45 protein-coding genes and 4 pseudogenes (1 of these 49 running past the window's edge) are annotated in these 46,365 nt (G+C 39.2%); 8 read left to right on the top strand and 41 right to left on the bottom strand.

What is annotated here, in order from left to right; genetic code table 11:
- The 10 genes and pseudogenes from D5F11_RS02180 to D5F11_RS27890 form a co-directional block, all read right to left on the bottom strand.
- A protein-coding gene (locus tag D5F11_RS02180; RefSeq protein WP_120115701.1) for an alpha-D-ribose 1-methylphosphonate 5-phosphate C-P-lyase PhnJ crosses the window boundary here: on the bottom strand, window positions 1-474 show its 5' portion. The gene continues 399 nt to the left of window position 1, outside the view; 474 of the gene's 873 nt are visible here — the first part of the coding sequence; its start codon is at window positions 472-474; its stop codon lies beyond the left edge, outside the window.
- Window positions 464-1,579, bottom strand: a complete 1,116-nt coding sequence (locus tag D5F11_RS02185; RefSeq protein WP_120115700.1) for a carbon-phosphorus lyase complex subunit PhnI — start codon at window positions 1,577-1,579, stop codon at window positions 464-466. The genes D5F11_RS02180 and D5F11_RS02185 overlap by 11 nt, the downstream gene beginning before the upstream one ends.
- Before the next feature lie 3 nt (window positions 1,580-1,582).
- A complete protein-coding gene (gene phnH, locus D5F11_RS02190) occupies window positions 1,583-2,173 on the bottom strand; it encodes a phosphonate C-P lyase system protein PhnH (RefSeq protein WP_120115699.1) in 591 nt (196 codons plus the stop codon).
- Between the two features lie 18 nt (window positions 2,174-2,191).
- On the bottom strand, window positions 2,192-2,614 hold the full coding sequence (gene phnG, locus D5F11_RS02195; protein WP_120115698.1) for a phosphonate C-P lyase system protein PhnG: 423 nt from the start codon (window positions 2,612-2,614) through the stop codon (window positions 2,192-2,194).
- Window positions 2,615-2,801: 187 nt separating this feature from the next.
- Window positions 2,802-3,518 (bottom strand): GntR family transcriptional regulator, encoded by a 717-nt coding sequence (locus tag D5F11_RS02200; protein WP_120115697.1) that lies wholly within the window; start codon window positions 3,516-3,518, stop codon window positions 2,802-2,804.
- A 51-nt stretch (window positions 3,519-3,569) separates the two neighbouring features.
- Window positions 3,570-3,740 carry a hypothetical protein gene (locus tag D5F11_RS25820; protein WP_185830446.1) on the bottom strand — a complete coding sequence of 57 codons (171 nt, stop codon included), beginning with the start codon at window positions 3,738-3,740 and terminating at the stop codon, window positions 3,570-3,572.
- 328 nt (window positions 3,741-4,068) lie between these two features.
- Window positions 4,069-4,224: a hypothetical protein gene (locus tag D5F11_RS25825; protein WP_185830447.1), complete on the bottom strand. Its 156-nt coding sequence runs from the start codon at window positions 4,222-4,224 to the stop codon at window positions 4,069-4,071.
- 667 nt (window positions 4,225-4,891) lie between these two features.
- The gene (locus D5F11_RS02205; protein WP_120115696.1) at window positions 4,892-5,104 is read right to left on the bottom strand and encodes a hypothetical protein; all 213 of its coding nucleotides are present in this window, start codon (window positions 5,102-5,104) and stop codon (window positions 4,892-4,894) included.
- Between the two features lie 1,081 nt (window positions 5,105-6,185).
- Entirely contained in the window at window positions 6,186-7,607 is a 1,422-nt protein-coding gene (locus D5F11_RS25830; protein ID WP_185830448.1) for a hypothetical protein, read from the bottom strand.
- 85 nt (window positions 7,608-7,692) lie between these two features.
- A pseudogene (locus D5F11_RS27890) lies at window positions 7,693-8,532 on the bottom strand (adhesive domain-containing protein); the annotation flags it as partial.
- On the opposite strand from D5F11_RS27890, the gene D5F11_RS25835 reads away from it, so the two are divergent.
- Complete coding sequence (locus D5F11_RS25835) at window positions 8,456-8,659, top strand: hypothetical protein (protein ID WP_185830449.1); 204 nt, start codon at window positions 8,456-8,458, stop codon at window positions 8,657-8,659. The pseudogene D5F11_RS27890 and the gene D5F11_RS25835 sit on opposite strands and share 77 nt — an antisense overlap.
- A 680-nt stretch (window positions 8,660-9,339) precedes the next feature.
- On the top strand, window positions 9,340-9,552 hold the full coding sequence (locus tag D5F11_RS02215) for a hypothetical protein (RefSeq protein ID WP_120115693.1): 213 nt from the start codon (window positions 9,340-9,342) through the stop codon (window positions 9,550-9,552).
- Between the two features lie 248 nt (window positions 9,553-9,800).
- On the opposite strand, the gene D5F11_RS27675 is transcribed toward D5F11_RS02215, so the two are convergent.
- A complete protein-coding gene (locus D5F11_RS27675; RefSeq protein ID WP_280519790.1) occupies window positions 9,801-9,926 on the bottom strand; it encodes a hypothetical protein in 126 nt (41 codons plus the stop codon).
- Window positions 9,927-10,142: 216 nt separating this feature from the next.
- Between D5F11_RS27675 and D5F11_RS02220 the strand changes: the two genes are divergently transcribed.
- Entirely contained in the window at window positions 10,143-11,882 is a 1,740-nt protein-coding gene (locus D5F11_RS02220) for a hypothetical protein (RefSeq protein ID WP_120115692.1), read from the top strand.
- 389 nt (window positions 11,883-12,271) lie between these two features.
- On the opposite strand, the pseudogene D5F11_RS02225 reads toward D5F11_RS02220, so the two are convergent.
- The 10 genes and pseudogenes from D5F11_RS02225 to D5F11_RS02270 all read right to left on the bottom strand — a co-directional run bounded on the left by D5F11_RS02225 (window position 12,272) and on the right by D5F11_RS02270 (window position 19,361).
- Window positions 12,272-12,797 (bottom strand): annotated as a pseudogene (locus D5F11_RS02225) (DinB family protein).
- Window positions 12,798-12,891: 94 nt separating this feature from the next.
- Window positions 12,892-13,338 (bottom strand): DinB family protein, encoded by a 447-nt coding sequence (locus D5F11_RS02230; RefSeq protein ID WP_120115691.1) that lies wholly within the window; start codon window positions 13,336-13,338, stop codon window positions 12,892-12,894.
- 68 nt (window positions 13,339-13,406) lie between these two features.
- Window positions 13,407-13,700, bottom strand: coding sequence for a hypothetical protein (locus D5F11_RS02235; protein ID WP_126646482.1), 294 nt, complete (start codon window positions 13,698-13,700; stop codon window positions 13,407-13,409).
- 25 nt (window positions 13,701-13,725) lie between these two features.
- Entirely contained in the window at window positions 13,726-13,929 is a 204-nt protein-coding gene (locus D5F11_RS02240; RefSeq protein WP_120115690.1) for a DUF4083 domain-containing protein, read from the bottom strand.
- 601 nt (window positions 13,930-14,530) lie between these two features.
- Window positions 14,531-14,728 (bottom strand): type 2 periplasmic-binding domain-containing protein, encoded by a 198-nt coding sequence (locus D5F11_RS02245; protein ID WP_120115689.1) that lies wholly within the window; start codon window positions 14,726-14,728, stop codon window positions 14,531-14,533.
- Between the two features lie 39 nt (window positions 14,729-14,767).
- Window positions 14,768-15,472, bottom strand: coding sequence for an ABC transporter ATP-binding protein (locus tag D5F11_RS02250; RefSeq protein WP_120115807.1), 705 nt, complete (start codon window positions 15,470-15,472; stop codon window positions 14,768-14,770).
- 2 nt (window positions 15,473-15,474) lie between these two features.
- On the bottom strand, window positions 15,475-16,254 hold the full coding sequence (locus tag D5F11_RS02255) for an ABC transporter ATP-binding protein (protein WP_120115688.1): 780 nt from the start codon (window positions 16,252-16,254) through the stop codon (window positions 15,475-15,477).
- Window positions 16,247-17,194, bottom strand: coding sequence for a branched-chain amino acid ABC transporter permease (locus D5F11_RS02260; protein WP_120115687.1), 948 nt, complete (start codon window positions 17,192-17,194; stop codon window positions 16,247-16,249). The genes D5F11_RS02255 and D5F11_RS02260 overlap by 8 nt, the downstream gene beginning before the upstream one ends.
- Before the next feature lie 13 nt (window positions 17,195-17,207).
- A complete protein-coding gene (locus tag D5F11_RS02265) occupies window positions 17,208-18,083 on the bottom strand; it encodes a branched-chain amino acid ABC transporter permease (protein ID WP_120115686.1) in 876 nt (291 codons plus the stop codon).
- Between the two features lie 78 nt (window positions 18,084-18,161).
- The gene (locus D5F11_RS02270; RefSeq protein ID WP_120115685.1) at window positions 18,162-19,361 is read right to left on the bottom strand and encodes an ABC transporter substrate-binding protein; all 1,200 of its coding nucleotides are present in this window, start codon (window positions 19,359-19,361) and stop codon (window positions 18,162-18,164) included.
- A 557-nt stretch (window positions 19,362-19,918) separates the two neighbouring features.
- On the opposite strand from D5F11_RS02270, the gene D5F11_RS27970 reads away from it, so the two are divergent.
- From D5F11_RS27970 to D5F11_RS02280, 3 genes are all read left to right on the top strand, one after another.
- Window positions 19,919-20,068 carry an Arm DNA-binding domain-containing protein gene (locus tag D5F11_RS27970; protein WP_221768440.1) on the top strand — a complete coding sequence of 50 codons (150 nt, stop codon included), beginning with the start codon at window positions 19,919-19,921 and terminating at the stop codon, window positions 20,066-20,068.
- Complete coding sequence (locus tag D5F11_RS27975) at window positions 20,068-20,241, top strand: tyrosine-type recombinase/integrase (RefSeq protein WP_120115684.1); 174 nt, start codon at window positions 20,068-20,070, stop codon at window positions 20,239-20,241. The genes D5F11_RS27970 and D5F11_RS27975 overlap by 1 nt, the downstream gene beginning before the upstream one ends.
- Before the next feature lie 156 nt (window positions 20,242-20,397).
- Complete coding sequence (locus tag D5F11_RS02280) at window positions 20,398-20,925, top strand: tyrosine-type recombinase/integrase (RefSeq protein WP_245998036.1); 528 nt, start codon at window positions 20,398-20,400, stop codon at window positions 20,923-20,925.
- 129 nt (window positions 20,926-21,054) lie between these two features.
- Here D5F11_RS02280 and D5F11_RS02285 read toward each other — a convergent pair whose 3' ends face one another.
- The 20 genes and pseudogenes from D5F11_RS02285 to D5F11_RS02380 form a co-directional block, all read right to left on the bottom strand.
- Window positions 21,055-22,023: an NADP-dependent oxidoreductase gene (locus D5F11_RS02285; RefSeq protein WP_245998025.1), complete on the bottom strand. Its 969-nt coding sequence runs from the start codon at window positions 22,021-22,023 to the stop codon at window positions 21,055-21,057.
- A gap of 244 nt (window positions 22,024-22,267) precedes the next feature.
- Window positions 22,268-23,320, bottom strand: coding sequence for a zinc-dependent alcohol dehydrogenase family protein (locus D5F11_RS02290; protein WP_120115682.1), 1,053 nt, complete (start codon window positions 23,318-23,320; stop codon window positions 22,268-22,270).
- A 354-nt stretch (window positions 23,321-23,674) separates the two neighbouring features.
- Window positions 23,675-25,099 (bottom strand): NAD-dependent succinate-semialdehyde dehydrogenase, encoded by a 1,425-nt coding sequence (locus D5F11_RS02295; RefSeq protein WP_120115681.1) that lies wholly within the window; start codon window positions 25,097-25,099, stop codon window positions 23,675-23,677.
- 61 nt (window positions 25,100-25,160) lie between these two features.
- Window positions 25,161-26,198 carry an ABC transporter permease gene (locus tag D5F11_RS02300; RefSeq protein ID WP_245998027.1) on the bottom strand — a complete coding sequence of 346 codons (1,038 nt, stop codon included), beginning with the start codon at window positions 26,196-26,198 and terminating at the stop codon, window positions 25,161-25,163.
- Between the two features lies 1 nt (window position 26,199).
- On the bottom strand, window positions 26,200-27,702 hold the full coding sequence (locus D5F11_RS02305; protein ID WP_120115680.1) for a sugar ABC transporter ATP-binding protein: 1,503 nt from the start codon (window positions 27,700-27,702) through the stop codon (window positions 26,200-26,202).
- Between the two features lie 71 nt (window positions 27,703-27,773).
- Window positions 27,774-29,075, bottom strand: a complete 1,302-nt coding sequence (locus D5F11_RS02310) for a sugar ABC transporter substrate-binding protein (RefSeq protein WP_120115679.1) — start codon at window positions 29,073-29,075, stop codon at window positions 27,774-27,776.
- 491 nt (window positions 29,076-29,566) lie between these two features.
- The gene (locus D5F11_RS02315) at window positions 29,567-30,460 is read right to left on the bottom strand and encodes a class II fructose-bisphosphate aldolase (protein WP_120115678.1); all 894 of its coding nucleotides are present in this window, start codon (window positions 30,458-30,460) and stop codon (window positions 29,567-29,569) included.
- A gap of 114 nt (window positions 30,461-30,574) precedes the next feature.
- Window positions 30,575-30,739, bottom strand: a complete 165-nt coding sequence (locus tag D5F11_RS27250) for an aldehyde dehydrogenase family protein (RefSeq protein ID WP_281277042.1) — start codon at window positions 30,737-30,739, stop codon at window positions 30,575-30,577.
- A 64-nt stretch (window positions 30,740-30,803) separates the two neighbouring features.
- Window positions 30,804-31,757 carry a transketolase family protein gene (locus D5F11_RS02325; protein ID WP_120115676.1) on the bottom strand — a complete coding sequence of 318 codons (954 nt, stop codon included), beginning with the start codon at window positions 31,755-31,757 and terminating at the stop codon, window positions 30,804-30,806.
- Window positions 31,757-32,611, bottom strand: a complete 855-nt coding sequence (locus tag D5F11_RS02330; RefSeq protein ID WP_120115675.1) for a transketolase — start codon at window positions 32,609-32,611, stop codon at window positions 31,757-31,759. Before D5F11_RS02330 ends, D5F11_RS02325 begins: the two co-directional genes overlap by 1 nt.
- Before the next feature lie 151 nt (window positions 32,612-32,762).
- On the bottom strand, window positions 32,763-33,524 hold the full coding sequence (locus D5F11_RS02335; protein WP_120115674.1) for a glucose 1-dehydrogenase: 762 nt from the start codon (window positions 33,522-33,524) through the stop codon (window positions 32,763-32,765).
- Window positions 33,525-33,551: 27 nt separating this feature from the next.
- Window positions 33,552-34,544 (bottom strand): zinc-dependent alcohol dehydrogenase, encoded by a 993-nt coding sequence (locus D5F11_RS02340; protein WP_120115673.1) that lies wholly within the window; start codon window positions 34,542-34,544, stop codon window positions 33,552-33,554.
- Between the two features lie 201 nt (window positions 34,545-34,745).
- A complete protein-coding gene (locus D5F11_RS02345) occupies window positions 34,746-35,831 on the bottom strand; it encodes an NAD(P)-dependent alcohol dehydrogenase (protein WP_245998029.1) in 1,086 nt (361 codons plus the stop codon).
- Between the two features lie 26 nt (window positions 35,832-35,857).
- The gene (locus tag D5F11_RS02350; protein WP_120115672.1) at window positions 35,858-36,889 is read right to left on the bottom strand and encodes a zinc-dependent alcohol dehydrogenase; all 1,032 of its coding nucleotides are present in this window, start codon (window positions 36,887-36,889) and stop codon (window positions 35,858-35,860) included.
- 148 nt (window positions 36,890-37,037) lie between these two features.
- Window positions 37,038-38,285, bottom strand: a complete 1,248-nt coding sequence (locus tag D5F11_RS02355) for a 6-phosphofructokinase (RefSeq protein ID WP_245998031.1) — start codon at window positions 38,283-38,285, stop codon at window positions 37,038-37,040.
- A gap of 602 nt (window positions 38,286-38,887) precedes the next feature.
- A pseudogene (locus D5F11_RS27255) lies at window positions 38,888-39,011 on the bottom strand (transposase); the annotation flags it as partial.
- A gap of 247 nt (window positions 39,012-39,258) precedes the next feature.
- On the bottom strand, window positions 39,259-40,302 hold the full coding sequence (locus D5F11_RS02365) for a LacI family DNA-binding transcriptional regulator (RefSeq protein WP_120115670.1): 1,044 nt from the start codon (window positions 40,300-40,302) through the stop codon (window positions 39,259-39,261).
- Between the two features lie 383 nt (window positions 40,303-40,685).
- The gene (locus D5F11_RS27980) at window positions 40,686-40,862 is read right to left on the bottom strand and encodes a transposase (protein WP_120115669.1); all 177 of its coding nucleotides are present in this window, start codon (window positions 40,860-40,862) and stop codon (window positions 40,686-40,688) included.
- 1,638 nt (window positions 40,863-42,500) lie between these two features.
- On the bottom strand, window positions 42,501-43,508 hold the full coding sequence (gene gap / locus D5F11_RS02375) for a type I glyceraldehyde-3-phosphate dehydrogenase (RefSeq protein WP_120115668.1): 1,008 nt from the start codon (window positions 43,506-43,508) through the stop codon (window positions 42,501-42,503).
- 4 nt (window positions 43,509-43,512) lie between these two features.
- On the bottom strand, window positions 43,513-44,541 hold the full coding sequence (locus D5F11_RS02380; RefSeq protein ID WP_120115667.1) for a sugar-binding transcriptional regulator: 1,029 nt from the start codon (window positions 44,539-44,541) through the stop codon (window positions 43,513-43,515).
- A 474-nt stretch (window positions 44,542-45,015) separates the two neighbouring features.
- Here D5F11_RS02380 and D5F11_RS02385 point away from each other — a divergent pair.
- Together D5F11_RS02385 and D5F11_RS02390 are read left to right on the top strand one after the other, a co-directional pair.
- Window positions 45,016-45,228 (top strand): annotated as a pseudogene (locus D5F11_RS02385) (tyrosine-type recombinase/integrase); the annotation flags it as partial.
- A gap of 898 nt (window positions 45,229-46,126) precedes the next feature.
- On the top strand, window positions 46,127-46,365 hold a 239-nt coding region (locus tag D5F11_RS02390; RefSeq protein ID WP_185830451.1), incomplete at its 3' end, for a transposase.

Below are 46,365 nucleotides of genomic sequence, written 5' to 3' on the forward strand. Positions count from 1 at the left end.
CTGCTCAAACAGCATAAGCCAGGCACCGCTGTATTCATTCTCAGCATGTAATTGTTTCGTTTTCCATTCACTTGGCTCAACCCAACGCAGTGGTTCAGGTATAGGGACTTGTAGAACAAGCACCTGATTCTCTGTCAAAGGTACTTCAGGTATTCTGTGCCTCGATTGTATGATTGTCGCGTCTCCTGTTTCCGTCGTCGTTTCAACACCCGTTGTCCGATTGACAAGCTTTTTTATATTTACAGCATTGACTGATTCATCAGCCCCTTGGTCAATGACTTTTAATACATCTTCCTTTCCGATGATGGAGAGGGTGATTTGCAATCCGCCTGTTCCCCATCCGCGCGCAATCGGCATTTCCCTTGAGGCAAATGGAACCTGATAGCCTGGAATGGCGACTGCTTTCAAGATCGCCCTTCGAATCTCTTTTTTCGACCCTTCGTCCAGCAAGGCAAAGTGGGGTTTATTTTTCATGTTTTTCAGCCCCCTGTTTGATTTTCCTCACGCTGTCCAGTTTCGACTGGAACGTAACATAGTGAGGCAGCTTTAAATGCGAGATGAATCCACTTGATTCAACTGAATCAATATGCAGAAGGATGAATTCCTCATCATGCGTCGGGTAGTCTTTCTGCCCATGCTCCAACGCTTGATCCAGAATGCTCATCGCAATGGCCTTTGTTTCGTTTTGCCCATAGCAAATCCCATAGCCAATCTCAAATTCAATCTCTTCTTCATTTTTTTCGTTCTTGATGGTAATCGGAATAAATGATTCAACTTCCGTTACTTTTATTTCGCCTATATAATAATCATTTTCCTCATCATCTGTTTGGTCGGCTGGATCGCTGATGGTCAATGGAAGCATTCCAACGCGCAGTTCTCCGACTGTCGGATGCACTGCTCCATACCCTCTTATCGCCGCGTATCCAAGAGAAGTGACAGCCCCTGTCTGACCTCTGGTTAAAATTTGCAACCTCTCACTGCGCGTTGTCGGAAACTGGATGCTACGCTTCGTTACATCAAGCGGCTCTGTATCATCTTCTTCATAGATAGGGAACAAATTCTGTTTACGTAAATAATCTACAACCTTGGGCAAATCTGCTTGAACGGAAGGATCTGCTATCTGTTCATTTTCTTTCGCGTATTGGTCGAGCCATTCTAGTACCGTATCCTTCGTCTCCGAAAGCAGATCGTAGTCCATTAACCGATGTGTATAATCATATGTGGCTCCTAGAATCTGCCCACCCGGAATATCCTTGAAACTGGCGGAAATCCTTCTTTCAACAAACATTTTGTTAGTCTCAATCACCCGGGTATAATAATTTCTTGGCAAGGTGGAACGATGAGCACGCAACAGGAAGACAGCCTCTTCCATGTTTCCTTCAGACTGCTTGATTGCCAAAGCTGCCAACAGCTCTGAATACAGGCTGCTCTCGGACATGACCTGGTCAACCATTCCTCGCATGCCTGCTATGATTGCTTTGACCTCAAGTACTTCTTCTGATTGAATCCGTTCAAAGGTCAACCGTCTAATAGATTCTTCAATTGCTTCCGTCCCGCCTTTTACTGCTACATAAGCCATTCTTCACACCCCACACATCTTAATGACCGTTGTTCTAGGTATGCACACAACATTAGAGAGTTCATCTATGAGGATCATATCAACACCCAATGGATACTCTTTGTTCGCTTTCCGTCTTTCCTCGATCCAATCTTTGGAGTTGGCAATCGAAAGTTCCGCAGTTGTTTTAATCCCTGGTCCTTCCAGAGTCAATTCTTTTTCATTGCTGAACTCTGTCTCTAAAATAATCGTTGCGGATTGCTGTGGATTCACAAGAGTTCCAATTTTTATCTCTTGAAAAACATTTACAATTTGTTCCTTTGTTGCTTGTTTCGTGATGAATACATACTCTGCGGCAGATGGACTCTCTTGAACAGACATTGTATAAGCGGCTATCATATCTCCAAGTTCTTTTGTCTGTTCACCTACAAGGGCAAAGGAGACTTCCCTGTCAAGCAATGTCAAAGCAGTAATAAAAGTTGCGGGGAGTCCCTCCGGAAAAGAGGCAATCCCGTCATTAAACTCTTCCATGCTCTTAATCGTCCCAGGCCGTGACATACAATGGAGGATTGTCCGAAATCCCTTTTGAATATCGTGCACCAAATCTATCGACATCTTTTCACCCCTTTATGGTTAAACGTCCATCGTTTCAAAGTTCACCTTCGTCTTTTGAATAATGGCTGCGTCTAATCTCTTTGCAGCTATCATTTGCTTTTCTTCCTCTTCTAATAATGGAATCCATTCATTTATTTCGCTTAACTCAGCTTTAAATGCCGCATCGATTACAGCAAGCTGATAGGCAAGATCTTCCTCCATTCCAGTGACAATGCCAATGCCGACTTGATTGCTCACTTTCACTTTGCATTCAGTCACTAAAACTTCACCAAGATAGAACAGCGTTTTTTTCGCTGTCTCCCTCATTTTGATCATTGTCAATGCTCCCTGCGGCTTCATAATGATTTCAAGAGAATGGTTCTTTTCTATTTCATGTGCTAAGTTTTTCGGTATATCCCGAGATCCTTCTATTAAAATGCGCATTCGCCTATTTCTTTTCATGGATCTCACCTCCCTACAAACCGATCGTAACATGTTGCCAAGTTAGCCAGTGTAAAGGGTTTATAAAGATATTGTAAAGATGGATGGAAAGCATTAGGGATAGAAGATCAGATATTCAAAACCGGTGATTGGGGCGAAAATAAAAAAACTGCTCCGCAAAAAACATGCGGAACAGCAAAAATTAATTTTATTTTGAAGTGATGGCGTACTGGAAGGAGTCACTTCGATAGATGATTTTCGTATACTCTAAAACTTTATTTTGTGGCGAAGCGATACAGTTGCTTTCCACAATTAACAGCGGTACTAATGCGGTACATTCCAGCATTGAACGTTCTTCGCTCGTTGGAAAGGAAATACTCAAATGACTGTCGGTACTGGTAAACTCCGTATATCCCTTTTGCCGGTAATACGCGAACATTGAACGTAACTGCACCCCATCTTCCTCAATATTCGGAAAAGTCAACTTGGCTACATACGAACTATGCAACGCAACCGGCTTTCCCTCAATAAAACGCAATCGAGAGATTTTAAATACCTCTTCTCCCTCTGTTACTTGCAAAGCCGAATAAATACGCGGATGATAAGCAACCTTTTCACAACTTACATTTTTTGTTTCAAGTGGATAGCCGGCACTTAACATTTTTTCCGTAAAACTTTTACTCCCTGTTAAATGAAGCTCAATCTGCTGCTGGCTGCCCTTCAAAAAACGTCCTTTCCCCTGCTGTGAGTAAATATACCCCATCTCCTCCAGCTTCAAAAGAGCATTCCGGACCTTAATCCGCGGCACTTTATAATCATTTGCCAGCTCGTTTTCAGAAGGCAGCCGTTCGTTTGGCCTGAATTTGTCCTGCATGATCGATTCCAGCAAATCATCTACAATCATCTGCTCTACATCTTGATTCATCCGTGCCCACTCCTGTGAATGCAGTCCGATTTTATTTTATCTTCATAATCGTTAGCTGCAATTTTTCTCTTTATCAAATGCGCCTTGGCGTATTTGCGCCCAGATTTTATCGAGCTCCGCTCGATAAATTTCCTCTGAAAATCTGTGGCATCCGCCGGAGGCTTTAACTTTATTCAGCCAGGGTTTGAACCCCCACTGAATGGAATACCAATAGGCATTCATCTCACTATTTACAGAAGTGGGAGACTTCTGCTGAATGAAGTTAAACCCATTTTTCTGCTTCCCCCTTACTTCATAACATATTCTACAGGTAAACTTCTTCGTTTGCAGTATATCTTAGCTCTACAAATCCAAGTACGATATAGTTATCGCGCTAAAATCCACTCTTTAACGATCCTCTTATGGAACTCAGCAATTCAACAGATAAGCTACTCCTACCTTAAACCCATTAGCATTCTCAATCAAATTTTTAACAGCCAAATAAAGACTTGGTTTTTCCCTCTATAATCCTAATTGGATAAACAATCTAAATGCAGGTCTTTCCCTAATGTCATCCCGTTTTTCTTGTGATCAAATGCGCCTTGGCGTATTTGCGCACAGATTTTATCGAGCTCCGCTCGATAAAATCTGTGGCATCCGCGGAGGCTTTAACTTTATTCAGCCGGGGCTTGAACCCCCACTGAATGGAATACCAATAGGCATTCATCTCACCACTTACAGAAGTGGGGGATTTCTGCTGAATGAAGTTAAATTTTAAAGACGTTGCGAAAGCTGCAGGCAAACCATATGCGGACTAAGGGCACGCTTTTGTGATAAAAAGGTTACGCACAAGATGACTCTTTATGACAAGGTTTTATGTAAATACGCAATTTTAGAGGCACTAACGTAAGTCTAATATTCCGTTACTTCCTTGACTAATGAAACGTCCTGAAACTTTATCCAATAGATGCCTTTTCGATTACAGTCTTTGGGGCTTTTTAAAGAATAATCTTTAAAGGTTACCCAGATACAGCGCTTTTAGTAAGGGATTGACTGAATCAAAGTGGGGTGGAAAGAATTGGAATCAGTATCAAAGATTCCTGGAGGGAGATCTGGACCATTGAACATATTGTCCGATTTTCCGGCCCCTTTACAGGGATTCCATCCGCATCCGGCTGATTATAAGCCCTCCCAGATTTATATAAGATGAAAATGGTGATAAAAACTAATTTACTGAATCCACAATTGAAAAGGATGGTGTTGAAAAAGTTGTGTTCATTGCGGGAAAGCAAAATGAGGAATTGGACAGTAAAGCCAACATGCAGGATGTATCCCTAACTAAAAAATGGGAAATAGTGGGGCTTTATGCGTTCAATGGTCGAGGGTCACACCTTTTACTTTTTTCTACGATATTTGGCCAATTCGACTCTTGTACTATTTGAAAAGGTCTGAAATGTCACGGTTGTATCTCCACTTTCAACAAATTGTGCAATCCATTTTCGGATCAGTGCTGAAGGATTGATATGCCTACTTCTACATATATTGTAATAATGCGCTTTTAATTCGTAGGGGATTTTAATATTAATTTGATCCTCTTTCTCTTTCATGGCGAGAGCCTCCAATGCTTTATTTCTAATATTGCCTAATATGTGTTGTCATCCAGTCAGCGGCCATGATGGGACTGGCTCAACAATATGAGTAACGCTCAGTTTCGCAATGAAAAATTTGCGTAACGAATAAACTATTTCTCTGCTGCTTTAATGGATATAAAATTTATAATAATGCAAGCCTTACATCAAGAAAAGTGCTAAATTCCCAAATAATCAAGGCGGACACATAGGTAACCTATCCGTTCGTTCTATGCATTACAGTTGGATTTTTTATAGGAGAAACGTTTCTGACATACTGAAATGGGTAACATGTTTCATAACCAACCCTTCTTTTCCCATCTACTATATGAAAATTTCTGTTTCACGGATTTCATAAGTGTAGGAGTCGGAGGGTATCATCATGATAAAATGATCTCCAATCTCTGTATCTCCGAAGCTGCGAAAAACAGTATCGTGATGACCAGATAAGCCAAGTTACTCATTCCGACCTAGGTAAACAGATTCGGAAAAATCACTCACACCTTTTTCTACAGCGTCTTGATCCGTTCCTTCTATAACCGGCAGCGTTTTGCCAAGCTTAGGAATTTCTAAGGAGAACTTTCACCAAGCTTTACTATCAAATTCGCCTTGGCGTATTTGCGCCCAGATTTTATCGAGCACCGCTCGATAAATTTCCTCTGAAAATTTGTGGCATCCGCTGGAGGCATTGGCTTTATTCAGCCGAGGTTTGAACCCTCACTGAATGGAATACCAATAGGCATTCATCTCACCACTTACAGAAGTGGGAGATTTCTGCTGAATGAGCTCACTGGTAAGTAGATCACTATCATCTACTGATCCTTTGATCCGCTCCTAAGCTTCAATCAAAGACTGCTTTGATGCTTTCGTGCTGGAAAGCCGATTGCTATTTCAGCGATAAGTAAAGCACTCCTAAGTGCTTTCGAGATAGGCCTACTTCCTAATCCAATATTTCTTTGAACATTTACTTCCTCATCGTCTATTAGGATGAACAAGCTCACTATTATATATAGAAGAAACTCTTTATTTTTTAAAAATTGCATAGACTTACGATTAACCTTTACAGATGTAGAGAGGAAGCAAATGCTCCGAAACATTTGCTTCCTCTTTTGTTACAAATATTATCTTTTCCTGCGTCCGAAGAGTTTCGCTCCAATACCAGCAAGCATAGCCCCCAGACCGGTAAGTCCCATGGTCCAAATAGCTGTAGCCGTGTTTGGAAGTTTACTTCCACTGTTATAACCAGATCCAGCATTTGACGTACCGTCGCCATATCCAGATCCTCCGCTACTACCAGTTCCACCCGTTGTTGTGCCAGTTCCTGAGCCGTCTTTGTCTCCATCAGAATCAGCATCGGCGTCGGCATCAGCATCAGCGTCGGCATCAGCATCAGCGTCGGCATCAGCATCAGCGTCGGCATCAGCATCAGCATCAGCGTCGGCATCAGCGTCAGCATCAGCATCAGCGTCAGCGTCAGCGTCAGCATCAGCGTCGGCATCAGCGTCAGCATCAGCGTCGGCATCAGCGTCGGCATCAGCATCAGCGTCGGCATCAGCATCAGCGTCGGCATCAGCATCAGCGTCGGCATCAGCGTCAGCATCGGCGTCAGCGTCAGCATCAGCATCAGCGTCAGCGTCAGCGTCAGCATCGGCATCAGCATCAGCATCAGCGTCAGCATCGGCATCAGCATCAGCGTCAGCGTCAGCGTCAGCGTCGGCATCAGCGTCGGCATCAGCGTCGGCATCAGCATCAGCATCAGCGTCAGCATCAGCATCGGCATCAGCATCAGCATCAGCGTCAGCATCGGCATCAGCATCAGCGTCAGCGTCAGCGTCAGCATCAGCATCAGCGTCAGCGTCAGCATCAGCATCGGCATCAGCATCAGCGTCAGCATCAGCGTCAGCATCAGCATCAGCGTCGGCATCAGCATCGGCATCAGCGTCGGCATCAGCATCGGCATCAGCATCGGCGTCGGCGTCGGCATCAGCATCGGCGTCAGCATCAGCATCAGCGTCGGCATCAGCATCGGCATCGGCGTCAGCATCAGCGTCGGCATCAGCATCAGCGTCGGCATCAGCATCAGCATCAGCATCAGCATCGGCGTCAGCATCAGCATCAGCGTCGGCATCAGCGTCAGCATCGGCATCAGCATCAGCATCAGCATCAGCATCGGCGTCAGCATCAGCATCAGCGTCGGCATCAGCGTCAGCATCGGCATCGGCATCGGCATCGGCGTCGGCGTCGGCGTCAGCATCAGCATCAGCGTCAGCGTCGGCATCAGCGTCAGCATCGGCATCGGCATCGGCGTCAGCATCGGCATCAGCATCAGCGTCAGCATCGGCATCAGCGTCAGCATCGGCATCAGCGTCGGCATCAGCGTCAGCATCGGCATCGGCATCGGCGTCAGCATCGGCATCAGCATCAGCGTCAGCATCGGCATCAGCGTCAGCATCGGCATCAGCGTCGGCATCAGCGTCAGCATCTCCGTCACCATCATCTGGTTCGTTGAAAGCAACTGTTGTAGAGTCAGTCATGTCACTCAGTAATTCCGCATCAATAACCGAAGTGCTTACTCCAGCCCCGGAAATAGTCGTTTCACCTGGGATTCCAGCTGGCTTCTCAACAAGGACATTCAAGTCAACTGTTGTCTTTCCAATCACTTGTACACTAGCTAGATCATTTGATAAATCAATAGCGCCATTTGTTAGATCATCAATAACTCCAACAACTTGACCTGCAGTACTTGTAACAGTACCAAGTACCCCATTTACCAAGTTGTTTAAGCCTCCGATGATAAGACCTACCCCCGGTATCGCTTCTGCACCTGGTAAGATTTTTATTTCGACAGCATTTAGTGCATCTACTACATCTTGTAAGAGTTTGACAACAACATCATTCACTGCCGTTTCCAAATGGTTTCCGAGACCATCCGAGAAATTCACAACAATAGAACCATCATCATTAACGACAACATCCACTTGATCTTCATATTTAAGTAAATCAGCTAATGCTGTGTCAATATTATTTAGCGCTTCCACTGCATTTCCTAACTCAGTTATTCCGTTAATTGTCAGGAAACTATCAGGAATAATACTCTTTTGTAAGCTATCAACAACATTCAACACTTCATTAACAGTACCAGTTAATGTAGTTGTTACACCACTCAAAGTATTACCTAGTGCCGGCAAATCATCCATCGTAATCGGCAAAATTTCTACTGTCACATTAGCAGATCCATCAGCACTCATCTTTCCTGCCAACTCAGGTGCATAAAACACAACCACACGCTCTGGGCTTAACAATTCCACATCCGCAACACCAGTTCCTGTCATGCCAAGCCCGAGTTTATACGCATCCCCTTGGTCCGTTAAATTTGAGGAAATCGAAACATCTGATAGAAGCTTCACTTCCGCCAACGATGCAGCTTGTGCTGCATTGATTGTCATTCCTGGAATCTGGAAGTTATTCGGTAGAACAGCTGGAGCTGCTACCAACAAAGCCGTTGTAGCAATGGCTGCTGTTCTTTTTATGTAGGTATTGCGTTTTGCATTCATTCTTTTCTTATAATCAAATTTCTTCTTTCTCAATTTCTTCTTCTCCATTCCACTTTTGATTTCAACAATTTTCCGATAGTTTTAAAAATAAATAATGACTGAACATATCCTTTTTTCTGAATTCTGTTTCAGCAATGCTTATGAGAAGCATCCTTCCTAAAACCAAAAACTGGAATACTTGTCGACTACAATGGTTGAACTCACAAAAAGAAAAAAGCGAAACCTTTTCATTTTTCTTTTCTGCAAGCTCATTTTTAAAAATTTTTTTTGATGGCAACACCCCTTTTATTGCAGGAATATTTCAAGTGAAACATTTGCATAATACTTAACTATTTTTGTGAAACACTGTCAATAACTGTCAGGCAATATGATTATATCCACTTAGATTATTTACTATTTTTTGGTAAAAAATGTGAGCCTTTCGTCAAAAAATGTCTATACATTTTATTTTTGGGAAAATTTTGTCATTTTTACAGACTTCAGCAATAACAATGTCAAAAATTCACAGAATCCCTCGACCGCTTTTGACAACTTTCATCCTTGCCCTTTATAATTTTAAAAAATTAGTTTAAGATGATAGGCATACTTTTTAGAAGTAGCAAAGAAGACTCTAAAGTTACGAAACTATGTTAATACTAAAAATAAAAAGGAGGGGAATGAATGGGGTCAGGAGGTTTGGGAAGCATAATCACCGTAGTTTTCACCAATTTGAAACCTTTTCTGATTCTTGCATTACTCTTACTAACCATAAGACAGATCTTAAAGAACAGGAAAAAAAGGAAAGAGCAAGAGGAGGATAATGATGACGCACTGCTTGAGGAATATCAGGACATCGTTTTCGAGGAAGACAACAAAGAAGATGACAAACCGTGACAAAGATCGGTTTATTCAGAATAGATGATCCCCCTCAATTCAGGGCTAAAATTACGACTGTCACTCCAAAAGCCCAAGGCTATGAGGTCATTTTCTCCGTCCGAAAGATACCAATCATCAAATGCGCCTTGGCGTAATTGCGCCCAGATTTTATCGAGCTCCGCTCGATAAATTTCCTCTGAAAATCTGTGGCATCCGCCGGAGGCTTTGACTTTATTCAGCCGGGGTTTGAACCCCCACTGAATGGATTACCAATAGGCATTCATCTCACCACTTATAGAAGTGGGAGATTTCTGCTGAATGAAGTTAAACACCTGATTCTTTTTTGACCATGATGAGTGGGCGGCAAAGACAAACCCATTTTCCACAATCATCAGCAATTCTCACTGGAAATTACTGAAAAAATGTACAACCATGCAATCCGGTTCTAACAGACTGCGAAGAGCTTTCATAAGAGAAAAAATAAACATTTTACCCGGATTCACACAGGCACTTCAAAAAATGTAAGAAAAAGAAATGATTCATAGACAAAACCCTTCTACATAAAAAAAGACTTTTATAAAAAGTTAAGATAAGGAGCAGCTAAGCTAATGGAAAAATTGACAGCTTACAGTTATGTTAATCAAACACTAGACGAGTTTGAAATTCATTTTAATAAAATGTTTGGTCATGACGGCATTCCGGCAGCCTCAGTTGCAGGTGAGCAGCGTTATATTATTTTTCTTTCAATTGGAAACCCACAGTTCCGCGCACGTGTTTTCAAAGAAGGAGCTTCAGATATCACAAAGGCATTCCAGGGTATACGAAAAAAAGTCACCACGTTTATCCAAAAAAGCAATTTTGACCCGCAATGGCTAAAATTAGATATTGTTAAAGATATAACCGAATTGCCATTTAAGCAGTTGGAAGACAAAATCGCCAAGACAAGGATCAATTATTTCCGTAACGGTATCTCGTTTGATCCTGAATTTCGTTTGGCCTTTTTGGAACAAGAGATTAACGGAAACGCCATGATTAAGAGTACAAAAAACGGGCCTATTGCTTTAGATGAAAAAAATATAAATAATTATATGAAATATAACCTTCATGTCCGCTTTCCGTTTGTAAAAACGAAATACGGTGAAAAAAATGTATTTCTGTTTAAAACTGTGGGTGCCTTTAAGGACAGAGATTCTGATGTGATTCATAACTTATATGACGGGCCGTTGACAAACGGAGTCCGGAAAACGAAAAATATTCGTGATGAAGCAACAGCTCTTATTCATAAAGCAACTTATTTTCTAACCAATCAGATCCAACCGGATGGCAAATTTGAATATGGGTATTTCTCTGCCTTTGCCAGGCGTATCAACACTTATAATATACTTCGCCACTCCAGTTCATTGTATTCCATGGCCGAGGGGTATGAGATCATTCAAGACCCTGCCATCATCAAAGCAGTAGAAAAAGGTCTGGATTATTTGATGAAGGAAGCTGTTATCTACAAAAAAGACCTGCCTGAAGAGACAGCTTTTGTTGTCGATCAGGCAAATAACAATGAAATCAAGCTCGGTTCAAATGCAACTGCTATTTTAGCAATGACCAAGTATATGGAAGTCACCGGCAGCACAAAATACATTGAAGCCGCACGGGCTTTGGCACGAGGCATCATCCACATGAAATTGCCTGATGGGGGATTCATCCATGTTTTAAGTTATCCGACCTTTGCTGTCAAAGAACTGCACAGAATCATTTATTATGAGGGTGAAGCCGTTTTTTCTCTGTTGCGTCTGTATGCCATTGACCGCGACAATCAGTGGCTGGAAGAAGCAAAAAAATCATTCGAATACTTTATAAGAAAAGACTACTGGAAACACCACGACCACTGGCTGAGCTATGCAGCCAATGAATTAACAAATTACGAACCTAAAGATAAGTATTTTATTTTCGGCTTGAAAAACTGCAATAATCGCCTACATTTTATTTTTCATAGAGAAACTACATACCCTACATTTTTGGAATTGACAATGGCCGCATATAAAATGATCGACAAAATCAAGGAGCTCAACAAAGATTCCCTGCTGGAGCATATCGACGAGAGGTTCCTAGAAGACACTATTGATAGACGGGCAGAATATCAACGAGTAGGATTTTTCTACCCTGAGCTGGCCATGTACAAAAAATTACCGGCTCTGATTTTAAATGGATTCTTCATTCGTCACCATTCTTTCCGGGTGAGAATAGATGATGTGGAACATTATTTATCAGGCTATTGTCAGTTTTTACAGCATCGGGCGAGTCACCTGGACACTTACAAAGTTGAAATTGAAGAAAGCATAGTTCCTTCGTAATGAAAAAGGCTTCCTAAAAGTTGAATCAACTTCTGGGAAGCCTTTTTGCATCGATATGAGATTCTTCCTGACTTTCCCCCATCGTACTACGTCTTGAAAATCCTTTGTGAAATTTTAATAATATAATAGTTATTTAGATCACCTTTTGCATAAGTGGACCATAAAATGACAAAGCTAATTCTCAACTACTAAAAAATAGTTCTGTCTAATATCAAACTATGCATAATTAGTGACGATCCATTTCTCTTATATGCTTTTTTGTTAAATTCGTTTAAAAGATGTGTGGCTTTTAAACCCTCCAACCAAAAGGAAGCAGAATTCATTTTCCAAAAAGCTATTTAATAAATAATACAAAAACATCACTCATTACTACCGTTCAAATTTCTTATTTATTTTTTCAATATACCTAAATATTCTTTCCAAGGTCCAACATCTGCTCTGTATCTTTCGGCCATTACCCGTACTATTTGAGCAATGTGGGTTAAATCATGAACAACCCACGTAGAAAGCAATTCTCTTAATTTTACTGTACCAAATTCAGGGTGTAACCCCGTCATTTCAAGATGAGATTCAGATTTAACCAGTGTCTTAAGTTTAGTTATATTTGCTCTTCTAATCGTTTTAAATTCAAGCAACTTTTGTTCAATCGATTTTTGAGGGCTTTCTTTTAAATGTTTGTCACGATCAAAGGGGGGAAATGATTTATTTTCACCTTCCTGAATAATCAGTTCTAACCTCGGTATCCAATTATTTTTCTCCCCTTCAATCAGATGTCCAATCACTTCAGCAACATTCCAAGTTCCTTCACCCTCACTGCATTGTAACCATCCATTTGATAAATCCAGATACAAAATACTCCAATGTTTGTGGTGTACGTTCCAAAACTTCTATAGCTTCTTGCATGTTAAAATTCATTTATCGTACTCCTTATATTATAAAAATATACACTTTGTGTGAATCAGATGACCTAATAGAAATGTACAGCAGCAAGTAAGAAACAAATTTCCTGTTATCTTACAAAAGTAATAAAATCTGTATTAACTGGTTCCGTATGATTTGAACGAAGTTGAGCGTTAATTTGTCCTCTATGATGCTGACCATGAAGTGCGACATGAGTTAGAATATCTCCAATAGAATTCTTAAATTCTATCCCTTTACTGTTCTTATAGGTAATAAATTGATCTAAGTCAGCCTTGTCAATACTTGAAAGAAATGCATCGAAGCTATTTCTATTCTTTTTAACCATTTCTGCACACACCTCAATCTCAACTTCTCCCCAAATAGGCTGTGAACTGCTCTCTCCTTTTAACCTGCTTAACCAAACCTGCTCTGCGGAAAGGATATGGGAAAATAAACGTCTCGCCTGAGGATTGTCACGTTCAAGATTTTGCAAGGTCTCTAAAATACGTTGATTAGCCCAATTCAAATGATTATACATCCTTTTAATTACTTTCAATGGACACTACTCCTTTATATTTTCTTTATAACACCATGATATTACACAGCGAGCATTTACGAGTAAACCTAATCTGTCTGAGGGAGTTTAGCTTCATTCCCAATATGGGAATTTACATCATGCCTTGCATGACTTATACATTCATTTTTACGTAAGAGCTTATCAAATGCTCCTTGGCGTATTTGCGCCCAGATTTTATCGAGCTCCGCTTGATAAATTTCCTCTGAAAATCTGTGGCATCCGCGGGAGGCTTTAACTTTATTTAGCCGGGGCTTGCTCCCGCTGAATGAAGTTAAACTTCTACAAGTCCAATGATTTTTATAAGGCCGCTGGTCAATTATGTACCCAATACGAAAGATCATGTCATATCGGCAATCTTCACTGGTTTTAGGAGCCTTTAGCCTTTTCGAGTAATTCTATAATTTTATCAAGTTTCTTTTCAATTTCAACAGATTGATTACTTTTTATGGAAGAATTAATCAATAATCTTCGTATAAAAAGTGTAAAAGAAATTACGAATAAAGCCATTAGGCCTACAAAAATAACCAAAACCACTATTGTGTTTATATGTCCCAAACAGTACACCCCCATTTACTTTTCAATAAAACAGTAACAAATTTTCCGAATACAGTTTATTTTGTTGAAGCTCCACAAAATAAACAATCTATTATACTTCAATAATCATTTTTTAAACAGAGTACACTAAGGTGACTTCAGAATGCCTATGGTATTTGAACCGCATAAGGAACGTGGATGCTATGGAAGGGTAAAACGGGTACTTGGAGGTAAGAGCTAAACCTGACCTTATGTGAATTAATATATAGGAATAGATAGCATTAGTTGTAGATATGAAATGAAGTTACGACGCTTGTAAAAAAGATTAATCATTTTGAAAAAGTTTAGCTGCTTTTCGTCAACTTCAATCAATAATACTTTGTTAAATCAAACATTTGTTAAAATGGATGGGTTCTTTTTATTATGAAATCAACGATTGCAACTACTTTATTTGCTTCCAACAGGGGGACCTCCTATCAATCCTCTCTAATATATCATTATTGCAAAATAGCAAAATCAAACTTGCGGAAAATGCATAAAAGTAATTGAGTTTTGCAAAAAATACAACATAAAGATTAATGCATAATGAACATTTCAGACCATATACGATCATATTCTTTAGTAGCGTCTTCAATATCTATGCTAATAAAGTTTTAGGACTGTCGCTGTCAAAAGCCTTAATGTTCGGCAACAGGTCAATTAAGATTTCTTGCGACATTTTAAGTACTTTAGTATCAGTAGCATTTATAGATTTTCCTTGTAGAACGTTGGCAATACCTATAAGAACTCTTTGATCGTCTAAGGAGACTCCTGAATTTTTAAATTCAGGAGCCATTAGGTTTTTATAGCTGCTAATTTCTGTATCTACTAACTCCTATCCACCAAGATAGGCTTTTTTTACTTCTTCACTTTCTTGAAGCTCCTTAGCACTTCCAGATAAAATCATTTTTCCTGTTTCAATTACATATCCTCGACTGGCAATGGATAGTGCCATATGAGCATTTTGCTCAACAAGAAGAATTGTCGTTCCTTCATCGTTAATATCTTTAATAATATCAAAAATGGTTTGGACCATTAAAGGAGCTAACCCCATGGATGGCTCATCTAATAGTAATAATTTAGGCCTAGCCATTATGGCACGCCCCATTGCTAGCATTTGCTGCTCACCACCCGATAGTGTTCCAGCCATTTGTTTACGGCGCTCATACAGACGAGGAAAAACTTCATAAACTTTTTGAAAGCTTTGTTGTATTCCCGCCTTATCTCTACGTAAAAATGCTCCTAGTTCAATATTTTCCTCCACGCTCATTTCTGCAAATACTCGTCGACCTTCAGGCACTTGAGAAATACCTGCCTTAACGATACTCTGGGCTGGTTTTCCAGCAATGGATTCATCTAAATAAATAATTTCTCCTTCTTTTGGTCGGATTAAACCTGACAAAGTTTTTAGCAAAGTACTTTTTCCTGCGCCGTTTGCACCAATAAGCGAGACAATCTCACCTTTTTCAACCTCCAGTGAAATGCCTTTTAAAGCGTGAATTCGTCCGTAATTAACATTTAAATTGTTAATTTTTAGCATCGTCATTTTTGAACTTCCTCCCCTAAATAAGCCTCAATTACTTTCGGATTATTTCGGATTTCTTCGGGAAGTCCTTCTGCAATCAGGACACCATGATCCAAAACATAGATTCTTTCACAAATTCCCATGACTAAATTCATATCATGTTCAATGAGCAAAATCGTTAAATTGAACTTTTCACGTACAAAGGCAATCAGATCCATTAATTCTATTGTTTCTTGCGGGTTCATCCCGGCGGCAGGCTCGTCTAATAATAATAATTCTGGCTGTGCAGCAAGCGCACGGGCAATTTCTAGTCGACGTTGTTTTCCATAAGGTAAATTTCGAGCTTCTTCATCTTTATACTTATCAAGTCCGAAAATTTCCAAAAAAAGCATTGCCTTTTTTTCCATCTCCCGTTCTCCTCTAAAATGAGATGGCAAACGTAAAATGGAACTCACTACAGAATGATTGACAATGGAATGGTAGGCAACCTTAACATTATCTAAAACAGACAGCTCATTGAATAGCCTAATGTTTTGAAAGGTACGGCTAATCCCGCTACGCGTTACTTTATAGGGAGCTAGACCGTTAATACGTTTGTGATTAAATATAATATCGCCTTCTGTTGGTACATAGACACCTGTAAACATATTAAAAGCTGTCGTTTTTCCCGCTCCGTTCGGTCCGATTAGCCCAACAAGTTCTCCTCTATTAATTTCCATCGTTACATTTGAAACTGCTTTTAGGCCGCCGAATTGTATTCCTAAATTTTCCACTTGAAGTAAAGGCTCTTTACTCATGACGATCGCCTCCCTTCGATTTGCCCCACATTTTGAAGTAATCTGTAATTTCCATTGTCCCCATTAATCCTTTCGGGCGATACAGCATGACAAGAATCAGAATGATACTATATAAAATCATTCTCATTTCAGAGTAACTTTGGAGAAAAGTTGAAACAACCGTAAGTAAAATGGTTGCAATAATTGCACCTGATAAACTTCCGAGGCCACCAAGTACAACAAAAATTAAAATTTCAATAGATTTCATAAATCCGAAGTTTACTGGTTGAATAATATAGAAGTTATGAGCAAACAACGCTCCCGCAACCCCAGCAAAAAATGAACCGATTGCAAAGGCAAGCACCTTATAATACGTAGTATTAATCCCCATTGCATCTGATGCAATCTCATTTTCCCGTATAGAAATACATGCCCTTCCATGTCGTGAATTTGTAAAGTTTATAATGACAACGATCGTAACAAACAAACAAATAAAAGCGTACGTCCATGTAGTAAAATGAGAAACTTGTATCCCTGCTGCGCCACCGACATAATCAATATTAAGAAACACAATTCGAATGATTTCCGCAAAACCAAGTGTAGCAATTGCTAAATAATCGCCTCGAAGTCGAAGGCTCGGTATACCGACAATTAAACCCGCAAATGTGGCAATCACCCCAGCCAGAACAATGGCAACTGGAAATGGAAGGCCTAGCCTCATTGTAGCAATTGCAGAAATATAAGCGCCAACTGCTAAAAATCCTGCATGACCAAGAGAGAATTGACCTGTAATTCCTATTACTAAATGCAGGCTTACAGCAAGTATGATATTAATTGAAATAAATATCAGCGTATTTAAATAATAAGCATTCATGATATCTGTCACAATTAGAAGCTGAACAACCGCATATATAGCAACTGCCAATCCAACAAATGCCCAAAACTTTTTAGAATTTTTCATCTTGCTGTCTCACCTACACTTTCTCTCTCGAGTTTTTTCCAAATATACCCGATGGTTTAAATATTAATATTAAAATTAAAATAACGAATGCAACTGCATCTCTCCATAAAGAAAATCCAAGCGCACTTACAATCGCTTCAACTACTCCAAGAAATAAACCACCAACCATCGCTCCTGGAATTATACCGATTCCACCAAGTACAGCAGCAACAAACGCCTTTAATCCCGGAATAACCCCCATTAATGGATCAATTTTTGTATAGTAAATTCCAAAAACAACTCCTGCAGCTCCAGCTAAGGAAGATCCGATTGCGAATGTAGCAGAAATTGTATTATCCACATTAATGCCCATAAGACGAGCTGCATCGCTATCATAAGAAACTGCACGCATCGCTTTTCCAATTTTTGTCTTGTGAACAATAAATTGAAGAATGATCATCAATACAATTGCAACTAATAAAATTAAAATCGATTGGCTACTTACTTGAGCTCCTAAAAAATTAAAAGACTTATTCTGCAATACAGAAGGGTAAACCTCCGGTTGGGCACCACGGAAATAAATGACCCCATTTTGAATAAGTAATGAAACACCTATTGCGGTGATTAATGCAGCAATTCTCGTAGCGTTTCTTAAACGCTTGTAGGCAATTCGCTCAATAACGACCCCGATAACCGCACATACTGCCATTGATAAAAGCAAGGCAGGGAAAAAGCTGAGCCCCCAACCAGCAATTGCATAAAAGCCGATAAAAGCTCCAATCATAAATACTTCACCATGGGCAAAGTTAATTAGTTTAATAATTCCGTAAACCATCGTATATCCTAATGCAATTAGTGCATAAATACTGCCGAGTGAAATACCGTTAATCAATTGTTGTAACCATTCCATTCTATTCACCCCTTCTCTCCTATGTTTTAAGCATTAAAAAGGGATGGAGGAACCCCTTCCCCCATCCCTTTTGTTGAATTAAGGATCCACTTTTGTTTTAAAGACTTGCTCTCCATCTTGAAATTCTAAAATGGTTGCAGATTTAATAGGATGGTGATTCTCATCAACTGAATAAAGGCCAGTTATAAGCTCAAGTCCATCTGTTTTTTCAAGTTCCTCTTTAATTTTTTTCGAATCTACTTCTCCAGCACGTTCAATAGCATCTTTTAATAAATAAACGGTATCGTATCCTAACGCATTGAATGCATTAGGTGACTGATTATATTTCGCTTTGAACTTTTCTTTAAAGTCTTGAATTTTTCCATCAGGATCCTCAGAGGAATAGTGATTCACTGTAAATGTGTTATTTAATGCATCCACACCAGCTAAATCAAGAAGAGTTGGAGAATCCCATCCGTCCGCTCCCATTAACGGAACGTCAATACCCATTTCACGCGCTTGTTTAACAATTAACCCTACTTCTTCATAGTATCCAGGGATAAAGATAAATTCAGGGTTAGCAGATTTAATACGGGTTAGTGTAGAACGGAAATCTGAATCCTTAGCTACATAAGACTCATTTGCGACTGTTTCTCCACCCGCGGACTCAAAATATTCTTTAAAAGATTTTGCTAAACCTTTTGAGTAGTCACTAGAATTATCAGAATAAATTGCTGCCTTTTTAACTTTTAATTCATTTGCGGCGAAATTAGCAGCGACTGTTCCTTGAAATGGATCGATAAACGAAGTTCGGAACACATACTCATTCAAGCTGCCATCTTCATTGACTGTTACCGTTGGGCTTGTACCTGACGGTGAAATTAACGGCGTTTCATTGTCATTAGCAATTTGAGCTTGTGCAACAGTCGCACCACTTGTTGCTGCACCTATAATGGCTACAACTTTATCTTGAGTGGTTAGTTTAACTGCGCCACTTGTGGCCTCAGCAGCCTCAGATTTATTGTCGACCTTTACAAGTTCAATTTTTTTACCATCAATTCCGCCCGCCTCGTTAATTTCATCAACAGCTAATTGAATACCATCAGCTTCGGATGTTCCATAAGATGCAACAGCTCCGGTAAGTTCAAGGTTTAGACCAATTTTAATTGTACCACCATCTTTAGAGCTAGATGATGATTCCCCGTCTCCATCACTACTGCTTTTTTCCCCGCAGCCAGCTAAAACTCCTAAAGCTAATGCAGTTGCTGCAAAAATGCTTGTAAACTTTTTCAATTTCATTTATACCCCCCCATATTCTTTAAATAACTCTAATCAATAGATAGATATTTATTTAAAAATTAGAATTATTTTTAATATAATGAAACCAATTGAGTATTGCAAATGAAATTTTAATTCCGTCTACCGGAATACTCTGACTATTAATAAATTTATTATGCCGAATTTTTTATCGTCTCCTTACATATAGGATTATAAAAAGTATACATTTTTCATTATGTCTTGTCAAAATATTTTTTCTTATCAGATAAAAGTGGCTTTCAAAGAGTTTTTTACCTATTAAGTAGCAAGACTTAGGTTGCTAAATGATTTTTCTGTATAACGCTAGTACTATATGAATTATAAAGCGCAAAAAGATATTAACAACTTCATTATAAATTATAGACCTTTATTGTCCTCCAACTACGCGTATCATCAAAGTTAAAATAGAGATACTGGATCATTACACCATATAAAGGAGTGGTGAGAAATTGAAGAGGCATTTCTATAGAAGAGGTTGTATTTGCAAAAAGAAAAGGTATTGATGTGGCTCCACATGGCTTTTGTAGTAGATATCGGCATTGATCCAAAAACGGAAAAAAAGAAGACAAAAATCAAAAGGCGGGTTTAAAACAAAGCAAGAGGCAATTGCATCGGCAACTACTCTCGTTCACGGATTAAATATGGGAACTTATATGTTTTATTCAAGGACTTTGCCCAAGAATGGCTGATGATTTATAGTGAAACCACCAATGTAAAACCCGGCACAGTCCAGGTGAGGAAGTATGAAATTGATAAACTAATACCCTATCTTGCCAATTTAAAGCTTAAAGACATCACGCTAAAAAATTACAAAGATGCTTTAAATGATTTAAAGAGAAAGGGTATGCGGACAATACATTAATTAGCGTTCACCGCACTGGGAGAATGATCTTCAGGAGGACATCGAGATGGATCTTATCAGTAAAGATCCGACAGAATTTGCTTACGTAAAAAGAGGCAAAAAACGGAAGAGCAAGAAATCCCCAAGTACCTGGAGAAAGAGGAGCTCGGACTATTACTGGATACAGCGGCTAAGAAAGTATTAGAGATAGATTACCTCGTTTTCCTTATCCTCTCCTATATAGGAATGCGTGTGGGTGAATTAGTAGCCCTTAAGTGGAAAGACATCGACTTTGATGACCCTGCCATCGGCATTACAAAAACATATTACAATCTTACGAACAACACTATAAAGTACGAATTGGTCCCGCCTAAAACGAGAAGGTTGAGAAGAAAAATCACAATTGATGAAGATATAATCAAGGCACTACAAAAACACAATGAGGTTCAGAATAAAGTGAAAGATCGTCTTGGTTTGGCTTACCATGATAAAGGTTTTATTTTTGCAAAAAAAGAGCGGCAGCCTGGCTATCCAATCTTTATTAAGACTGTTGAAAACAGAATGGGACCGATAAGAGCCAGTCAAAGTATTTCAAATGAATTATATGCAAACCTTTGTTATTTTAAAATGCTAAATAATCTCGTAGGTTTTCCGCCCGCTTCCTTTAGATTCCACGCAACCGCGGGCACCATTGCGTTAGGCTAGCTTTGCTTCTGCCTCCGTAGTTCGAGACTTGCGCACTATAGACTGCGCCCATGCTGAGCGCACCAAAAAGGCAACTGCCGACTAGGGATCAGTTGCCTTTTATTAGGCTGATAACTTCCAAAAAGTTATTTAATTTGATTTAGTTTCTCTACTTAGAACAATCTTGCCACGGGTTCTTCCGGTTTGGCTAGATTTATGTGCTTTTTTTACTCCGTCAACTGTAAGTGGATAAACCTCCGTCACTACCGGCTTCAGTTTTTGCGCTTCAACTAGCTCGCGAATATGACCCATGTTTTCTCCATCCGGACGAGTAAACACAAATTCAACCTTAAGTTGAAGATTTTCTTCTTTCTTTTTTGCATAATCAGGCTTTATTGCATCTCTCTCGCTAATGATCGTAGCTACTTTTGAATTCTGCTTCATAAGTTTCAAAGCATCCCCGTATGCCGAACCTCCAAGCGTATCTAGCATGAAGTCAAATTTTTTTGTTTCAGCAATACTTCCTAAGTCATAAGCTATAACTTGATCCACACCTAAATCACGTACAAAATCATAATTCTTTGAACTTGTTGTGGTTGTAACATAAGCACCACGCGCTTTCGCTAACTGAATGGCGATCGAACCAATTCCACCACTTCCAGCTAAAATGAGAACATTATCCCCGGCCTGGATATTTCCCACTTCTACAAGTGCCTGCCAAACAGTTAATCCTACTAATGGGAGTGAGGCTGCTTCAACATACGTCAAACCTTGCGGCATTGGAGCAACAAGTCTTGCAGGAACAACGATTTCATCTGCATAAGTTCCCTGTTTCTCCATCTCAGGTCTAAAAAAAACATCATCCCCTGCTTGAAATTTTTTTACATTTTCTCCTGTCGCAATTATTGTTCCAGCTGCATCCCACCCTAAAATGAGGGGTAGTTCATACGGAAAATCCTCTTTCAAAAGCCCTTTGCGAACTTTCCAATCAACAGGGTTTACTCCGCTTGCTTTTATCGAAACTAATATTTCCTCTGGCCCTACTTGTTCCGTTGGTATGTTAATTTCCTTAATTTGCTGTTCTCCTCCATATTGCTCTATACCAATTCCTATCATCATAAGTACTCCCCTCTATAACTGTTGATGCATCAATAGTTTGAACCGTTGTAAGGGTGTCGAAAAAAATTTTCGACACCCTGATTAACAATGTTTTTAGATATGTGACTCCATCCGTTGAATCCGCTTCAGCGCCTAGGGGGCGGTCCCGTAAAGACACCTTAACTTGAATTACATATGAGTATCATGACTTCAACATATATAGTCTATCATTATTGAGTCATTAGATTTACAGATAGCCCTTGTATTACCATTTATCAACCACAGTAACGCCTACAGTTTTATATTCTCCCATAGACATTAAAATGCCACCGGCATCTTCAATACTTACAGTCCTAGTAACTAATTTAGCCGGGTCTAAAACTCCACTCTCTACCATTTGAAGCATATCTGGGTAACGGTGTGCTTGCATTCCAAGTGAACCAACAATAGAAAGTTCTTTTTGAACAATAAAATCAACTGGTAGCGAAATCATCCCTTGTTCTTCCTGTGTAGTAAGGCCAATTTGTAAATGACGTCCTCTTTTCCTTAAGCTATTAATAGCATTTTGACAAGTTGCGGGAACCCCTAGCGCATCAACTGCTACATGTACCCCCCCTTGAGTTAGTTCAAGGATTTCTCCCACAGCATCTTTTTCTTTTCCATTAATTGTTACGACTGCCCCCAACTCTTTGGCAAGCTTTAAACTTTCGTTATTTATATCGACTGCAATTACGTTGGCACCCAGAGCTGTAGCAATATGAATAGCAGAAAGACCAATTCCACCGCAACCATGAACGGCGACCCATTCACCGGGCCTCACTTTCACCTGATCTACTATTCCATGGAATGAGGTCATAAATCGGCAGCCTAATGCAGCCGCATCAATATAACCTACTTTTTCCGGTAAATTAACTACATTTACTTCAGCATTTGGGACATGAACATATCGACCAAATCCTCCCCAGTAATCAAATCCTGGAGCTACACCATTCTCACATATATTTTGATGACCGGACTTACAATATTCACACGTCCCGTCACCTTGGCTAAACGGAACAATTACTCTATCGCCTTTTTTAAAGCTCTTAACATCACGGCCTACTTCTTCAATAACTCCAGAAAATTCATGGCCTAAAACGTGGGGGAATTCGATATTCATACCATACCACTGCCCGTCGCCCATCCAAGCATGCCAATCGCTTCGACAAATTCCATTTGCTTCAACGCGGATAATAACTCCATCCGAGGTTAGTTCCGGATCTGGCATTTCCAATACTTCTAGAGGTTTTCCAATCCCAGTCATTACCATTGCTTTCATTTTTTATCACATTCCTTTATTTTTAGATTTTAATATAATAATTGAGATCGTTCCGTCAAAAGTACTTTTTTAAAATTACATCATCACTCAGCTACTCCATACTTTTCTACGGTACGATCTATACTATTTGCAGAATAACTGATTGCCTTTTCCACTTTTTTTAATGAAAATTCATGGGTGAGTAATTTTTTAAGTGGAAATTGCTCGCTTGCAATAACAGTGACAACACCTTCATATGACAACGGACTAAGAGATGTTGTTGTAAATACTTTTCGTCCTTTTTATTAATCCACAGGGCTTAAATTCCTATGGTATAGTCAAGAGTTAGGTTATGTTGGTTAGTAACAGTAATTCTTATAGCTCAATTCTTGTCGAAATCATCTTTTCGACTAAATACTCTCTAATCCCGTGATGACCTCCTTCTTTTCCATTTCCACTTTCCTTGATTCCACCGAATGGAACAGCAACTGTAATCGGTAACGTATCGTTTACTCCGATAATTCCATATTCCAACTCTTCGGATACACGATGTACCCTAGAAAGATTATTTGTATAAAAATACGCTGCTAATCCGTATTCCGTATTATTTGCTTTTTTGAGTACGTCTTCTTCTGTTTCAAATGCGATAATTGGGGCAACAGGACCAAAAGTTTCTTCATATGAAATAATCATTGAATCATTGACACCTTTTAGTACCGTTGGTTCAAAGAAACTTCCCGTATACTTACTTTTGTCTGGTCGTTTTCCACCAATAAGCAATTCAGCTCCTTTACCTATTGCATCTTGGACATGTTTCTCCGATTTTTCAACTCCTTTTTCACTAACGAGTGGTCCGACATTTGTTTCGGGATCAAGACCATCACCGATTTTTAGTTGTTTCGTCTTCTCTACTAGTTTTTCTGCAAATTCATCTACAACAGACTGATGCACGTAGAGTCGATTCATTGCTACACATACCTGCCCGGCACAAGAGAATTTACCAGCTATTAAACCATCCACTGCCAAGTCAATATCCGCATCTTCAAATACAATAAAAGGTGCATGCCCTCCTAATTCTAATGACAACTTTTTCACTGTTTCAGCACCTTGGGCCATTAACATCTTTCCAACCTCAGTCGAACCTGTAAAGCTAAGTTTTTTCACATTTTTGCTATTAAGTAACGTTGCCGAAATATCATTAGAATTTCCAGCGACTAAGTTGACGACACCAGCAGGAAGGCCTGCTTGTTCAAAGATTTCAAATATTAACTTGGCGGATAATGGTGACTGACTCGCAGGCTTTAACACAACTGTACACCCTGCAGCAATTGCCGGTGAAATTTTCCTAGTAATCATTGAAACTGGGAAATTCCATGGTGTGATTGCTCCTACGACTCCAATTGGCTGTTTTAGTACTTGCACGCGCTTGTTCGGCGCATCTGTTGGAATCGTTTCACCGTATACGCGTCGTGCCTCTTCCGCATACCACTGTACATATTCAATTGCCTGTTGCACTTCTGCGCGCATATCAGCTATAGCCTTTCCCATTTCAAGCGTTCCCGTTCGTGCCAATTCTTCTTTTTGTTCTGTCATCAAAGCTGCAATCCGATATAAGTAGTTACTTCTTTCGATCGCTGGTAATTTCGACCAAGTTTTAAAAGCTTTACTTGCTGCTTCAATTGCTTCTTCGACTTGCTCAATTCCTACCTTCGGTACTGTCCCTACAGTTTCACCGTTACTAGGATTTTTCACTACAATTTTACCAATTCCATCTGTAATCCAATTTCCATTAATAAACATATTAATCTTCCTCCATTAAATGTATTTATTTGTATTTTTCCGTTCGAAATAGATTCCTTGATTAAGCAGTTGCTTTTTTACTCTCTACGCTTTGTAGGAAAACAGCTCCTATTATGATTAATCCTTTTATAACTTGTTGAGGGTAATCAGGAACACTTAATAGGTTCATAATGTTTCCGATGAGCACAAGTATCAAAACACCAATGACTGTATTTATTACAGTCCCCCTACCACCTGCAAGACTTGCTCCTCCAATAACACACGCCGCGATAGCATCAAGTTCTAAGCCTACTCCGGTTACGGGCACTCCCACACCGGAACGGGATGTCACTATTATTCCAGCTATTGCACTTAACATTCCACATACCGCATATGCAAAAAACTTGTATTTCTTTGGATTGATGCCAGCGAACAGAACAGCCGTTTCATTACTTCCTGTAGCGATTAATAAGCGTCCTAGTGCGGTATATTTCATTAACAAATAAAATATTAATACAACAACAATACCTAAGAGGATTGGCCAAGCAATTCCAAGAAGTGGCATTGATTTACTTCCAAAACTACTTAAAATCTGAGTCGATGATTGTTCTAATGGGAGCCTTACGGGTTGTCCATTCGTTAACATATATGAAATCCCTCTTGCCATCGTCATCATCGCAAGCGTCACCACAAAAGGTGCCATCCCACTGTATGAAACTAAAAGACCTGACACAGAGCCAAGCGCCAATCCAACAGCAGCAGAAATCAATATTGCTAAAAGCAAACTGCTACTACTAGCAAATCCCCAGTTAGTTAATGCAATACTTACTACCATACTGCCCAATGCAGCTACGGACCCTACTGAAAGATCAATTCCACCCGTAATAATAACGAGTAACATTCCAACACTAACAAGCAAAAGAGGTATACTCTGCCTTAATAGATTTGATATGTTTTGTGAGGTAAAAAAAACATCTGATAACAAACTTGATGAAACAATTAAAATTAGTAGCATCAGTACAACGTTATATTTTAATAAAAAATCTTTTATATGCATCCCTCTCATTCCATATTTTCCATAGTTCGGATTACTGGAAACATTTACATTATCGTTATTCACTTTACGACACCCCCATTGAAAACCTAATTAAATTCTGTTCGGTAAGTTCCTCTTTAGAAAGCTCACCCATAATTTCACCTTCGCGCATAACTAAGACTCGGTCACACGTCCCAATAATCTCAGGCATTTCAGAGGAAACGATAATAATCGCTTTACCTTCCGCCGCTAATTGATTTATTACTTCATACATTCCAACTTTTGCTGCTACATCAACACCACGAGTTGGTTCATCTAAGATCAAAACTTTACTATCGGTATTAAGCCATTTCATTAGTGCGACTTTCTGTTGATTTCCACCCGATAAATTTGACACTTTACTGTCTATCGATGCTGTCTTCACACCAAGTTTACTAACCAAATCATTGACGCTAGCATTTTCTTTTCGTTTGTTAATCCAACCAAAGAAATTAGTGAAATTTTTAAGGGCGCTTAGGGTAGCATTGTTTTTTACCGACATATTCAATAATACCCCTTGGCTTTTACGATCTTCCGGCAACATAGCGATACCACATTCTACTGCTTGTTTTGGTGTTTTTATCGTTAAAGGCTTATTATGCAGGTATACTTTTCCAGAATCCTTTTTATCTATACCAAATATCGCCCTCATCGTCTCGGTCCGTCCCGCACCGATTAGCCCGCTTAATCCCAAAACCTCCCCTGCTCTCACTTCAAAAGTAATATTCTTAAATAGATTTCCACTAGTAAGCTTTTCAACTTTCAAAACTACTTCGCCAATACTATTTTTCCTTTTCAAATAAAATTCTTCCAAATCTCTTCCTATCATCAAGTTAACCAGAGTATTCTTGTCAATATCTTTAACATTAACTGTGCTGACGTTATTACCATCTCTCAGAACAGTTATTCTATCGCACATTCTAAAAATTTCTTCCAGTCTATGCGATATGTAAATAATACAAACGCCTTTTTTCTTTAGGTTATCAATAAGTTGAAACAACTTTTCTACTTCTTTAGTAGTGAGCACGGCAGTAGGTTCATCCAATACGAGTACAGTCGAGTTTCTCGAAAGCGCTTTACATATTTCAACTACTTGTTGATATGCTACAGAGAGCTTTGATACAGGCATCTCTACATCAATATCGCCAAAACCTAGTTGCTCCAAGAGTTCACTCGCTTTTGCACAAAGTTCTCGCCAACTTATTATCACTTTTCCGCTTCCTAGGTTGTCGATGAAAATATTCTCCGCAACAGTAAGATCCTTAGCAAGGGCAAATTCTTGATATATTACTGAAATCCCTTGATCACGCCCATCTTTAGGGTGAATAATGTTTACTTTTTCACCCTTAATAAAAATTTCACCTTCATCTTTTTGATAAGCTCCAGATAAAATCTTCATCAGGGTTGATTTACCTGCACCATTTTCCCCCATTAAACAATGAACTTCTCCAGCCCGAGCACTAAAGTTCACCTTGTTCAAGACGCTCAATCTACCGAAACTTTTGCTTATACCAAGCATCTCTACTTGGTTAATAGGTTCTTTCTTCATATCTTCACCTCTTATCCATAAGTCCCCAAGCTCAAGACATTTGGAGACTTATGGCGTTTATTGTTGAAAATTCACTCTAATTCGTCAAGCACTTCTTTAACCGTCTTAAATTCTAGTGGCTTATATTTAAAGAATGGATTTGATTTATCAGGGTCATAATACTCATCAACATTTTCCTTTACAATCGCTGCAGCCTCCAAATGTGTCTCCAAAGGTAAATTGTTTGCATCAAAGTCTTCTTCAAAAATCTTATAAATTAAATTAATAGCTTCTTCTCCTAATTGCTTGGAGTTGTATGGGCCCGTCACAAGTAAATCTCCGCTCTTTATGTATTCAAGAGCTTCTCTGGCACCATCCGAAGCACTCGCAACAAGAATTTCACCTTTTTTGTCAGCGTTTTCAATTGCTTTAATTGCACCCATTCCCATCCAATCATTGTCGGCAAGAATAATGTTAATACTTGAGGCATGTGCTACAAGAAGATCTTCAGCAGCTGCAAGACCACCTTCTTCCGTCCAATTTCCAGTACCTGCTCCGCGAACTGAAAACTTAACCTCTGGATATTCAAAACTACCCTTCTTTTTAAGCTCTTCAAATAATTTGTAGCCTTCGAGCATTGCATCTTCCTTCGACATACTCCCACCCATACGTTCGTGTATTATCCCGCCGATCATTCCATTCAAACGACTCTCGGATGTAGAATTACCCATAACGCCTATAATCATAGCCGCATTGATTTCTTCATCATCTCCATATTGGGTAGCGACGTATTTTCCTGCTTCAAAACCATTTAAATAAACGCTCGAAGTTATAGTTGTAATAACTGGTGCCGAAGCATCTGGAGCAGAACCTACAGTAATAACTGGAATCCCCGCATCAACAGCACGTTGTATACCGGAAACAACTCCTAAGATATCTGTAGGGTCAACAACAATTATGTCAACACCCTGTGCTATAAAAGAATCGATATGTTGACTCTGTTGTTCAACACTACTATCTGCAACTTGTACTTTTAAATCATACCCATACTTTTTAGCTGTTTTGGTAGCGGCGTCAATAAGCTCCACAAACCATGGATTTCCGGAAGTAATTTCTGTCCAGCCAATCACAATCTTATTGCGATCCTTTGGAGTTTTCGGCAAAGCCTTATCGATATTGGTACGTTCCTCCATATACGGATTTACAACTCCTGAAAGTGACTGCTTGGGCAAAAGTTTATATATTTCATGAACATCTGGATTTCCAGTTCCTGAACTACTTTCACTGTTTCCTCCGGATTTAGCATTTGAAGAATCTTCATCTACGGAACAACCTACTAGCAAGATTGAAAGAGACATTCCGAGTACAGTCAGAAAAGCAACTAGTCTTCTCATAAAATTTCCACTCCCCAGTATTTTTTATAAGGTAAATATTAATCACGAAATGAAACCGCTTCGATTTCCCCTTAAGAAAATGTTTTTCCTGTATTCGTGTTTTCCTCCTAATTTGATTAACCGCTTACCCTAATATACTTTAGTATTTTAGAATAGTCAATATAATCCAGTACTTTTTAATTATCACTATAATTCAATTGGTCTATCCATAAATACGTGTAGTGTATGTGTTTCATAAAAATCAGGTCAATTTCTGGTTGATTTCTATAAACTTTCTGCCCCCTTAGGTAATCGCTTAACTTAATTATATAAATTACCATAGTGGTAGTATAAATAGAATACACATTTCATATACTTTTCTATTAAATAATTATCATTTATCCTACGATTCAAGTACGACCTGAAATGTAAACATAGATAAGGGGATTTAAGCAAAATTAGTCTACCAATTTTCTATTGGAATAAGGAGAAACGATAGCATCATCTATCTTCTAACGCCGAGTAAGTTTTTCCTTATGCTCTTTTGTGTCTACAGTTTCCGAGCTTCCAAATTCGCGCATCTTCCCAATTACAGTTGCTTTTATTGCTTCGCGCATCGGTCCTAAATACTTACGCGGATCATAAACTTCAGAATCTGTCATAAGCGATTCACGAACTGCTTTCGTTCCTTCAATTTGATTTTCTGTATTCACATTTATTTTGGAGGTCCCTAATGAAATTGCACGTTGAATGTCTTTAACAGGAATACCTGTCCCACCATGTAATACTAGAGGTAAACCAGATTGTTTCGAGATTATTTCCATTTCTTTGAAACCAATATTTGGTTCTCCTTTATAAGGTCCATGAACCGAACCAAGCGCTGGGGCAAGGCAGTCAATGTTAGTGCTATCTACAATTTCTTTACATTCTTGTGGATCTGCATAAATAACACCATCTGCAATTACATCATCTTCTTGACCACCAACAACACCCAATTCAGCTTCTACGGAAACCCCGCGTGCATGAGCATACGCTACAACTTCATTCGTTAATTTAATATTTTCTTCAAGTGGCTTAGAAGAAGCGTCAATCATGACGGAGGTGAAGCCCGCATCAATTGCTTCTTTACATTTTTCAAAACTTGACCCATGATCCAAATGAATCGCTACAGGTACTGTCGTTTTATATTCATGTATAAGCCCTTTCACCATATTTACAACAACTGTAAATCCACCCATATAACGGGCTGCCCCTTCCGATACGCCAAGAATAACAGGAGATTTCTCTTCTTCCGCGGCTTGTAAAATTGCTTGAGTGTATTCTAAATTATTCAGGTTAAATTGACCGATTGCATACCCTTCTTTTTTTCCTTTAATCAACATTTCTTTCATTGACACTAATGCCATCTGAAATTCCCCCTCGGACTAATAAAAACAGGTATTTTATTTGGGAGTCACCAGTCGGATTTAAGTGTGACCCGGTTCCTTTTTCAAACACTTCTGATCCAATGCCATTTGGAGTTATTTTTCTAAATTGACGTAAACTGTAATTGTTTCAACGAGTTCTTGAATGGCATATATCGGTCCTTTATTACCGTTCCCGCTGTCTTTAACACCACCATAAGGCATCTGATCTATTCGGTAACAATAAGTGTCGTTAATGACGACGCCCCATCCTGCAAGCAAATAAAGAATGCGATACGATAAACACTCATATATTCAACACGTATCGTCCTAGTTTTAATTTAAATTACTTATTTTTTATCGCTACTTTTACCGCTTTGACAATATGACGTGTTGAAATTTCGTACTTCTCCAGCATTTCTTCGTTCGGACCTGACTCGGAGTTCCGATCCTTTACGCCTACGCGAAGCATTGGTACAGGCTTTTCCTCTACAAGCACTTCAGCTACGGCACTACCAAGGCCGCCGTATATGCTATGCTCTTCAGCTGTCACGATAACCCCTGTCATTTCAGCGGCTTTAATGATTGCTTCTTTATCGAGCGGCTTTATTGTAGGCATGTGAACGACTGCGACTGAAACCCCTTCTGCGTCAAGTTGTTCAGCTGCCTCGAGTGAACGGCTTGTCTGTGTTCCGGTTGAGATAATTGTAATATCTGTTCCTTCTTTTAACGTGACTGCTTTTCCAATTTCAAAATTATAATCTTCTTCAAAAATAACTGGATATGGATCACGAGCCAGTCGTATATAGACCGGTCCTTCATGTTGATGAGCAACTTCCATCATCTTCTTGACTTCCACACTGTCCGCCGGAGCTAACACAACCATATTGACTAACGTACGGAAAATAGCAATATCCTCCAATGCCTGATGTGTTTTTCCAGTCAATCCAGTCAATATGCCGCTGTATGCTCCAACCATTTTGACATTTAAATTGGGCTGCGCAATTTGAACTTGTATTTGATCAATCCCCCGTTTAGATAGAAATGCAGCAAATGTCGTCGCCCAAGGTTGTACACCGGTTGATGCAAGTCCCGCAGCTACACTCATCATATTTTGCTCTGCAATACCCATCTGTAAAAACTTTTCCGGATTTTTCATAGCTACCCTATCAACTTTTGTAGAGTTTGCTAAATCACCGTCAAGCGCGTACACTTTTTCGTCTTCTATAGATAATTGTAATAATGTTTCTCCAAATACATCTCTCATTGATTCTTTTTTTATTAATTGTATATTTTTCATTATTTAACCCCCGTTTCAAGTTCCTGGATTGCATCATTTAACTCTTCATTTGTTGGAATACGTGAATGCCATAAATAAACATTCTCCATAAAAGAGACCCCTTTCCCTTTTATTGTATTTGCAATTATAATTGTTGGCTTTCCGCATATTTCAAGCGCTCGATTAAAGGCTATATTAATTTGTTCATGGTTATGTCCATCTACATTGATTACATTCCAACCGAAAGCTTCCCACCGTTTTTCAGGCTCAGTCACTGGACTTTCCCGCGTATCACCTTCACCATTCCAGCCATACTGTTGAAGTTTGTTATAGTCTAAAATAGCAACAAGATTGTCAAGTTTATATTTTGAAGCTACATCGGCTGCTTCCCATACTTGACCTTCCTGTGATTCACCATCACCAATCATGCAATATGTACGGAAATTCTTATTCTGAAGCTTTGCCCCCAGTGCAATTCCTACCGCTGCTGAAATTCCCATACCAAGCGATCCGGTTGACATATCAAGTCCTGGTAATGTATTCATATCGGGGTGTGCCTGCAAGCGAGAATTGAGCGAATCGAATGTTTTCAATTCTTCAATCGGCAAGAAGCCCCTCAATGCTAAAACAGAGTAAAGTCCAATTGCTGAATGTCCTTTCGATAAAACAAAACGGTCCCGATTTTCTCCTCGGGGATTTTTAGGATCAATGTTCATTTGGTTAAAATATAAATTGACAAGTATGTCAACTGCCGACATCGGGCCTCCAACATGCCCAGCCCCTGCATGGTGTACTGTCTCAATAATTAAACGTCTTGCTGCCAATGATTTTTTCTTTAAATCGTTTAGTTCTTCTTCATTAAGTGCTAATGTCATTTTGAATTCCTCCTACTTACCTATTTAATATCCACTTATACTCACGAAGTTAAGCGCTTAATCAACTTACGAAATAAGAGTAAAATACTCTTATTGAAAGGCGAAATTTCTCCCTATCGAATTGATGATTTTCTGCAAAATACAAATTTGATCATGCCGATACTAACCAACCACCGTCGATATACAACGTTTGTCCGGTCATAAAATTAGATGCCTCAGACGCTAAGAAAATAGCTGCCCCTTTTAAATCCTGGTCAGTACCGGTTCTCTTCATTGGCGTCCTCATCATCATCCATTCATTTTTTTGTTCATCCTTAAAAACAGGTGCTGTCATTTTAGTGGAAAAATAACCAGGTCCAATCGCATTTACATTAATTCCATTCTCTGCAAACTCGACAGCCATCGCTTTAGTTAATTGTGAAACCGCGCCTTTACTAGCTGCATATGCAGCCATATCTTTAAATCCTAGAACACTAGAAAGTGAAGCTACGTTGATTATTCTTCCGCTATTTTGTTTTTTCATATATGGAATCACAGCTTGGCATGCGAACATGGTTCCTTTCAAGTTAACGTCCATCACAAAATCCCATTCTTCTTCTGTAAAGTCAAGGAACGAACGTCTTACATTTAAACCGGCTGCATTCACTAATATATCGACTGAACCTTGTTCTTTATTTACATTAGATACAAAACTTGAAAAGTCGTTTTTATTTTGAATATCCAAAGCTTCATAAAAGCTCTTTCTTCCATAACTCTCAATTTCTTTTGAGACCTCAACTAATTCATTTTCGCTTCTACTTGTAACTGCAACGTCTGCCCCCGCTTCTGCCAATGCCAAAGCCATTGACCGGCCCAAGCCTCTACCTCCACCTGTAACGATAGCTGTTTTTCCTTCTAGACTAAATAGTTTCATTTATCTACAACTCCTATTTTTTATATTTTAACCACTTATCTTTAATAATGGCTTAAGGTTTTTTTGAGTTAATGCTTCTTTAAAAGCACTTTCTACTTTATATAGTGGGTAAATCGTTATGAGCCCTAATAGTTCTTTTTGATATCGATTAATAATTTTCAATGCCTGATCATACTCGTTGGACTTACAGCTATAAGTAGTTAATAGTCTTATTTCATTTCTAACTGCCAAGTTTAAAGGTATATTGATATCTTTTTCATACAATGCAACAAATACGAGGTCACCTCCTTTTTTCACGCGCTTGACACCGGATTCAGCACCCTTTGGTGAGCCAGAGCATTCAAATAAAACATCAACCTTTTCTACTGAAGGAGGTGATTCATTTTCGACATACGGTACCATTCCAAACAGTGATGCGTGAATCAAACGATTTTCTTTATCTTGTGAAAGTCCAGAAATAACCACGTTTGCTCCAATATTTTTACATACTAAACCGACTAAGAATCCAATTATTCCTGTTCCTTGTACCCAAACATTATCACCTTTTTTCACATGGCTCATTGTCTCTACAGCATGTATCGCAACTGACATAGGTTCTGCTAGTGCTGCCAAAATTGAGGGTACTTCAGCCGGTATCCGTTGCAATAATTCCGCTTTGCACTTCACATATTCAGCCATTCCACCATTAAAATGAAGACCCATTACTTCAACATCCACACAAATATTCGTTCTTCCATTACAGCAATTTTCACACTCACCGCAAAAGTAAATTGCTTCCGCTACTACTCTTTCATTCTTTAAATCTTTATATTCTCCATTAAATGTTTCTACTACAATTCCCGAAATTTCATGTCCTAATATTCGTGGGAATTCTACAAACTCATATCCTTTCGAGTTTTTATATGCATGTAAATCACTCCCACAAATACCACTGTATTCTACTTTTACAAGCACTTCTCCTGATTTTAGAACAGGTTTAGGAATTTCCTTAATTTCTATTTTTTCGGGAACTTCAGTCACAACTGCAGCGATTATCCTTCTCTCCTCCTCGTATATTAGTAGTAAGATCTTTTAGTGAGGCATATATTAATGCTGCCTGCGAAAATTACCGATTGATGGGTTATTTTTTGGTTATTTTTCAAGACTGGCTTCAAGGAATATTGCTGGTTTACAATACAACCTTGCATATCAGTTTTCGTAAAAAGAGTTGTTCAGTATTCCCTAATTAGGATAAATCATAACTTTCAAACTCCCACTTCGATTTGTGTTGGCTTGCTCCATCGCCTTTTCAATTTCATCAATCGAATATCTGTCTGTAATAATCTCATTTACTTTGTTACCCATTGATTCCAGTAAACTGATTGCAAGTGGATATGTGTTTGTATAGCGATAGACAGAATACAAATCTATTTCTTTTTGCAACATTAAAATTACATTAAGCGGCACTTCATCCTTTGCCGGAAAACCAATGACAACGATAGCCCCACCTCTTTTCGTTAGTTCAATTGATGACTGTAAAGCCTTGACGTTTCCGGACGTTTCAAGTATCATATCAACGCCTGGCCCCAAAGTTGCTTCTTCTACCACTGCAACCATATCATCCTTCGCAACATTTATAACCCTTGTTGCACCTAACTTCTTAGCCATCTCAAGCCTTAAGGGTTCCATATCACTTACGATAATTTCTTTTGCTCCAAATGCTTTTGCAGCTAGAACTGTCATCAATCCGACCGGTCCCATCCCGGAAATGACAACTGTTGCACCAGGTTGTAATCCTCCACGCTTGACGGCATGTAAACCGACCGATAAAGGCTCCGCCAATGTAGCGTTTTCAAATGATAAAGTATCAGGTATAGAAAATAGATAATCCTCTCTATGCTTCAAATATTGAACAAACGCTCCCTTTACTGGCGGTGTGGAGAGAAACTGCACATCAGGACAAAGATTGTATCTACCCTCTTTACACCATTCACATGTTTGACATGCTACCCCGGGTTCAACTGCAACTCTGTCGCCAATTTTAAAACGGCTTACTTCTTCGCCTACAGCAACTACGATTCCAGCACATTCATGTCCCTGGATGTGTGGATATTGTACTTTCCTCTGACCTATGCGACCGTGGGCATAATAATGGATATCCGAACCGCAAATCCCAACCGCCATTACTTTGACGAGTACTTCTTTTCCAGTGATTGTCGGAACCTTTACATCCTCCACCCCCACTTCCAAAACCCCTTGCAAGTATGCAGCCTTCATTTCAGTTGGTAAAAAAAATTTCTTTTGTTCATCACTCGTAACATTTTTCATTAGAAAACCTTCTTTCAATTAATTTGTCAAGTGTGACTTAGAAGGATCTTTCCACATTTCTTTTCTTCACACATATCGAAAGCTTCTTTCCATTTTGTTAATGGAAGCTTGTGAGTAATAATCGGTTTAAGATTAACCTTTTTTTGCTCCAATATCTGCATAACCTTCTCCCACGTTTTTTGCGAATGTGCAAGAGAACCAAACAACTGAATCTGTTTGTAAAGAATGACATCATAATCCACCTTGATTTCTTGACCGAGAATTCCGACTTGAATATGTATGCCTAACTTTTTGAGGGCATGTAAACTGCTATTAATTGACGGACCTACCCCAGCACAATCAATTGTTACATCAACTCCAAGACCATTTGTTTCTGCCATGACCACATCTAGCAAATTTTCTTCTGAAACATTAACGACAACATCCACCCCTAGTTCTTTTGCTATTTCTAAACGTTTCTTATCGGCAGATGTACCAGCTACAATCACTTTACATCCCTTGATGGCAAGTAATGACAGGCAAAGGAGACCTATAGGACCCGGACCAGAAAGCAAAACTGTATCTCCAATTTGAATAGGGGTCAATTCTTCAACCGCTTGAACGGCACATGCAAGTGGCTCGGATAGGGCCGCTTCCTCCAAACTTACATTTTCGGGAATGGTGTAAATCATATCTTCACGAACAACAGCATATTTCGTAAAACTACCATCAGCACTAATCCCCATTCCCCTACGTTCGGAGCAAAACATGTAATATCCTGTTTTACAGTAGTGGCATGTGCCACATGTACTTGCCGTCGAACCAAGCACCGTGACCCTATCTCCTACTTTTACCTTGTGAATACTCTCACCAATTTCAGTGACGATTCCAGAAAATTCATGTCCCATAACAACAGGGGGTGAGTTTTCAAATGTATCATGATAAATATGTAAATCAGTACCACATATACCCGTGTAATGAATTTCTATTTTTGCCTTATCAGCTGGACAAGGCGGTTCCGGGATTTCCATAAGTTCTACGTTTCCGATGCCTGACTTCGTCTTTAAAAGTGCTTTCATCAATATTCTCCATTTCTTTTTACTCAGATTAAGTAAAGCGCTTTACTTTTTTTCAAGCTGAATATTAAAATTTTATGCCGAAATAGTCAAATTATCTTTATCATATTTCGTCTAGAATTAACAAGAAAAATATTGTAAGCAATTACCTTTATATTACTCTTTTATATACCGGCAATCCATTTTCCATCGGTATTAACAATTCACCCTGAATAATCGGACATACATATTCTTTAAACTCGGTTGTCATTGTGTTTTCCTTGACGTTGTACCATTCCTTAGGTACATAACGTTCTTGCCCTGCCATTTCTTCCAGCAAAACCGTTCCGTAGGAAATTTGATAATCGTCATTATGCGCAATTCTCTTCATGCTAATCATGACGCCAGTATAACCATCTATCGCGTACTGCCAAGCTACTCTTCCTATTTCATAGGCTTCATTCACATCGGTCTTTGAAGCAAGCATAATGCTACTTCTTTGCCAAATACTTGAATCAATAGAACGAGTATCAATACCCGTTTGCTCTTTAACTATTTCCTCCAAGTGGAGAGAAACACCACCCAATCTTGATCTTCCTAATGCATCGTATCCTAAATTTTTTTCATAAACTAATTCGCCATTCTGCCTTCGTATCCCTTCTGATACAACCAATACTGTGTTTCTATTTTCGTTGTATGCGCGAACAACCTTACTTAAACAATCTTCCAAACCGAATGCGATTTCCGGAATGTAAATAAGTAACTGTGTGTCATCGTCAGCAGGACCTTCTGCTAATGAGCAGGCCCCTGCAAGCCAACCAGTATGCCTTCCCATCGTTTCAATAATTGTAACCCGATTGTTTTCTGTATAACTCGCCATATCCATCTTCACGTCAAGCACTGAAGTAGCTAAAAATTTCGCTGCACTTCCGTAACCCGGCGAATGATCTATGCCTAGCAAATCATTATCTATTGATTTTGGAATACCGATTACAAACAATTCATATCCGACTGCTTTTGCGAATTCATTAATTCCTTTGGCCACATTCATCGAGCCGTTGCCACCAATGTAAAAAAAATAACGGATATCATTTTTCTGTAAAGTTTTAATTATTAATTTATAATCAACAGAAGTTAATTTATAACGTAATGTACCCAGCGCAGCCCCCGGCGTCCAACGCAACCGATACCTATCTGTATCTGACAAATTATCTAGCCTAAGGAAGGATTCCTTCAGCAAACCATGAATTCCGCCTGCGGCCCCTAAAATTTTACCGGTAAATGCAGAATGTAGAATCTCATCTATAATGCCGACCATAGAATTATTAATAACTGCTGTAGGACCACCAGATTGAACAATCAAACAGTTTCCCTTCATTTTCTTGCATCCTCTCTTTTCTTCACGGATAAATCTTTCCAAGAAACCCCAGCCTTCACTCATTTAAAACCAGGTTAGGTTAAGCGCTTTATCATTAAGTAAAAAAATTTATTCCCTATTATTTTTCTTACTTATTATATTGTCCCATTCTATTACCTGCTATCTAATTAGTCAACCTATTTAAATATTTTTTTAAAAAGGAGGTGCGCCCTATCTTACGGATCTTAATCAAATACGCTTCGACGCTTGGAATCCCTAACTACTCCGATAAGTCAGACTGAAACAAACTCCAGTATTATCCTCCGAGTTGAGGCTATACATAACACTTAAGACCGACACGACGTTATTTTGAACGTTTCCAAGCCGTCTATCTATCCTTACAAGGATATACGTAAACTGAACAATTCACCATGCAAAATTGATCCAACCGTTTCTCGAAGAGCATAAAAATCAATTGGGACTTTAAATCCGCCATACAGTCCTCAATGAATCTCATAAAGAGTGTATGGAAATGCCATAACAACGTCTTTTTCAAAATGTAGAAAAATCAAAAAGAACATAATAGTGTACTTACACACCACCTGTTTTAGCAGGTGGACTTTAACATAAATGTCGACGACTAAAGTCGTACTCCACGCTTCATTGAACTGGTTTTCTATGTAATTTCTTATTATTTCTTCCGTTACAGTGCCAACTGTTGCACAAAAATAACCTCTCGCCCATAAATTGTTGTCCCCAAAACCTCTTTTTAAGCTCGAGGAATTCATCTTGAAACACCTTATAGCCCTACTTGGTGGCATATACCGCGTAACTATTTTTTCTGTATCCGTCCATACTTTCACCTCATTTTACGTATGGACATACGACAATAAGGCTAAAAGCTAATACCGTCTAAAAACGGTGGCGTTAGACCACGCATTTGGAACTTAAATAAGTGAATCAACAACATTCGGATATTATCATTGATAAACTGTTTGTTAGGAAGTAAAACAAAAGTTTATCGTCTTAATATAGCCTACTTTTCAACCTCTTCTACAGCACCGTCTGACAATTTGGGGGGCATTTTAAATTTCGCGGTAGATTGCCGCTCAACAAGTGAAGGAAGTAGGGTGAGTCGGATTTTATCTTTTTCTTCTCCCTTAATCATAGATACAATTAAGTCCATCACTTGTTTGCCCATACTTTGAATTGGTTGAGAAATAGTCGTTAAAGGGGGTTCAACAATCCTTGCGATAAGCGTATTATCGAAACCGACAACCGATAGCTCTCCTGGCACATTCACTTTATTTTCTTTCGCCGCTTGAAGTACTCCAGTTGCTAATAAATCATTACAAGCAAAAATAGCAGACGGTACATTACTTCCGTTTAAATACTTATGTGTGATAAATTTACCAGCTTCCATCGTAGACTCAGTGATAAATTCAAAATCCTTTGAAAACTCAAGATTATTTTCATTTAATGCTTGTTTAAAACCCCGGATTCGTTCCCTATTACTCCATACATCAAGCGCAACGATTCCGATATTTGTATGGCCTAATCCAATCAAATAAGAAGCCGCTTGATAGCCACCCATGAAGTCATCCAGCGCCACTGCATTAACAGAAAACATCGGAAAATCGCGGGCTACAATTGCTACTGGTATTTCCTCTTTCATTAACTCTTTTACTTTCTCGATATTTTCAAAACCTGAAGCCAGAATAAATCCATCTACACTTTTCTGTTTTAAAAGTGCCAGATATTGATTCTCTTTATCTATTTTATAATCTGTGTTGCACATGACCAGATTGTAGCCAAGTTCCTCTCCACGATCTTCAATACTCCTTGCCAATTCTGAAAAAAACGGGTTAGCCATATCTGGAATAAGTAAGCCAATCGTTTTTGTTTGTTTCCCCATTAGCGCCGATGCAATCATATTTGGTTGATAGTTTAATTCTTCTATTACTTCATGCACTTTTCTTATAGTTTTTTCACTAATACGTCCAGTTTTATTAAGCACTTTAGAAACAGTTGCAATTGAAACATTCGCAGCTTTTGCTACTTCATATATCGTCGGTTTCACACCAGTTCTCCTCGTCTTCGTTAAACTACTTAAATAGTTTGTTTTCTATTTTAATATTATAGTGTATACCACTAGTGATGTATAAAAACAAATCAAATTTCCAGTTAAGTTCCCATTGCTATTTGGCCATAAAGGCAAGTACCTTAAAAAAGGTAGCCCTGTTTATTTGGTGATGGTATACAAATAGACGGCGGTAGAGAAGGTTGGTAAGATAGGCTTTTATGGGACTTCGGCTTTCTAGAATTGCCGTATTCAATGACGTTCCCCTCTCCAGAGTATTGCTTTTAACCAACGTTATTTGAAGAAGTATCTTCTTACTTTGGGTTTCGGATTGAACTAAATTAGTTAAACAATACTCAATTAATGCAAGGTAAATCTGATTTTTAAAGCATTTTTATTCTGACCATTGTAGTGTTTATTTCCACGTGCAACTTAATCCACTTGAAGAATAACTCAATCGCCCAACGTGACCGATAGATTTCGCTGATTTCTTCAGCAGTACTATCAAATCGATTTGTAATTAATCGCATTTCCTTGCCCTTGTGATCTAGAATTCCCATTATTCAAAAGACATTTTCTGTCCGAGTTGTTGTCTATCCATATATTCCATCTGGGTAGACAATTTTTAATGGAGCCGCCCCAATTATCAAATGAAGTTTTTTGTATATTCTTGTCCATGTGTGAGTCCTTTTTATTGAATTTGGACAGAAACCACCTGTACAGACTATAATAAAGGACTTTACCTTTTAGATTCTATATATCATTGATTATTTGGAGTAACTTTCAATATTTTGTTTCTATGCACAACACTGGTGAGCGTGCATACCCTTATCACCTGGGTAAGCGCTTCCTTTGATTGTATCTTACATTGATTTTTTTTTCAAGCTTTCATTAATGGTAATTGGCCCTATGATAAATACGGCATAGTTTCAATAGATTTCTATACACATGCCGCATTTTTTAAATTCAATTTTATTAACCATTAGCATTGCATTAAACTCTTTCAAGTTTGTCACGTATACAACAACCTTGTCCACAAAAGTATTGTTTTGGATAAAATGTAAACTTCAACCTGAATCCAATATAGGTTGTTAACACCTAAAAATACGTCGCTGTGCCTATACATTCTGAATTTCTTTTTGATAAATGAGTGAGAAAACAAAAAGCAGAATATTTCATTTGTTTTCAGCTTTTAAAGCGCTTTTGAAGGCATCCTGAAATAAGCTTAGAGACTTTGCATCTTTTAAGGCTATTTGTTTTAACGATGAGGTCTAATAAAAAGCGTAATAGAGGCTTTCAAATACCAGAAGCCAGCGATTATACCTGTGGATTTTTAATTTTCATTGCCTGCCTCAATAGGCAAACTCCGAGGATAAGGTAATCATATTTTTGAATGACCGTTCGTATACGGCATCTTTTCACATGTTTTTTTAATGGTTTTCAAGCTTTCCTGTCCGATGGAAGCAGATTTTATGCAACAGGCCAAAGTAAAGTGCACAGTCTTTCGTTACAAACTCTCCTGAAGGAAAGCGCTCTAGGTCCAGTTCTGTCTTTAATTCACTGTGAAACTCGATGGTTACATAATTCCGACACATGGCGATTGCAGCGGAAGCCGGAACAGGCAATGACATATAGTAAGTTTGGAATCCGTTTCTGGAACAAGCAGTATCTGTCCGTCTTTATCGATTGTCCATCCCATGACCTGAAAGGCAATACGGACGGGAACTCCCGTCCCCTTAATGGTGTAGAGGCGCACGACTGTATATACCTTTTACTAAGGCTCTTCAAGGCGAGTGCCCTGGCTGTTCTTTCTAGATTCCGCTTGATTACAAGGTTCACACGGTTAATCATATTGTCGGCACTGTCACATGCAGAATCCATTCGCTAAAGAAACGTTTGACCCCTCATGTATTTTGCGAGCTCAATTGCCTTCCGGAGAAAATCAGGGCCCGGTCACTCCTTTCACGCACTTCCACCTTGCCCCCGTAACCTTCTTATCCTATATAGGCAAACAGGGGAGCGCAGCCATCGCATCCTTTTTTAGTTATCGAAACGCCTTCTTTAAAAGCGTTGGAGTTGTCAAAAGGAGATACATACAAGTCCCAGAAGAACGTATCGCTTTGCCGCCCACACGAACTGGAGAAATGGCCACATTCAAACGACGGATAAGTCTGGATGACTCCTCTATTACAAAAAATCTATAAACCTCTTTTTTTGATATAAGCTGCTAGATCAACAAGCCGATTTGAATAACCAGTTTCATTGTCATACCAAGACAGAACCTTGACCATATTGCCCTCAAGAGTCATTGTGGATAGGGCATCAATCACGGAAGAATGCGGATCACCATTAAAGTCGCGGGAAACAAGGGGTTTTTCGCAGTATCCCAATATGCCTTTCATATCACCCTTGGATGCGGCCTTAAGTGCAGCGTTCACCTCTTCGACTGTAACCTCTTTTTCCAATTCTGCAACAAGGTCGACAACTGATACATTTGGCGTAGGAACACGCATCGCCATCCCGTTTAGCTTTCCTTTTAATTCCGGAAGAACAAGTGAGACTGCCTTAGCCGCACCTGTCGTTGTCGGTATGACCGATTCGGCAGCTGCCCGAGCACGGCGGTAATCATTGTGAGGCAAATCTAGGATTTGCTGGTCATTCGTATAAGAGTGGACGGTAGTCATCATACCGCGCCGGATGCCGAATTTCTTGTTCAATACTTTAGCAAACGGTGCAAGGCAATTTGTTGTACAGGAAGCATTTGATATAACATGATCTTTTTCCGGGTCATACTCCTCTTCATTCACCCCCATCACAATAGTTATATCTTCATCTGTTGCAGGAGCCGATATGATGACTTTCCTTGCACCTGCTTCCAAATGTTTGGCGGCGTCATTCCTTTTAGTAAAACGTCCGGTGGACTCAATCACCACATCAACACCAAGCTCTCTCCAGCCGATTTGGGAAGGATCCCTTTCAGCGAGCACCTTCAATTTGCGGCCGCCCACTATGATTTCACTATTTTCCACATGAATTTCCTCGTTAAGAGCTCCATGTACTGAATCAAACTCCAACAAATGTCCCAGCATCTGGGCATCCGTCAAGTCATTCACAGCCACGATTTCAACTTCCGGGTGCCTTAAAGCTGCCCGAAAAACATTCCTGCCGATTCTTCCGAAACCATTTATTCCTACTTTTACTGACATGTTTTTATTCCCCCTTTAAAATTTCCATCGCGGCACCTTCATCAGTGACCAGGATGGTCGACTCCGGCGCATTTTTCATATATGAACGGATGGCTGTCGCCTTTGATTTGCCTCCGGCAACTGCAATGACATGCTTAGCATGCGGAAGATCCTCCAGCTGTAAACCGATGGTGGAGACTTTATGCACGACATTTCCTTCGCAGTCAAAATAATAGCCGAAAGCCTCTCCTTCAGCGTGTCCCTTTATAATCTTGTTCATAATTTCATCATCCGTGTTCCGGCGTTCAGCCATTTTCAATGCATCTCCGATGCCATGCAACACAATATCTGCCCAACGAATCAAACCCAGGACATCATTTATGGATGGTTCTTTTAATAATATGGAGCGAAGTTCATTGCTCACCTCATCCGGCACATATAACGCGCGATGAGCCCCGCCTGTATTTTCTGCCATGGCCGCAGAAATGGAATTGGCCTGATCACTCACCTTTCCGCCTACTCCCCCCCGCGCTGGTACAAATAGTACTTCCTTTCCGGCCGTATCAATATGCGCAAGCGCTTCAGCCACAGAACCCATAGTTGTTCCACCTGTGACCGCTATGATATTTTTCTCTCCCAATTTGTCCTCAAGTATACGAGCGCAGGCTTTTCCGATTTCATCCTTTATCAAGGGCATCTTGTCACTGTCACCTGGAACAATAATTGTCTTTGTGATTCCCAATATTTTATTTAACTGTTGTTCCGCTTTATTCAATCCGGAAGTCTCTCTCATGAACTCTTCTAAGCCTGATAACAATTCTCTTCCGCTTTTGGTCAATCGCATACCGTCTGTATGATACTCGATCAGCTGTTGCGCCTTTAAAAGATCCACTTCACTTCTTAACACCCGTTCCGTCATATCCAACATTTGGGCCAAAAGCCTCCGACCAACCGGTTCAGTTAGACGAATAGACCGCAGGATAGAATAACGAAGTTCAATTTGAGCTAACAGATCAGGTACCAATTCCTGTTGCCACTTTAATAAATCCTTCATAACGCTCCTCTTTCTATAGTGTCCCTTTGGGACGTTTTCCGTCCCTCAGGGACAAAAATAAATATACTAATATGAACATATTAGCACCCGTTTGGAAAATCTTCAACAAATTATTTGTCCTTTTGGGAAATTCCATTATTTTGACTTTTCTATCATTATTAACCAAATTAGCGGAAGTTCAATCAACTTATTGGAGTAGGACTTGAGAGTATTTTATTATATGCCTTCTCCGAAATTCACCTCTTATCTTTAATGATGATTTAGCAATTGATTAAATCCTTTCATGTATTTAATCAATCTTTCACCATGGGGTGCTAGGAGTCGCAGGGGAAAATCTTGTAATCCCGATATAACAGAAGAGCCAATCTCTTTATTACCAAGGGGTTGAGCGCCTTTTTATTAGTACAGTTTAGATGGATTTTGACTAAGCAAAAAGTATTGAAGGATATAACATTATCCGTTCAATCCCCTGCACGCTTATTAAAACTTAGCGCTCTTAATCAGGAACTTCCCCCACACTCATTACGGTCATTATTGGCCGAAGCCGGTGTTGGGTTGGAACAGATTATGGACCGTCACGGACATTCTGATGATAGTACCACCCGAAACGTTTATTTACACATAACTAAAGAAATGAAAAAAGAGGCTTCTCAGAAGTTTACTCAACTAATGAGAAGCCTACAATAATCTTTAATATGTTAGATGGCGCTAACACTTTCCTTAAAACCTTTGACGTATAAGGGTTTCAGGAGGGTCTTACATCATGCCAGGCATAAGACTTTGACCTGTAACATCGTTCACGGATTTTACCGAAAGTGCGTCAAATCAAGGTTTTTACCTTCTACAGGTGTAACATCGTGAACGATGTTTTATGCCTTTTACTACATTGCTTTAGCAAAATGTTAGCAATTTCAAGCAGATAGTCGGTTACAGTTGTTCACGCACTCCATATGGCTTGAGTAGTGATGGCAGACATATAGATGTAGTAGTGTTTACCTTATTATTAGTAGTAAAACTTCTCAAATTTATCAAAAGAAAAGTGACAACCATTAATAGATAAATGGGCCACGGCGAAAACGATAGCGAGGACCAAAAATGGGACCTCGACGGAAACGGTAACGTGGACCACCGAAACCACCTATGAAGAATGGCATAAAAAAACTCCTCCTTTATTGAATGATATTATAGGTTATGCCACAAAGGTGCTCGGGGACAAAGACATATATGGAGAAATCTAAAAATCAGGTAAAATATCTCTTATTGAGTGAAGGTAAAGGGAATGGTAACAAAAGAAAATTCAACTAGATAAATTAGGGTAATCGTCAAAAGGTAAGGTTAATACCTGGAGTAGCACAAGGGATCATTCACTTTTAGAAAAGCTTCTTTAATTTTTGGTGCCACGACCAGAAGTTTGCTAAATTTTGTTCGAAAGATTAATAGAATTAACTAGTATTTCAGTTGTTTATATATATAAAAAGAGGGAGTGTAAACTAAACTGTGTAAGTGAGAGAGCGTACGGCTCTTGCTTCGCTGTTTGGTTTTTTTTTATTGGTAGAATACAATAAATGAATGGGAGGTATTTCTAATGGCTAAATCTAAACGAGAAGAGAAATCAGTTGAATTAGCAAATCAGATCCTAGAAAACTACCAACCAAAAACTGTTGAAGATATGCAGAATGCACTGAAAGATATATTCGGCCCCATGTTTGAGGCCATGTTAAAAGGTGAAATGGATAACCATCTGGAATATGAATCCAATGACAAAAATGAACAGGAAACAGACAACAGGCGTAATGGTTATGGCAAGAAAACCTTAAAGACAAG

Origin of the sequence: Siminovitchia terrae (genome assembly GCF_003605405.2) — a bacterium.
GTDB classification, from domain to species: domain Bacteria; phylum Bacillota; class Bacilli; order Bacillales; family Bacillaceae_C; genus Siminovitchia; species Siminovitchia terrae.

Coding starts and splice junctions, on each gene's coding strand:
- D5F11_RS02185 (WP_120115700.1), bottom strand. CDS start 1,579: ATGGCTTATGTAGCAGTAAAAGGCGGGACGGAAGCAATTGAAGAATCT.
- phnH (WP_120115699.1), bottom strand. CDS start 2,173: ATGTCGATAGATTTGGTGCACGATATTCAAAAGGGATTTCGGACAATC.
- phnG (WP_120115698.1), bottom strand. CDS start 2,614: ATGAAAAGAAATAGGCGAATGCGCATTTTAATAGAAGGATCTCGGGAT.
- D5F11_RS02200 (WP_120115697.1), bottom strand. CDS start 3,518: ATGAATCAAGATGTAGAGCAGATGATTGTAGATGATTTGCTGGAATCG.
- D5F11_RS25820 (WP_185830446.1), bottom strand. CDS start 3,740: ATGAATGCCTATTGGTATTCCATTCAGTGGGGGTTCAAACCCTGGCTG.
- D5F11_RS25825 (WP_185830447.1), bottom strand. CDS start 4,224: ATGAATGCCTATTGGTATTCCATTCAGTGGGGGTTCAAGCCCCGGCTG.
- D5F11_RS02205 (WP_120115696.1), bottom strand. CDS start 5,104: ATGAAAGAGAAAGAGGATCAAATTAATATTAAAATCCCCTACGAATTA.
- D5F11_RS25830 (WP_185830448.1), bottom strand. CDS start 7,607: ATGCTGACGCTGATGCCGACGCTGATGCCGATGCTGACGCTGATGCCG.
- D5F11_RS25835 (WP_185830449.1), top strand. CDS start 8,456: ATGCCAAGCCCGAGTTTATACGCATCCCCTTGGTCCGTTAAATTTGAG.
- D5F11_RS02215 (WP_120115693.1), top strand. CDS start 9,340: ATGGGGTCAGGAGGTTTGGGAAGCATAATCACCGTAGTTTTCACCAAT.
- D5F11_RS27675 (WP_280519790.1), bottom strand. CDS start 9,926: ATGATTGTGGAAAATGGGTTTGTCTTTGCCGCCCACTCATCATGGTCA.
- D5F11_RS02220 (WP_120115692.1), top strand. CDS start 10,143: ATGGAAAAATTGACAGCTTACAGTTATGTTAATCAAACACTAGACGAG.
- D5F11_RS02235 (WP_126646482.1), bottom strand. CDS start 13,700: ATGATCTTTCGTATTGGGTACATAATTGACCAGCGGCCTTATAAAAAT.
- D5F11_RS02240 (WP_120115690.1), bottom strand. CDS start 13,929: ATGGGGGTGTACTGTTTGGGACATATAAACACAATAGTGGTTTTGGTT.
- D5F11_RS02245 (WP_120115689.1), bottom strand. CDS start 14,728: ATGGCTCCTGAATTTAAAAATTCAGGAGTCTCCTTAGACGATCAAAGA.
- D5F11_RS02250 (WP_120115807.1), bottom strand. CDS start 15,472: ATGCTAAAAATTAACAATTTAAATGTTAATTACGGACGAATTCACGCT.
- D5F11_RS02255 (WP_120115688.1), bottom strand. CDS start 16,254: ATGAGTAAAGAGCCTTTACTTCAAGTGGAAAATTTAGGAATACAATTC.
- D5F11_RS02260 (WP_120115687.1), bottom strand. CDS start 17,194: ATGAAAAATTCTAAAAAGTTTTGGGCATTTGTTGGATTGGCAGTTGCT.
- D5F11_RS02265 (WP_120115686.1), bottom strand. CDS start 18,083: ATGGAATGGTTACAACAATTGATTAACGGTATTTCACTCGGCAGTATT.
- D5F11_RS02270 (WP_120115685.1), bottom strand. CDS start 19,361: ATGAAATTGAAAAAGTTTACAAGCATTTTTGCAGCAACTGCATTAGCT.
- D5F11_RS27975 (WP_120115684.1), top strand. CDS start 20,068: ATGATTTATAGTGAAACCACCAATGTAAAACCCGGCACAGTCCAGGTG.
- D5F11_RS02285 (WP_245998025.1), bottom strand. CDS start 22,023: ATGATGATAGGAATTGGTATAGAGCAATATGGAGGAGAACAGCAAATT.
- D5F11_RS02290 (WP_120115682.1), bottom strand. CDS start 23,320: ATGAAAGCAATGGTAATGACTGGGATTGGAAAACCTCTAGAAGTATTG.
- D5F11_RS02295 (WP_120115681.1), bottom strand. CDS start 25,099: ATGTTTATTAATGGAAATTGGATTACAGATGGAATTGGTAAAATTGTA.
- D5F11_RS02305 (WP_120115680.1), bottom strand. CDS start 27,702: ATGAAGAAAGAACCTATTAACCAAGTAGAGATGCTTGGTATAAGCAAA.
- D5F11_RS02310 (WP_120115679.1), bottom strand. CDS start 29,075: ATGAGAAGACTAGTTGCTTTTCTGACTGTACTCGGAATGTCTCTTTCA.
- D5F11_RS02315 (WP_120115678.1), bottom strand. CDS start 30,460: ATGGCATTAGTGTCAATGAAAGAAATGTTGATTAAAGGAAAAAAAGAA.
- D5F11_RS02325 (WP_120115676.1), bottom strand. CDS start 31,757: ATGAAAAATATACAATTAATAAAAAAAGAATCAATGAGAGATGTATTT.
- D5F11_RS02330 (WP_120115675.1), bottom strand. CDS start 32,611: ATGACATTAGCACTTAATGAAGAAGAACTAAACGATTTAAAGAAAAAA.
- D5F11_RS02335 (WP_120115674.1), bottom strand. CDS start 33,524: ATGAAACTATTTAGTCTAGAAGGAAAAACAGCTATCGTTACAGGTGGA.
- D5F11_RS02345 (WP_245998029.1), bottom strand. CDS start 35,831: ATGAAAAATGTTACGAGTGATGAACAAAAGAAATTTTTTTTACCAACT.
- D5F11_RS02350 (WP_120115672.1), bottom strand. CDS start 36,889: ATGAAAGCACTTTTAAAGACGAAGTCAGGCATCGGAAACGTAGAACTT.
- D5F11_RS27980 (WP_120115669.1), bottom strand. CDS start 40,862: ATGGGAATTCTAGATCACAAGGGCAAGGAAATGCGATTAATTACAAAT.
- gap (WP_120115668.1), bottom strand. CDS start 43,508: ATGTCAGTAAAAGTAGGAATAAATGGTTTCGGAAGAATCGGCAGGAAT.
- D5F11_RS02380 (WP_120115667.1), bottom strand. CDS start 44,541: ATGAAGGATTTATTAAAGTGGCAACAGGAATTGGTACCTGATCTGTTA.